This is a genomic window from Calothrix sp. CBUCES-K 9914, from assembly GCF_059640475.1.
In genome coordinates this window covers 1-44,994 of sequence record NZ_JBXXZH010000049.1, presented here as the reverse complement: position 1 = coordinate 44,994, position 44,994 = coordinate 1, and the positions used below count along the sequence as shown (strand labels likewise).

Sequence of the window (44,994 nt, the reverse complement as noted above, 5' to 3'; positions counted from 1 at the left end):
TTTAGGGCGCATTCACCCAGCTAGTGCCTGCTCCAGCAGTTCTTAAATCTGGCGAAGGTATTGAAAAGGACAAATTATTTCTCAAAAATTAGCAAAATAAAAAGCAAAAGCCGAAGAAAAGATGAAGATTAATGAATTAAAATTCTCAGCACAAAAACAAAAGAAAGAAGCTCAAGAACTTAAAAAATTAGAAAAGGAACAATTAAAAGCTTAAAAGAGAAGTGAACGCGAAGAGAATAAAAACCAAAAAAATGCAACAAAAGGTTGAGAATATTTAATATGAAATTAATTGAAAACATTTTAACTATCCTTGAACAAGCAAAAAGCTCTGGAGCTATTGATTTTATAAATGACGTTGGTAAACATGTATGGGAATACTTCCAAAAAGATTATGATTTAGGCTATTCAGATGAACGTCCAGATATAATTGCTAAAGTATTACACACGATGAATGCAGGTGCGGCGCCAAATATTGCCTTAGTTGGAATGACCTCAGCAGGAAAATCTAGTTTAATCAATGCGCTGTTTGGTAAATCTATCTCGGAAGTTCAACGAACACCTGACACGACGAACTGTGTCCTTGTAGCCGAATTTCCTAGTGGCTTACGAATTTATGATACTCCAGGGCTTGCTGGCGATGAAGATTTAGGATATGAGAATATTACTCGGCTATTTTTAGAAATACCACAAGAAGAAGATGCTACACAGTTCTCTACTGTACCATTTCAGGAAAAACCACCTGAAATTATTAAGTTACCTACTAACCAATTGCCAAAGCTAGATGCTATTTTATTTTTAGTAGATATTTCGCGTACTCTTAATAAATATGAAAAGAGAGCTTTAAGAGGATTTTTTCTAGAGCTTAAAAATAAATTTGGAGAATACATTGTTGTTACTGGTACTCATCTTGACGAATTGAACAATCTTTCTATTCAGGAAAGTCAAGGTCAGTTAGACAGCTATAATAAGCTATTTGACAATGAATTAACAGCAGTTTCATCTATTTCTGGACAAGGATTATCTGAGCTAATTATCAAGCTATTCAGTATAATGCCTCAAAAAGTGTCTCCTGCAAAGCTTCAAGAGTCACTTATAAGCACTAGAAAACTGAGTAGACTTTCCTTTATTATTAAAGAGTCCAGTAACTTGCTCGCCGAAATTATACTTCTCAAAGGAAACCAGGTTAATGATATTAAAGCTGCATACTTATGGCTTTTCGCATTTATTTGTAAACACTACTCAGTTGATGAAAATACTTGGTCAAGCTGTAACGGTAATGCCTGGAAGATAGCTGATAAAGCCATAGAGGCTGGAAGAAAAGAGTATAAGTTTACTCGTTCTCCCAAAGATTTTTTAGAAAACTTACAAGCATTTTTAGGAAAAAGTTTTCAAACAAGCATAATTGAAACTAATGCTTTAGGAATCGATGGACTTAAAGAATTGCTACCAGGAATATATGAACTATTATATGCATTAAGTAATGTTACCCATCCTGAATACAGTTTTTTACAATTAGAAAAACTTCTTTGTTTAAAAGCTAATAAAATTGAAGAATTCGTACAACAAAATAAAGTAGAACAGCTTGCTTATCAGATTGGAAAAATACTGCATCAGCTTTTTGAAGAAGATAGTACAGATTCTCAAAATAACCAAAGGGAGCAAATTGGGTTAAGCGTGCTAGTTCACTTGGAAGAAATACAAGATAGAGTATATCGCAATGGAGAATTCGCTGGTACTCGTAACCCATATAGGTGCCTAGAAGGATTTCAGCTAAATGTTGTACCTCATATTCCTGGCTTAAGTATAAAGTACATGGCTCACTTGCAAGACAAAGGTGATGTACCTTGGGTAAGCGAGGGTGAATTTATTGGTACTCGTGGTGAGTGGCGACGGTTAGAAGGTTTTGCTATTGAGTTAACAGGAGTTGCAGCTCCTAACTACAAGATTTCTTACAAGTGTCGTATACAAGGTATAGGTGACTCTCGTACTTATTCAAATGGTCAGTTTTGTGGAAGTCGAGGAAAATCACAAACAATTGAAGGGATTCAAGTTTGGTTAGAAAAGAAGTAGAGTAATCATTAAATATCTAATATGCTTATTTTTTTTGTTCACGGAGTCAATACTCAACAAAGTACTTATGCTGATGTACTTATAAACAAGGTTAAAAAACAGCTACCAAACCCATCATATTTTTACTCAAGCTTTTGGGGAAACGAATTCAATAATAAAAAACATCAAATTATTGGGTATATTGAAGATGACCTTTCAAAAGCCTACGCAAAGCATAAAGAGTATAAAGGATGGCATGGTGATGTTTTTAGATATAAAAAACGAAGAAATGAGTTAATCAGTAATTTTTTAGGAGATTTTTTAATTTATCAAAATCAAGAACGTGGAAGAAGAATACGCCAGATTATTACTGAACAGTTCAATGGTTTTTTACGTGACCATGCCAATGAAACTGAAATTCACATAGTTGCTCATTCTTTAGGTGCTTTAATCCTTTGGGATTTGCTTTTCTCAGATAGTTTACATCTGGACGACCCAGCTTTTCTTTTTAGGGAAAAGCTCAACCAATTAAATTTAGCAAGCATTACAACATTAGGTTCTCCCCTCTTATTTGTAACACAGATGTTAGATATTGATTTCTCTGTAGTTAACCATTTTATTAAAAATTGTAATGTAAAACAAACTCAAAAGACTACACGAGCATACAAGCTACGATGGGTAAATATAATTCATTCCTCTGATTTGATTGCCTATCCTTTGAAAGCTGCTATAGAAAATCAAATTAGTGCTGAGTTATTATTTTGTGACCAGTATGTTTGGCAAGATGCAAATTCCACTGAGCATACATTAAGAAATTTAGGGCAATCTGATATGGCAATGGTCGCTGCGGCAGAAGATGCTCATTCTTCTTACTTGTATGATAATTTGGATGGCACTATTACATCACGGATTATTGCAGACAACTTGTTAGGAAATGCAGAAAAGCTTTTAGCCAGATGTATCAATCCAAAAAAATAATGATAATTATTCCACTGGCGCCACTTCGTACTACTGGTTAACATACTTTAATAGTACATATGATTTGAGCATGGAGCAAATGCCGCAAAATGGTACTACTGGTTAAATTAAACCTGTTTATCCAACAAATTTCGCTCCACTACTTTCTTCTGCTTAAACTGAGCAATAGAACGCTCTAAATGGGCAGCATTAGCCGGAGATTTAAGTAAATGTACCGTTTCTAACAAACTATTAAATACATCTAGAGACATCACTACAGTATCTGCTGCATCTCTTCTTGTGATGATAGTATAGTCGGCATCTTCCACTACTCGGTCTAAAACATCCTTGAGGTTATTTCTCGCTTCGCTAAAAGACACAACTTTCATCGGTTTCATACTTGTACAGGTTATTGTACAAGTATAACAGCCGCAAATATATCAAGCAATCCCTTCGGAGTATTTTTCATTCATAGGCGCCTAGGAATAAAAATTTGATTTGAGATACTCTAAATATTCCAATAAAAAAGGATGTAAATAATACATCCCATTTTAATGGTGCCAAAAAAGATAGTTTTTAAGTACACATTGAAAACGGCACCGTTTTATAAGTTATTTGTGCCGCGCTTTATTATGAGTATAGATACAGTAGAGTTTTAGCAGTTACGGAAAAATTAAAATATTTTTTTAATATCCGTTACATCTGTTGCCCTGCTAACATACTTGCATAGGGTGATTCGTGTAAGTGAGCTTTTCCTGCGGAACCGAAAAGCTGTATTTTTTCACTTATTACGGTTTGCATTGCGTTGATCGCATTTTGCATTAGGTCTACTAAGTCGGGACTTTTTGAGGTGCTTAAATCTTTTTTCAAGTTCTGTACATATGCTTGACGTATCTCTGTATTAACGTTAAATTTACATACACCCAATTCTATCGACTTGCTTATCATTTCTGGTGGTAAACCAGAGGCGCCATGCAATACTAATGGAATATCAATATTTTTGCGGATAAGAACTAGTCTGGGAAAATCAAGTCTTGGTTTGCTCTTATATTCTCCATGTACATTCCCGATAGTTACAGCCAAAAAATCAACTTTTGTAGCTGCTACAAATTCAACAGCTTGGTCTGGGTCGGTCATTAAAGCTTCTTTTTCTTCAACTGTCATTCCATCTTCGCTGCCGCTTATTCTACCAATTTCTGCTTCGACTGCAGCGCCACTCTGATGTGCTAATTCCGTCATTTGTTTAGTAAAAGCTAGGTTCTCTGTATACGGTAAAGGTGAACCGTCTGCCATTACAGATGTCATTCCTGCATTTAAAGCTTGTTGAATGGCGCCTATCGAGGTACTGTGGTCAAGGTGAACTGATATAGGTACTTTTGCTGTGCGTGCTGCTTCCATACATAATGTCACTAACGGGGTTCCACCATATTTGAGTGAACCAGGGTGAATTTGCAGCATTGCTGGACTTGATGAGGTTTCGGCAGCTTGAACTACCGCTTTAACCCCTTCCAGATTATATATGTTGAAGGCGCCGATTGCATAAACATTCCTGCGCGCGGTTTCGAGCAAATCCCTTGTTGAAGCAAGCATGTTATTTGCACTCTAGATATTTAAACGTTACTGCTATATTCCAACATATCAGGATAAAGCAAAAGTTTTAAGTTGAAAATAATTAAGTTTTTTTGTAATCTTATTTTGAGCTATATCAGTATATTGCCGCAGTATATATACAAGCATAATTTTTTTTAAAATTCCACTATTTACCTGATAAATTAAGTCGCTCAACAAATTTCAAAAGTCGTAACTACTCTACAAGTAGAATATCTATCACAGTTAGAGAAAGAAGTAATTATAGAAATGAATAAGGTTCGTACAAATCCACAGTCTTATATTCCAATAATGGAAGAGTACAAAAAGCGCTTTCAAGGAAATAAAGTTCAAATTGAAAAACGCAAGTTCATGCAGACGCAAGAAGGTATAGTGCTTGTTGATGAAGCTATGGTTAAGTAGGAAGGCGCAAAAAAACGGAAGTATGTAACGAAAAGTAAAGTTGCTCCAAAGCTTCTTTGCTCCTGCCTTCTGACTTCTGCCTCCTACCTTGTTATGCCCACCTACTTACACAACTGCTCAAGATATTGTTATGCAGCTAATTATCGATGATGGTGTACCAACGCGCGGACACCGAAAAAATATGTTCAACTCTGATTTCCAAGTAGCTGGAGTTGCATTTGGTAATCACTCTGTATACCGTGCTATATGTGATATCACTTACGCTGGTGGATTTGACGAAGCAAACACCCAAGCCAATAAATAAACAATGCATGGAAACAACTTAGTTTTATAGCACGTCAACACATTGTAACTAAATCAATCAGTATAACTTCTGTTGAGAGGTCATAAATGCATCGGTCAAATTGGTTGTTTCTTCCCATCGCTTTAATACTCACACTGGCGCCGCAATTTCTGTCTGACTCATCTTTGGCTAAGTCTACATCTCAAGAAGTATCTAACCCAACAGTCAAAGCAACTCCAATGATGTTAGCAAGCGCTAATTACCTATCATCATTAGAATCACAGGTAATTGCGGAAACAAACAAAGTACGAACAAACCCTAAGTCTTATATTCCAATTCTCCAAGATTACCGTAAGCGTTTTCAAGGTAATAAAGTCAAAATTGGCAACAATTCATTTTTAGCAACTCAGGAAGGAACCAAAGCAGTTGACGAAGCGCTAGCATTTTTGAAGTCACAACGTCCGATGGGTGCTTTGTCCCCATCTAGAGGAATGTCAAAAGGCGCCAAAGACCATGTTCTAGACCAAGGAGCAAAAGGCGCCATCGGTCATAATGGCAGCGATGGCAGTAGTCCCTTTTCTCGCATCAGTAGATATGGAAAGTGGCAAACTACCGCTGGCGAAAATATCAGCTACGGTCCTGCGACTGCCCAAGACATTGTTATGCAATTGATTATTGATGATGGTGTACCAGACAGAGGACATCGTAAAAATATCTTTAACCCTAATTTCAAAGTTGCTGGGGTAGGGTTTGGAAATCATGCTAAATACAGAAAGATGTGCGTAATTACTTATGCTGGTGGATTTAAAGATAAATAAGCTTTGACCAACACATATAACCAATTCATCGTAGAGACGTTACATGTAACGTCTCTACGGGTTTATTGTGTTTTCACTCGTAAATATTTACGGATGGTTTCCGAAAAGCTGCTGTTAGAAAGTGAAATTATCTACAATACATGTGTTCATTAGTAACAACACCAATGCGTCGGATATTTCCTTGGGTATTTACCCCTATCAGCTTACTCCTCTCCTCGTGTCAACTTGTGCTGCAACCTGATTTTCCCATTTCTATACAACCAAGTGATTCTGGTGTTCCTGCATCCGAAAGTGACTTATCGCGTTTGGAACAACAAGTTGTTGTAGAAATGAACAAAGCGCGAACTAACCCAGCTGCTTATGTCAAAATTTTAGAAAACTATAAAAAGCGCTTTGACGGTAAACGAGTTAAACTTTCACCTCATTTGTATCTTCAAACTCAAGAAGGTGTTCCTGCTGTTGACGAAGCTATTCAATACCTTAAAAAAGTTACCCCCGTACCTGCTTTAAATGTATCGAAGGGTTTATCACTTGCCGCGCGTGACCATGTTCTAGACCAAGGAAGTAAAGGTTTAACAGGTCATTCAGGAAGTGATGGCAGTAACCCTTTTCAACGGATGCAACGCTATGGAAGTTGGCAACGTATAGCTGGAGAGAACATTAGTTACGGTTCTCCTACAGCGCAAGATATTGTCATGCAATTAATTATTGATGATGGAGTACCCGACCGAGGTCATAGAACTAATATATTTAACCCCGAATTCAAATTAGCAGGAGTCGCTTTTGGTATTCACTCTACCTACAGACAAATGTGTGTAATTGATTATGCGGGTGGATATGTAAATAAAATTAGTTGATATTCCAAAATGCCCTAATACATACATTTTCATCATAGTAAAGACAATTTAAGCCTCGCGCGCTTCAGTGATTGGTTAGATACAAACGGTTTTGTATCGGCTGATACCAATAAGTTGATAAAGCTATCTGAGTGGAATGGCGATATATTTGGCGATTTAACTACAGTTAGCCCTATTCTCCCAATTTATAATATTGTAAGATGTAATTTATGGCGTTGCAGCTTCAGCTAAATCATTCGGCAAATTTGTTTTCATTTTAATCCAACTTGTCAAAAGTGGTAACTGCCGAGCAAACCAAATTGATTCCAAAAGGCAAATAATACCACTGGCAATTACCGTATTTGGGGCGCCGATATATTGTGCTAAACTACCAGCGAGCAAACTACTCAAAGGTAGCGTACCAATTATAGATAGAGAATAAAGGCTCATCACTCGACCCCGCTTATCGTCTTCAACTAAGGTTTGGACGATAGTGTTACCGCAAGACACTATAAGCATTCCGGCGCCACCTATTATGACTAGAATTAGTAACGAAAGCCAAACTTGTCTAGATATTGCAAAAGCAATTAAGCCAATTCCACTTATAGCAGGACATAATGCCATTAACTTTTCTAAACCCAACACTCGCCGACGCAAGCTAAGATAAAAACAGCCAATAACTGAACCTACAGAACCTGCTGCACTCAAAAAGCCCATTGTATCCCCACCACCTTTAAGAATGTTAGATGCAAAGATGGGAAATAAGGCCATATGGACAGTACCAACTAAACCATTTAACGCTAAAAGTAACAAAATGGCACGAATTGGCACGACATTATATATATAACTAAATCCTTCTTGTAATTTTTGCCAAGTGTTGCTTCCAGATGTAGAAATATGAGAAGGAGTTGGTCGTAATCTCATTGAAATAAGCGTGAATAATGCCACAACGTAACTTAAACTATCGTAAAGAAAGCAATAGTTGGCGCCTAAAGAAGCAAGTAATAAACCTCCAATAGCAGGTCCAATTAACATAGAGCTACTGAGCATGGCAGAATAAAGGGCGATAGCGTTGTTTAAATGGTCACGGTTATCGACTGTTTCAATTACAATCGCATACCTCACAGGCATATCTAGACCTTTTAGAAATCCTCCCCAAATACTGAAAATCATTAGCACCCAAAAATTTGCCAATCCTAAAAACGAAAGTGTCGTTAAAGTTAAAGAAGCGACTGTTCCTAGCACTTGCACCAGTATCAATAAATCGCGCTTACTCCAACGGTCACTCAAAACCCCTGAAAACGGCGCCAGAACTAATGTCGGTAAAAATTGTAGAAACCCGTTTAAACCAAGCAACCAAGCAGAACCCGTCAAGGTATAAATTAACCAGGAAATCGTTACCTGCGTCATAAACGTGCCTGACAGTGACAGCGTTTGTCCACCAAAGAAGAGTCTAAAGTTACGCGACTGGAATGCAGGTAGATGTAAATATATATTATTTTTTAGCCAGCCCCTCAATTGTATATGCCTCCCTGATAAATAATACTGTTATTTTAGTATTATATTATACTTTTTTCTCTTCAGCACTGATAACGGTTCTTATTTAGGTATTGTAGGGTGCGTGAAAGTCATTACAAATATAAAATGAAACGTAACGTCAGTGCTTTCACGCACCATAAACAAGTGAAAATATAAAATAAAACTAAAGCAATCACATCACACCTGCAAACAATCGCATTCCCCAATTGGGTGAATCCTTGAATGAATAAAGTAATTAATTTTTTGTCGTTTGCTGCAATTGAATAAAGGAAATAGACGTATCTTGTGTAGGCAGCAATATTCTAAAATGCAAATTCGGGGCTGAAGTTATCAGAATGCGTTAAATCCGATACAAAAGCATGATATATAGGTACTCATTTACGGCAATACTCTTGTGGTTCCTTCATGTTGTCTCCAATAGTTCCTGGGGGTGTGATGTTACAGAAGGCGCCTAACTTATATCTTGCACCTACACCCTAGAAGGGTGAGACTATACGAACAAAGCCTGCATACGCAGGCTAAAAAGGCTATTTTTTCGTGTTATTGATAAAAATTTATGTTTATTGTAAATAAATAAATTAAGTATTAATACGTTGGTGCAAGATGTGAGCCTAAGTACATGCTGAAGACATGTTTATAGTACTTTTATAGTACTTATAGAGCGCGTAACTTAACTGGCGCCATATTTTATATGCTTTAAGAGTATTTTATTAAACAGTAATACTCCGTACAAGTACGCTGATTACTTCACCTGGACTACTAGGTAAAAGTGGACTCCATTCATTTACATCAGCTTATCCCAATTGATGTAGAACTTGAATGGTAATTGTAACCGTGCGTTGCGAACCAGTAAGAGTATGTCTAATTTTTTCATATTCTGGCGCCGTGTTGTTTGTAGGTGTTGCTAATTCCCTTGCGAGTCTTTTCTGTATTGATGAAAGCTTTAACTGTGTGTGCATTTATTGATTGTGCCTTCAGGACTTGTTGCCTTATACAAATTTACAGTGGGTAAGAAGTTGTGCTCGTGAAAGTGAACCAACTTAATATATATTAATATATTTTTACAAATTTTATGATAAAAAAAATTAAAATAGATTTAATAAAAAAATTAGGTTATGAGCAATGTCTTATAGTGATTTTAAAGACTTAGATAGTCTGAGAACTTTGGGAATTACAACGATTGAATCAGTACAAAACTTAATAATTTCTGAACCAATTGAACCTAGCTCTTTTTTGATTGAAGCGTTAAAGAGATTCACACCCTTAGCGACTGCTATTAATACAGAAAAAGCGCGCTCAGAATATATAATTGCCCCAATTTTAAGTGAGATTGCTTATATTAACTCTCAGATAAGTTTATTTTCGGGTCGTAATTTTAATGTGGATGCGAGTAGAGGATTAACAGGATTTTGTGATTTTATTCTTACTCACAATCCAGATAAACTGGTAATTAAAGCACCAGTAGTAGTAATTGTAGAAGCAAAAAACGAAAATATTAACGATGGACTTGCACAGTGTATCGCCGAAATGTATGCTGCACAAATAGTTAATCAAAAAAACTTGGAAGAAAATATTAAAACTGTTTACGGTACTGTCACAACTGGACAAGTATGGAGATTTCTTTCAATGGATAAAAATCAGCAAGTAAAAGTTGACCTGAATGAGCGTTATTTAACTCCTTTGAATGAGCTTTTGGGAATTTTAGTTGCAATTACATCAATTTCTGACAGCATTTCGGGTGTTATTGTTTGATGTTGGAGAATTTTTATCTTGTGGAGTGGGCATCCTTGCCCGCCTCTTATATAAAGTTATATGGGACGGGCGAGGATGCCCATCCCACAATTGCAGGTCAATATAATTTTTGAAAGTTTTTTAGCAGAACACTGTACTAATCTTGCTTAACTCAAACCAAGTGCGGTCGCCAACTACACCATCAACAGTCAAGCCAGTATTTTTTTGTAACTGTCTTACAGCTTTCTCTAAACGGTTGCCAAAGTCACCATCAATGGCGCCAACTTCATAACCACCAATTGATAGTCTTTGTTGAACTGCTTTAACTAAGTCTCCTTTGCTGCCTTTCTGTAAACTAGGCATATCTACAGGGGCGCCTTTGAACAATGAACGCCAAGTTCTATCACCAACAATACCGTCTTGTACTAAAAACATCCGTGCTTGGAATAGTTTAACTGCGGCTGTAGTTTTGGCACCAAAGTTACCATCAATTACTTCTTCTCCTGGGAATACACAGGCGCCGGAACTGTTAAGTGTTACGTAAGCATTATATTTTAGTAAGAGTTTTTGTAATTCTTTAACTGCCTCACCCTTGGAACCTTCTTTTAGAACCGGTTTTTGAAGTTGAGCGGTTGTCCTAAATGTGTCTGTCATAATTTTTTCCTGTGTGAATTGTTATCTAAGTAATTCATCACGGCGCTTCCCTAGGATTACGTACTTTGTTTGGTACACAACAGGGTACTATTTCTTAAACGGACATGATATAACATTCGACGACTACAGGCGCCAGTTTGCTTGATAATATCGCTACACACCGTCTTTTAATTCTGCGTCAGGTTTGAAATTAACAGGACTTTTGAGTAATGTGGTAGGTTAGAGTCACAAACGCGGAGGGGTGACTAATTTCTTGTGGCTAAAGATCGTTTTCATGAAGTTGTTAAAAAAGCCCTAATCAAAGATGGGTGGAATATAACTCACGATATATTAGAAATTAAGGTAGGTGGTGTTGATATGGAAATTGACTTAGGAGCGGAACGGTTACTAGCAGCAGAACGGGGAACTGAGAAAATTGCGGTTGAAATTAAAAGTTTCTTAGCTAGCACATCGACAATTTCACAATTTCACATGGCGATGGGGCAATTTATTAACTATCGAGCAGCGCTGCGTCGTGAAGATGCTGACCGTATTCTTTATTTAGCAGTTCCTGATATAACTTATAACACCTTCTTTCAACTTGATTTTCCTGCCTCAATGATACAAGAAAATTCTATAAAACTAGTTACTTACAATATTAAAAATGAGGAGATTGTTCAATGGATAAATTAACACATTATCAGCAAATAGTACAAGAACTACTGATAAGTTATGCTCAAACTAAGCCTGCTTATGGTGAATTTGAAGTTGAAACTATTTTCGATACGCAACGAAATCATTATCAAATCGTACATTTTGGTTGGCATCATCAACGATGGATCCATCATTGTATAATACATTTAGATATCCGGAATGAAAAGGTATGGATTTTTAATAATTCAACAGAGCATGATATCGCCGCTGATTTAGTTGAGTTAGGTGTGCCGAAACAAGATATTGTATTAGGATTTTATCCTCCTTATATGCGGGAAATGAGTGATTATGCGGTGATGTAAGCAAAGACTACCTGCGTAGGCTAAAATTTTAGCCCACGAAGATTTAATTAGTTTGCTTCGCCAATCAGCGTAAAAGCAGCCCAATCACTAGGTTGAGGATGTGTTTTCATAGTATTTAACATTGCTTTTCTCAAGGCTATAGCTTTATCTGGGTTTTGTTGTAAATTGCGGTAAAAATCTGTCATTAAAAGCTTACTGCTTTCATCAGCTATTTTCCATAAAGTAACAATCACACTGGGAGTTCCAGCAGTAATTAACGAGCGCGATAAACCAATGACACCATCACCAGTCAATTTACCAACTCCTGTGTCACAAGCACTTAAAACAATTAATTCTGCACCAAGTTTTAAATCTAAAATTTCACCAGATGTTAATAAGCCATTGTCTTTACCATCAGAAGCGAGAACTACGGCGCCGGGAACACCAAGATTTTTGATATCATCAATTAAGCCGTGGGTTGCAAGGTGAATTATGCGTGCGCTCGCCATTTTTTGTAATACAAGAGCTTTTGTTGCTTGTTTAGTAAGAATGGGTTGAGTATTTAAAATTGTCGCAATTTCAGTTGCTTCTTTTTCAGCACCTGGGAGAGGAGATAAGCCAAATTGGTTAATAACATCCGGTGAAATTGTAGGATTGCCAACAATTAAGGCGCTTTTACCTGTTACTTTCTGCTTTTGTTTTTGGGTTAAACCTAAAACTTGAATTGCTGGGGATGTTAAAATTGTGTGTTTTTCGATTAAGAATTTATTGTTAGAGTCGAGTAATGCGGGGAAGGGAACTAGAAATAGAGAATCTTGAGGGATGAAGATAACTTTCTCATTCTCGTTTGTGGGTAATAGGTCAGCGATGGGTTTAATTAATAGCTCATGAAGTCGTTTAAGATTTTTTTCGGCTGTTGATATATTATCAGGATTATAAGTTACTTTAATACCTCGACCTCTCGCACCAATTGATGAGCGACTTTTAGTTACTAGTTGCGCGAGTTCTGTGTTTTCTTTTTGCCATAATGGCTTGAGGTCGGATTTGCGGAAAGTAACTTCTCCTGTTGGTTTGATTACCCAAGTATAAAGTTCTGATTCTTTTGCTCTAGATTTGCCTTCAATTTTGAAGTCACCAACTAGTCTGGAATATTCTACGAAAGTAGCATTTTGCGATTTAGCAATTTGCTTGATTTGCTCAATATTTGGGGGAGTAGATAATTGTTCGTTGAGATTATTTGATAATTTAGATGCTAGTAACTCAATAAAAGCCCTAGCTCGACCACGTTCTGCTATTTCTAATGCTGTATCAGTTTTATTTTGAACAATGAGGACTTGTTGTAATGTGTTGTACGTATTGCGTTGCGTTTCAAACATTGATATTTTCTCCTTATCTTTTAATCTGCCTCGTAGAGATTCTTTTACTTTCATGGATTTAAAGAGGGTACTTTCTGCTAACTGGAAGTTTCCGATTTTGTAGTAAGTATGTCCTAGATTATCTAGTGCCATGCCTTCTCCATCACGGTCTTTTATTTCTTGGGCGATTTTTAGATGCTGCATTTGGTATTCAATGGCTTTGGAGTAGTCTCCCAAACTAGCGTAGGAAAAACCGAGAACACCCAGTATAGTACCCTCCCTGTTACGGTCTTTTATTTGTTGAGCGATTTTCAAAGATTGCAGGTGATATTTAATGGCTTTGGTGTCGTCGCCCATAAACGAATACGTAATACCAAGATTAAACAGTGCAGAACCCTTGTTTGTAGGGTTTTCCATTTGTTGGGCGATTTTTAGACATTGTAGGTGGTACTGAATGGCTTTTTGATAGTCTTCCAAAGCTCGGTAAACATTACCAAGATTACTCAGTGCATTATCCTCCTCTTGATAGTATTTCATTTCTTGGGCAATTTTCAAAGATTGTAAATGGTACTCAATGGCTTTCGAGTAGTCTCCCATATTTTTGTATGAAGTACCGAGATTATCCAACGCAGTAGCTTCCCCTTTACGGTCTTTCATTTCTTGGGCAATTTTCAAAGATTGTAAATAGTACTGAATGGCTTTGGGGTCGTCTCCCAAATATGAGTAGGCAGCAGCGAGACCACTCAATGTAATACTCTCATCTGTAGAGTCTTTTATTTCTTGGACTATTTTTAAAGCCCGTTGAAAGTATTCAATGGCTTCTGGGTAGTCTCCCATAGTGAAATAGACTATACCAAGACTATTTAGTGCATTACTCTCCCATTTACGGTTTTTTATTTCTTGGGTAATTTTCAAAAATTGCAAATTGTAGTCAATTGCTTTGGGGTAGTCTCCCAAACTACGATAGGTAGCACCGATACTAACCAATGCAAAACCCTCCAGTTGACGTTCTTTTGTTTCTCGGTAAATATCGAGCGCTTGCTGCAAAGATTTTAATGCTGCGTTAAATTGACTTGTTTCATACTGCTTGATACCTTGCTGTAATAATTTATCTGCTTCTGCTTTCTTTCCATCAGTACTTTGCGCTAATACTCGTGACGGTAGAAAATGAGTAGAGAGGAGCGAATAGGGAATAAACGGCTGAGAAAGGGTAATCAAAAAGAATATAAAACCAATGTAGATGAGTCTGTATAAGCTATTTTGAGGTCGAGTTATAAATTTTTTAATGCAGCGCAATACCGTATTGACTTGTTTTAATAAGGCTTTGAGATTTTTGTTCATTTAATTAATCCCTCTTCTTAAAATCAACGTTCACTCTTTACTCTGTATACCTGGTAACGGGTTACATCTGCAAGAATACTGTTATTTTTTTGATGACCTACCCATATGGGATGAACTTTTTATTAGTTCTATTACAAACAAAATCAATGAAAGTATTAGTAATTAACAAACGTGGACAACAATGCTAATAGGCGCCAAGCTTTTTAAGTATCTAAGTATGTAAATAGTTATACAAAATAGGTGCGTAATCTAAGTGTTGGCGCCTGTGATGAGGAGATAAAACCAGTACTCTTGGCGCCAAAATAAAGTAAATCTTAAAGCAAACCAATAGATCTATAATCAACGCTAAGATAAAATGACAAGTATATTTACTATTACAAACGCAGATGAAACACTGATACAAAAAATTACCACAGAAGCAAAACGAAGATACGACCAACGCAAGCGAGTCGGTCAAATTAAATGGTTAATAACAATGTTAGGTAATTCTTACTGAAGACTTTACTTGGAGTCAGGAATTACTTGAATTAATCCAGTTTGAAAGGCTACATCATAAGTGATAACAGGCAAATTTTCAATTTCAGCAGTAGCCATAATCATACGGTCAAAGGGGTCTCGATGTTCAATTGGTAAACTTCCTGCTCTAAGTGCATGAGCTGTAGTGATGGGGAGTTCAATAAATTTAGCCTGCTCCAATATTTGTGAATATTCCTCAACAAGTTGTTTTGCTTCGGGTAATTTACCAATACGGTATTTAGTAGCAATCTCCCAAGCCGAAACACTGCTCAAAATAATACTATTATCCGGGTTAGCGATAATTTCTCGGCTATCAGTTCCTAGTCTTGGGTCATCAAAAAGCCACCATAAAAAAACGTGCGTGTCTAGAAGATAGCTCATTCCCATTGCTGAAGTTCCTCTTCTGGCAGTGGTTCAAAGAAAGCATCACCGAGTTGTCCTTTCAATAAACCAGGGGTACGGGGTTGTTTCTGCTCCTGACCTAAACCTAATCGAAAGTAATGAATCAGGTCATAAATTTGTGCTAGTTTATCTTCGGGGATATCTTGCAGTTCTTGGACAATCTTTTCAATCAGCATAAGTCCAAATATTGTTAAGCGCTTACGGTATTATAGCGCTACACGGCGCCTTTCCACATGTTTAAGCGCGTGACTGCCGATAAAGTATCGTTCATTAGTACTTACACATACTAAAATCGAAGTTCGTTTCAAGGTAGACGCCTTCTTCACGCTTGATATATCTTAAATTTGTATACTGGAACAGGCGCTTGGTAAAATTTCAAGTCAACGGTTTACGGATATTGGTAAGCGTACATCAGACACTCTTCGTACTATCTGACGTAAAAAAGCATCTTGCACGCTCACAAATTCCCCACCTGGAACGTGTGCTATCCGCTAATGACATTGCACAAGTTGCGCGTGCAGAGAGAGGAGAGGCGCCTGCAATTTAATAGCAGGACTGTGGTCGGGAACTGCAATTGCTCATATGTAAGGGTGTTTAAATCGCGGTTCTCGTGAGTGGGCATATAAATTTTTGTGGCACCTCCCCAACCCCTCCCCGACATTGGAGAGGGGTTTTAAATTTTATGGTATTGGTAATAGGGAAACATGAGCAGATACAACTTTCCACCCATTAGAGAACTTATACCATGTTTGACTTTGGCGCCCGAAGCGCTCTGCACCATTCATAATACGACGAAACTCTAATGTTACAGTTGCCGTATCGTTACCAAAGGTGACGACTTTGAGATTTAACATTTCTCGTTCTATTTTCGGGTTTGGTCGCTCTGCACGAAACTTACGAATTTCTTCGCTACCGTAGAGGTTTTCTGTAAGACCAAAGCGTACAACTTCTGGTGCATCCCAAAATAGGTTATCCATCACCTCTATATTATTACTACAGAGTGCTTCTTCGTACTTCAGATATAAGGCTGTCACTTCAGCTACCACAGTCGGGTCATTTATTACGGTCATTATTATTACCTCCGACAAACAGATGAGTTTTTAACAATTTAACGCGCGAGTAATACAAAATGCTTAAAAAAAAGCATGTTTTGCTAAAAATTCAAGCATTACTTTTATCACAGCATCTGCTGCTTCAATTAAAAAACCGTGACCAGAGCATTCAATAACAATAAGTTCAGCATCATTGATACCATTAGCCAGTTGCTCAGAAAATGCTACAGGAGTAAGAATATCTTCCTTCCCAACCACAACTAATGTTGGACAATAAATATTGCTGATACGCTCACTTGTATCGTTATTAAGAATAGCTCGACTTTGATGATAAATTCCGTGGAGTGCTGGTAAAAATGGATAGCATTCAATAATAGTAATAATATCTTCAATGCGTCCATTTGAGTAAAAATCTTTTGTATACATCCAAGGTAGTAAAGTTTTCTGATAAATTCTTGCTTCCAAATGATTAGATAAGTCACCAAACATTTCAATTAGCGAATTAAACTTAGCATCACCTTTTGCCCAAGATGAAAGCAGTATTAAACTTTTTACTTTTTCGGGGTGTACTAAAGCTAATTCTTGGGCAATCTGTCCACCCATTGAATGACCTGCTACATGTACTTTGGTAATTCCCAGATAATCTAGTAGTTTTGCTGTATCATCAGCCATTTGCTTAATACTATATGGACTATCCGGCGCCGAACTTTTTCCTACCCCTCGGTTATCTAAAAGAATCACTTGGTAATTATTTACAAGTGCTGGTACAACTGCCGACCAGTAAGAGCTATCACAATCAAATCCAGCAATTAATATTAAGGGTGTACCCGTTCCCTTGATGTTGTAAAACAAATCAATCCCGTTGACATTAATTTTTGGCATAATTATGACCTTTACAGTTTTAAAAAATGTAGTAAATATCAAATTATATTAAAATTATATTAAAATTATATTAAATATTTAACAAAATGTATCGAAAAATTAATATTTATGCGCTAGTTTGCTCGATGTCAAATTGCTATTTACTGCGCGCGCAAATGGGAACAATCAATTTTCAATATAATTTTGGGAATTTTCTACAGAATCCAACTCATAAAAGCCGCCAAATTGATTCGTATTTGTAGCACTTAACTATAGTGCTTGGATATGGGAAGTTGAATTGTGCCCGCTCGATTGAGACGTTTCGATTAATACATGGAACAATAAGTTAATATATTAGCCTTCTAACTTATCTTGTATGCCTTTACGTTCGTTTCATTATGCCTGGGTTGTTGCTTTTCTTACCTTTCTTGCCTTGCTAGTTACTGCCGGAATCCGTGCAGCCCCTGGTGTTTTCATGGTTCCCTTGGAGCAGGAGTTTGGTTGGTCGAGAGCAACAATTTCTCTGGCTATATCAATTAACTTAGTCCTCTATGGTTTAATCGGACCGTTTGCGGCAACGGTGTATGAGCAAATTGGTATTCGACGCACGATGGTATTTGCCTTAACATTTCTTGGTATTGGCGTTAGTTTGACTACATTAATATCACAACCTTGGCAATTAGTCTTTTTATGGGGTGTTGTTGTAGGTTGTGGAACAGGAGTAGTTGCTTTGGTACTAGGTGCCATTGTAGCAAATCGCTGGTTTGTAGAACGCCGAGGTTTAGTAGTTGGCATTCTCACAGCTAGTACAGCAACGGGACAATTGGTATTTTTACCATTACTTGCTTCAATTGTGGAACGATTTGGCTGGCGCAACGCGGCGTTAACAATTGCGGGAGCAACGTTTATAATTATTCCGCTGATTGCCCTGTTAATGCGTAATCAACCGTCTCAAATCGGTTTGCGACCCTTTGGTAATAATATCAACGAAGCCTTAGAAGAAGTACCACAGTCCCAAGATAATCCGATTAAGAGTACTTTAAATGCGTTGCGATTGGGAATGCGTGAGCCGGACTTTTGGTTATTAGCTGGTAGCTTTTTTGTCTGTGGTGCCAGTACAAATGGGTTAATTGGGACACATTTGATCCCAGCTTGCATTGATCATGGAATTCCAGAAGTTAAAGCAGCCAGTTTGCTTGCTGTTATGGGTATATTTGACTTTGTAGGGACAACAGCATCGGGTTGGTTAAGCGACCGTTGGAACAATCGCTACTTGCTATGCGGGTATTATGCGCTGCGGGGACTATCTTTGATTTTCTTGCCCTTTAGTTTTGCTTCGTTTCATGGACTCTCTCTTTTTGCTATATTCTACGGTTTAGATTGGATTGCTACTGTACCTCCAACGGTACGGTTGACAACGCAAGTGTTTGGCGCCCGAAAAGCAGGGGTAATGTTTGGTTGGATTGTAGCGGCTCATCAAATTGGTGCAGCAATAGCAACTCTGAGCGCTGGCGCCTTACGAACAGAATTAGGAACTTACTTACACGCATTTATCCTATCTGGAGCGTTATGCATCATCACAGCGGTACTTGTACTTCGCATCAACCAAAATTCAAATTCAAGAAAAATCATAACCTTTTAATGGCGCTCTTGTAGGATAGCCGTCCTCGCCTGTCCCTGTGCTACGAAGTATCCACGGCAAGAAAGAATTTCGCTAACATAGAGTTTCTGCTTTCCCTGACTTCATATTATACGCAGCACATGGACTATAATTTAGAACAGTTTGCCAGTGATAACTATTCTGGCATTTGCCCGGAAGCATTAGAATATACACTACTAGCAAACCAGGGTAGCGCTCCTGCTTATGGAAACGACGAATGGACTTCCAAAGCTTCAGATAGTTTTCGAGAGTTGTTTGAAATTGATTGCGAAGTTTTCTTTGTATTTAATGGCACTGCTGCTAATTCATTGTCACTAGCAGCATTGTGTCAATCTTACCATAGTGTGATTTGTCATGAAAATGCCCATATCGAAACTAGTGAATGTGGCGCCCCTGAATTTACGTCGAATGGTTCTAAGCTTTTGCTGGCTAAAGGTGCAAATGGTAAATTAACCACAGAATCTATAGAAGCTTTATTATTGGGAAAGCGCGCGGATATTCATTATCCCAAACGAAAAGTAATTAGTTTGACTCAAGCTACTGAATTAGGCACTTTATATTCTATTGATGAACTAGCTGCAATTCATTCTTTGGCACAAAAACACGACTTAAGAATTCATATGGACGGCGCCCGCTTTGCAAATGCGGTAGTTGCTCTGAATAAAAGTCCTGCTGAAATTACCTGGAAAGTTGGGGTAGACGTGTTGTGTTTCTGCGGCACTAAAAACGGTATGGCGTTGGGAGAAGCAATTATTTTCTTTAACAAAGAGTTAGCAGAAGATTTTGCTTATCGTTGTAAACAAGCAGGGCAGCTTGCATCTAAAATGCGATTTATTTCGGCGCCTTGGCTTGGCTTGTTAGAAACAGGTGCATGGCTCAAAAACGCACGTCAAGCAAATCAATGTGCTGAGTATTTAGAAAATGAATTGCTCAAAATAGAAGGCGTTGAGATAATGTTTCCTAGAGAAGTGAATGCTGTTTACGTAAAGTTACCAGAAAATGTAGTTGCCAGCTTACGAGAAAAAAACTGGTTATTTTACAGCTTTCTTGGCGTTGGTGGAATACGGTTAATGTGTTCTTGGAATACAACTCAGGCAAGAATAGATGAATTAATTAGCGATATAAAAGAAGTAATTGCTCAAGATATTAATTCTGTAAACTTTGTGAAAGTATAAAAATTAGGTGCGTTACACTTGATGTAACATACCTAATATTATTTAAGGCATTATTCCAACTCATGAAGAAACTCTTTGATAATATCAGAAAGTTCTACAGGATGAGTCAGAGTTAGCATATGGTCTGCACCTGAAATTTTAACAAAGCGAATGTCAGGAACTTGTTTAAATATATCTGATATACGGAAACAATCCTCACTATCTTCGGCGCCAATAATAAACAAAGTTTTGACTGCAAGCTTATTCAATTGAGGAATTGCAGGTAATTCCCCCCAAAGTTGTATATTCTTCCATAAATGCTGCCATTCAAGCGAGCGTTTTGTATTGTGAGTTGACATCAACACCATGTGGTCACGTTGCGGACTTGCCACCACTACTTTGTAACTAGGTAATTCCAAACTAAGTTGCACCATTTTCTCGATATTTGGCGCCACTGCTTGAATTTGCTGGAAATGCTGCACCAATTCAGGTGAAAATTGGTATCCCGTTAACCCAGGAGCAACCAGCACTAATTTTGATACTCTTTGCGGATATGCCATTGCGAAATCAGTTCCAATTGCTCCACCAATAGAGTGCCCTACAAGAATTGTTTTCTCGATATCCAAAAAATCGAGCAAATTCTTCAAATCTTCAACGTAATTGGGAATTTCAACAGGTGACGGCGACTTTCCGGCGCCTCGTCCATCAAAAGCTATACATTTATAAGTCTCGGTCAACTGCGGAATAATAAATTCCCAATCGCGCAAATCAGCCATACCGCTGTGCATTAGGACGATTGGTTCCCCCTTGCCTTGAATTTCGTAATGTAAATCCATTTTCGTATCCTCCTTATAGGCGCATCTTGTGGAATAACAGGCAGTCAGGTTACTACCATCACTATCTAATTATAATTATGACTGAACATACAGTCAATATTGATTTTAAGGCGTACATGATGGTCAGTAGTCAACATCTTATTATCAACACAACTCTAAAATAGTCCTCAGTGATTTACTCAAGCTTATAATTAATTTTTATACCTTTAATAGGATTGCGTTTGTACTTCGTATAGCCAACAGAGATGGAACACTAGAGCGCGATTATGTAATTGGAAGCTACTGTATAGATTGGTTATACTGGTGTAAAATCTGTCAGTCCGATTTATCTTAGCCCTGTGCAATGGAAAAATCCAGAAAATAAACAAATCTGGAATCTTTACGCAATTGGTTTTAATCCCAACGACAGAACGCTGAATTTACCCTGGCTCAAGAGCAGGGATGTACTATTGTGCTAGTTACTCACGACAACCGCATCCTAGATATTGCAGACCGCATTATTCATATGGAAGACGGTTGCCTTGTGTGATAAGAACCAATAGAGAATTTAAAAAGATTTAAATTACTTTCTTCTTAGATTTATCTCAAAAGCCAAATCAAAGCGGTAAAAACAAACATCAAATTCTGCAAAAAAGTTCATGTGTCCAAGAATTAGAGGAGCTTCTCTAGATTCAGTCCAGGCAAATGCAAGTAAAACTGGTGCGAACTCGTCAACTACAGCACTCAATACTAACCCTCGTGCTTGGAAACCAGCTAAATTTCCGGTCAGTATAACTGAAGTTGTTTGTTCTTCCCAGACTGCACCTAGTTGTAAACCAATATCATAAGGTAACACATTAACACTGGCACCTGTATCTAGTAAACCCATAACTTGTACAGAAAGATTGTTACGCATCAGTGTTAAGGGTAAATACGGCATACTACTAGAAACACCAAGATTGTTTCTACGTTCAGTAAAAGAAAAACGCTTACCTTCAATCATTCTCTTCCTTTTTTGCTGTAGCTAAAAGTTCAGATAAAGTTTGAGCAGCTTCGTGTGCATCATAAGGAGACCACACAACTGCATCAGTGGATGCTAATTGTTGCAGTAGTAACTTTTCTGACTCTTGTTGCAATTCTGCTAAAAGTCGAGAAGCAATAGCATTTTGCTTTTCTTCTGGGAGTTTTTCAATTTCTGCTACAACTTTACGAAGTAATTCAGTCATATTACATTTTTGACAAGCATAATCTAAATATAATTCTATAGTACTACTATAATTTGGCTGTCGCTAAAGTTCAGAAATAAGTTTATCGCATGGCGCCATAGAAGTAGTAGTTGGCACTATAATTTACTCTTAGTTCATTACCTGTATGAGAAGAATCACAACCGACTTTAGGCGCCTGACCTCCGACTGTATCTACTCGCTGGATATAATTAATGTTGCTAAATACACCATTGTTAATGTGAGATTTAGCACTCAGCAGTAACCAAGGAATATCTTTAATATTAGGCGCCTGTATAAGATTTTTGACTTTCCCAACTACTTTGCTACCATCCGATGCTTCCCAAGTCGGGCCTGCATAATGTGTACCCAGTTTCTGTCCTGTTTCTGAGTTAAATAATACTGCTTCTGGCGCTTTTAAAGTCCATTTGTATTGATTGTTTGTGTCCGAAGCCTTACAGACGTAAATTTGCACTCCCTTTGCAAATACATTGAGTACCATAGGTTGCTTTGTTGGTACTTGTAAACTATTAGGTATTTTTGATTGCGAAACCGCTGTAGTTGGTTGAGATGAGAAAGCAGTCAAAATCATTGTGGCTGAAATTAAGCCTAAAGCTTTTGTACTATTCATAAATTCCCCTTTTTAAACACGTGTACCAGCATCTCCCCAAAACGGGGATAAAGTTGATTAGTTAATCTAGGGTTGTACATGACAGATTTATGCAGTGGCAGAAAGTCAGTTTTAGCAGTATAAAAGCGGTGTATAATGAGAATGTCGCGCTCTGGAAGATTTTGATTATATGAATCTCCCTGCTAATCTCCAACAAGAAGCTCAAAAATGGGCAGAGCTTCTCAAGGTATTTCATTAGAGCAATTTATTTGTCAAACTATTGCAGAAAAAATTAACCGACTTAATCAGCAAGTTCAAGAATCGTCAGAAGAAGAACCAGCTACTTATTACGAAGGTAGGGTATTAGTAGTTGATGCTCCACTACCCTCGGATTTTGATCTTGTTGATTTTATTGATGATATGCGTTCTGAGCGCATTCAGGAGCTTATGCCTTGATGAAAGTGATGTTTGACAGTTCTGTAATAGTCGCTGCACTTGTTACCAGTCATCAAAGTCATACTGCTTGTAGTCTTCGACTCAATCAAGCATTACAGCAAGATATTCAGGGCGTTATCTCTACCCATAGTTTAGCTGAGATTTACTCTGTTATGACTCGTTTACCGCTTCAGCCGCCAATTATATTATGTCCGGTAGCATAACCGTAATAAAATCATTGTAGAGACGCGTTCACGGAGTGTACCGAAGGTAAATTTCGCGTCTCTACATTGTCGGTAATTATGGGTAATCAACCGGACATGATATTAGTCCTCAATTAGCACAAAGACAACTTACAACCAATTTGCAAAATTTTCAATTTGTTCCCAAGCTGGGTCTGAAAAGCAGTTGGAGCAAGGCTTTAGTTTATGTTTTGAGAGGGGTTCATCGCTTCACTGTAGTAGCAGATTGGTTAAATAATAAATCGCGCGCTTGTTCAGGAGCAATTTGTTCATTATTAAATGCTTCGGCTTTTTCATAAGCTCGAATGGTTGCTGGGCGCCTTTTTATTGCTTCAAACCAGCGTTGCAGGTTAGGATAATCTTCTAGTTTTTGTCCTTGTCGAGAGTAAGGTACAATCCAGGGATAGCTGGCAATATCGGCAATGGAATAATCACCTGCTAGGAATTCGCGGTCACTTAGTCGTTTGTCCATAACAGCATACAAACGTCCTGTTTCATTTACATAGCGATTAATTGCGTAAGGAATTTTCTCAGGAGCATATATGTTGAAGTGATGGTTTTGCCCTGCCATTGGTCCGAGTCCTCCCATTTGCCAAAACAGCCATTGCACCACTTCCGCGCGACCTCGAATATTTGCTGGAATTAATTTCCCGGTTTTGTCAGCCAAATACTCTAATATTGCACCAGACTCAAAAATCGAAATAGGTTCACCACCATCAGCAGGTTCTCGGTCAACAATTGCTGGTATACGATTGTTCGGAGCAATTTCCAGAAATTCTGGTTTAAACTGCTCTCCTTTACCAATATTGACAGGAATGATGTTGTAGGGTAATTCAACTTCTTCTAAAAATATAGTAATTTTGTGTCCGTTGGGCGTAGTCCAGTAGTAAAGGTCAATCATGAATCTTTCCCCTGTATATCTTAGAATAAGTTAAACAATTAAATTTTATCTACCTATAGGCATAGTTAACTTCATTATCAGGTCAATACTGGTGAAGATACTTCTATCAAAAGATATATTCTAGAAGAATATCCTATCTTGATAACGATACAAGTGAGCGTATTAGTAATATTTATTGTCTAACGTTAGTTTTAGTTAGTAAGGAAGACATCCTGGCCTTATAGTATTTTCTCGGCAGCTTGCTGATATAATTGCGAATGCTGAATTCAAAGTTATTGAATGTTCGGGTCATGGCTTTTTAGTTGAGTCGCCAGATGGAGTAGTGAGAGTCATGCTTGAGTTTGGGAGCAAGTCAAGCTTATTTGTAATGAATAAAATCTTAAATAAAATCTTAAAACATAGTTTAATTTTTACACGAGTACCAAAATAAATATATATTGATTAGTGAAATTCAACGGACGTTTGAATAAAGGAAAAATTATCATGAGTAACTTACCCAGTGACGAAGTTATTGACCAAATTATTGGAGGCGCCGTTCAAGAACAAGCTACCAAGGCGCCGGGACTGCGGCAAGTACACGCCAAAAGTCATGGTTGTGTGTGGGGAGAATTTACAATTGCTGATGATATTCCAGAAAACTTGCGAGTTGGGATTTTTAGCACAGTTAAGACCTATCCAATCTGGGTGCGCTTTTCTAATGCATCCAGTCCCTTAAATCAGGGAGAGTTAGAGTCGGATAAAATACCCGATGTCAGAGGTTTAGCGATTAAACTCATGCAGGTGGAGGGAAAGAAGGTACTGGAGGATGAACCAAGCACTCAAGACTTTGTGATGATCAACCATCCCGTTTTCTTTGTGCGGGAAGCGATTGATTATATTCGTCTGGCAGAAATCGGTGCAGGCAAACTTCCCCCAGAATCAATGGCATATGAGTTTGAAATCATCCAACAGATGAAAGCGAAGAAAGTCCTTAATCCTCTCTTAATTCAATATTGGAGCGCAACTCCTTACCGTCTTGGAAGTGATGTAATTAGATACTCTGCCAAACCACAGAGTGTAGATACTGCTGATGTACCAATTCCTGATTCCGATGATTATTTACGCGAAGCGCTGAAAAATATCCTCACCATTGAGAAACAGGATACTTACTTTGATTTTTTGATTCAATTACAACCCGATAATAATCCAAAATGGGTTGATGATCCAACGCTTCCGTGGGATGAAACCATTTCTCCCCACATCAAAGTGGCAACCATAAAAATTCCAGCTCAGGAATTTGATACCCCTGAGCGCAAACAGTTCGATGAAAGTCTTTCCTTCACACCTTGGCACACCTTACCAGAACATGAGCCATTGGGTAGCGTTAATGCGCCTCGATTGAAGTTGTATCAAACAATTGCTAGAAATCGCAGGGAACATAATCAACAGCCAATTACTGAACCGCAACCGCTTCAAAAAATCTAGGAAAATCTAGAACTCCTAAACCCACGCACAATCGCGGTTCGTTGTACGATTTCTTTTACCCATCTTAGGGTAACACTCTAACCGTCAAGATTAACTTGCAAACGTTTGTTCGCTTGGCACATTTGATACACTCAAGCAACTATACTTGTCTGTCAACCAAGCTACCAAATTCAAAGATATTTCTCAATATGGCAGACAACAGTCGCTTGGGAATTGATGACGGATGCGCGTTGCAATTATTACTTCTTTCTCCGCACGGTTATATGGGCAACGTAGAGCAAAACGCAAAACCGAAAAGATAATTGCGGAACTCGAATCTAATGATGAACTCGAAAATTAAGAAAGATTGCAATATAGGCGAAAATATGAAAGTATTTAAAATCCCTGGTAGATTAATCATAGGTCGATAAAATCGCGGAACAAAACAATGTAGCTAGTGGAAAAAAGGGTAATTAAGTCGTAAGGATTCAATTCCAATCCTTCTACAAGGTTTTGTGAAGAAGTGGCAGTTATCTATTATAGAAAGCCACGTCTGCCTATATTAGACTATACAAAACTGAGCTATCAGAGTTGTCCCAATTAGATGTAGTGATTGATAACAGTCAGAGTGATAACCAATTTGTTGTTGTTTATAATTTAATAAGAGATAACTTTAGGCAGGTGAGCGTCAACCCAGTTAGAAACATTGGCAGCAGAATACCAACTAGTGGTAAAACGACATAGAATCGTTGATATGGCGCCAGCATCAAGAACTTGCACATTGTTGACTAGTAATAATTTGTGTGAGCAGAGAGCAACAGTGTTAAATTGCATATAGCTCTGGTGCGTGACACCACCAGATTGTTAGCTTCGTTTAACAATTGTCGTAGTGTCACACACCCTACCTCCTAACTTAATTCATGCCTGTTCAACCTATTCGTTTAAAAACTTATATCCAAGGTCAAGGTTTTCCTATACTTTGTTTACATGGTCATCCTGGTTCCGGCGCCAGTATGTCAGTATTTACCAACCACTTAAGCAAACGTTTCCAAACTGTGGCGCCAGACTTACGCGGTTATGGTTTAAGTCGTTTTAATGGAAATTTTGATATGTACGACCATTTAACCGACTTGGAAAATTTATTAGAACACTATCAAATTCAAAAGTGCTTGGTGTTGGGATGGTCGCTAGGTGGCATTTTAGCAATGGAACTTGCTCTTAGATTTCCAGAACTAGTTAGTGGCTTAGTACTACTTGGGACATCTGCCCGTCCAAGAGGGAATCATCCACCAGTTAGCTTACAGGATAATATCTACACTGGTATTGCGGCACTATTAAATATGATAAAACCAGGTTGGCGATGGAATATTGAGACATTTGGCAAAAAATCTTTGTTTCGCTATTTAGTCAGCCAACATACACCTAGCACTTATAGTTATATTGCAGCAAACGCTGTACCCGCTTACCTACAAACAAGTGGCGCCGCAACCCGCGCGCTCATGAAGGAAATTGGTAGAGGATACAATAAATTAGCAGATTTACACAAAATTGAATGTCCCAGTTTAGTACTTGCTGGAACTGATGACCGTCATATTACCGTCGAGTCTAGCCTTGATACTGCTAAACATCTTAAAAATTCTGAGTTTAAACGTTATTTTGACACTGCACATCTTTTTCCGTGGGAAATACCTGCTGTTGTGTTAAATGATATTGATACTTGGTTAACAGAACATTCTTTGTCAATTTTCTAGCCAAACCAAAATAGCATCCCGACTCTCAGCTAAACCCTTGTAAATTAGAGAATCTACTGACATTGATTTAATTGCAGAAACTAATTGTTGCCGCATTAGTGTGTCTCTCTTTATTTCGGCAACGTCACGAAAGTAAGTACGAATAGTAAATATACTACTATCGCATTCAGGTAAACCCCAAATAACTTGTCTTTCTATTCGCAGGTACAACTTGGGGTTATTAATATCAAAGTTTCTACCCTTCCAAATTTCAGCAGGTGTATTTAACGGTGGTTCTGGGTGATGGTTAAGACGGGTATCTGTACTTAAACCCCAAGCGTAACGCACCATTGGTTGATGGATAATCATTGTGTTTACAATAGCTTGCGCGCGCTGATTAATTTTTTCTATTCCCGCAACGGGTGTGTGAATTGTTGCAAAGTCTCTACCTATTTTATCTTCGGCTGACCAATGGTTGGGAAAGCACAAGTGAATGGCGCCTACCCAGTTTGTATTATCATCACGACAAATAACAGTAATATCTTCTTGCACTTGTGCGGCTAATGCATCAAGTGTACAGGTGTAAGATGGTGATACAGCATTATGTCGAGTATCAACTTTTTGTAAATAATAATCTTTATCAAAATACAGCGTTTCTTGAGTCAGTTGGCAATTTAGAGCTATTCCCGAAGTCAGGCTTTCAATATAGAAATCATTTGGGTATTCGTAAGTTAGGCGCCGAATTATAAACTTTGCTACAGCAGTAGCATTTGTATTTGAGTAATTGCTTGTTTGAAAGTATTTGCTTAAACATTCTTGACGTGATGTCAATTTTTCCCGACGGTAGTCACTAAAAGTATTATCAATTTGAAATACTAGCTTATCTGCGGCGCCGTTACCAAAACATTTACCTAACGGCGCCATTCCTGGTTTGACTTCGTAACGTCCGCTATCTAAAGGAAAATAGCGCGCGGGTGTAGTATCAATACTCATACAACAGAATCAAAGAATAGTTTATTTCATGGTAAAGATAATTACCATCTCTGTTACAAAGTACATACCGTACATTATGCTACCTTACTGAGTTCGGTAAGCCGTACAAATTAAATAATTGTCAGTTCTTTCTCAGCTTTGCTAAATTAGCATTCAGAAGAGCGCAAGTGCTAAAAGCGAAGGGTGAAATCACTGCTTATCACTCCTTGCTGTTATGGTATTTGCTATTTACTACGAGTAAGGAAACGAGTAATGTTTACCAGAAAGCTCCGGTAGTTTCACGTATCTTTACAAAGTAGTAAGGCTCAATTTCTGCAAATATACAATCCATAACTTACTGAGAAAAGCAATAAAACCGAAAGGAGGATTTTTATGGCGACCCTTAGTCTAACATTTTCTACGCTCAAACCGTTGGGAGACCGGGTATTCGTAAAAATTAACGAAGCTGAAGAAAAAACCGCAGGTGGCATTTTCCTTCCCGACACAGCGAAGGAAAAGCAACAAGTAGGTGAGGTTGTTCAAGTTGGTTCCGGTAAGCGTAATGATGATGGTTCTTACCAACAGTTGGAAGTAAAAGTCGGAGATAAAGTACTTTATTCCAAGTACGGTGGTACTGATATTAAAGTTGGTAATGAAGATTACGTCTTGCTGCGCGAACAAGATATCCTTGCTGTTGTTAGTTAGTAAAGAGTGCTGAGTGCTTAGTGCTGAGTAGGAATTAACTACTAACAATCTAAAATCCAAAATCTAAAATCCAAAATCAAACAATCTAAAATCAAACAATCTAAAATCAAACAATCCAAAATCGTTATGGCTAAGTACATTCTTTACAACGAAGACGCTCGTCGTGCTTTGGAACGTGGTATTGATGCTCTTGCTGAGGCAGTTGCTGTAACTCTTGGACCAAAAGGTCGTAATGTAGTTTTGGAAAAGAAATACGGTGCCCCACAAATCATCAATGACGGTGTTACCATCGCAAAAGAAATTGAACTAGAAGACCATATTGAAAACACTGGTGTATCTCTAATTCGCCAAGCAGCAGCTAAAACTAACGATGCTGCTGGTGATGGTACAACTACTGCTACTGTTCTCGCTCACGCGATGATGAAAGAAGGTTTGCGGAACGTTGCAGCAGGTTCTAATCCGATTGCTCTCAAACGTGGTATTGATAAAGCAACCCAATTTTTAGTAGATAAAGTTGCTTCCCACGCGCGTTCAGTAAGTGATTCAAAATCTATTGCTCAAGTTGCTGCCATTAGTGCTGGTAATGACATGACTGTTGGTGAGATGATTGCCGAAGCGATGGATAAAGTCGGTAAGGAAGGTGTCATTTCCCTTGAAGAAGGCAAGTCTACCACTACTGAAATTGAAATTACTGAGGGTATGCGCTTTGATAAAGGCTACATCTCACCTTACTTTGCTACTGACAACGAACGAATGGAAGCGGTTTTTGAAGACCCCTACATTCTAATTACAGATAAAAAAATTACATTGGTACAAGACTTAGTACCAATTTTAGAGCAAGTTGCACGCGGTGGTAAGCCTTTAGTAATTATTGCCGAAGATATTGAAAAAGAAGCTTTAGCGACTTTAGTTGTAAACCGTTTACGCGGTGTGTTGAATGTAGCAGCAGTTAAGGCGCCTGGTTTTGGCGACCGTCGTAAAGCAATGTTGGAAGATATTGCTGTTCTCACAGGTGGTCAAGTAATTAGCGAAGATACTGGCTACAAGCTTGATAATGCACACCTAGACCAATTAGGTAGAGCAAGACGGATAAGTATTACCAAAGAAAACACTACTATCGTTGCAGATGGTAACGAAAAAGCTGTGAAAGCACGCTGTGAGCAAATTCGTCGTCAAATGGATGAAACAGATTCTTCCTATGACAAAGAAAAATTGCAAGAGCGTTTAGCTAAGTTGTCTGGTGGTGTTGCTGTAGTCAAGGTAGGCGCCGCAACTGAAACCGAAATGAAAGACAAAAAGTTGCGTCTTGAAGATGCTATCAACGCAACCAAAGCTGCTGTCGAAGAAGGTATCGTTCCCGGTGGTGGTACAACTCTGGCACATCTTGCACCACACTTGGAAAAATGGGCATCTGATAACCTCAAGGATGATGAATTGTTGGGTGGAATGATTGTTGCGCGCGCTTTATATGCACCTCTACGTAGAATTGCTGAAAACGCAGGTCAAAATGGTGCAGTAATCGCCGAACGAGTTAAAGAACAAGAGTTTAGCATTGGTTACGATGCAGCTAACAACAATTATGTAGATATGTTTGAAGCTGGTATCGTTGACCCTGCGAAAGTAACTCGTTCCGCACTGCAAAATGCTGCATCAATTGCCAGCATGGTACTAACTACTGAGTGCATTGTAGTTGATAAACCTGAACCAAAGGTGCCTGAAAAGGTTCCTGCTGGCGCTGGTGATTTTGGTTACTAAAACATGACATCGTGTAGAGACGTGACATGTCACGTCTCTACATGTGTGTAACAAAGTTTCAGGGAGGTAAATAATGAAGATTGCTCAAGTTGCACCGCTTTGGGAAAGAGTACCCCCACCAGCTTATGGTGGTACAGAATTAGTAGTAGGATTATTAACTGATGAATTAGTTCGGCGCGGACATGAAGTAACTTTATTTGCATCTGGAGATTCAATTACTTTAGCAAAACTTGAAGCTGTTCACCCGCGCGCGATTCGACTTGACCCAGATGTAAAAGAATATAGTGTTTATGAAATGCTACAACTTAGTCAAGTGTACGAACGAGCGGGAGAATTTGATATTATTCACTCGCATATGGGGTGTGCGGCGTTACCTTATGCCAAAATGGTCAAAACGCCTACTGTTCATACTTTGCACGGTATATTTACACCAGATAACGAGAAGATGTTTGTACATGCCAAACATCAACCTTATGTGAGTATTTCTAATGCACAACGTGAACCAAGATTAGATTTGAACTGCGTCGCTACTGTATATAATGGTATTAATATTAATAGTCATAAATTTCATGCTCAACCTGGTGAACAGCCATATTTAGCATTTCTAGGTAGAATGTCACCAGAAAAAGGTCCTCATCTAGCAATAGAAATAGCTAAAAAATCTGGCTGGCGCCTCAAGATGGCTGGTAAAGTTGATGTTGTGGACAAAGAATTTTTTGAACAGCAAATAAAACCTCATATTGATGGAAAACAAATAGAATACTTGGGCGAAGCAACTCATGCTAATAAAAATGAATTGATGGGTAGTGCTGTCGCCACTTTATTCCCGATAACCTGGCGCGAACCTTTTGGGCTGGTAATGGTAGAATCAATGGCAGCAGGTACGCCAGTTATCGCAATGAATTTAGGTTCGGCACCGGAAGTTATTAAACCAGGTGTAAGTGGTTTTCTTTGTAATGATGTGTCTGAGTGCGTAAATGCTATCAAGAAAACTGCTCAACTAGACCGTTACGTTGTGAGAGAATATGTTACGCAACAATTCAGCGCACAACGAATGGCAGATGGTTATGAAGAAGTTTATCGGCAAATCTTAGCAGAAAAATTTGCTCAAAATGGGCACCTTCGCAGTACACTTATAGGTTCTCTATCTTGACCTGAATAATTTGAAGAAGCCAAAGTCATAATTTGATATTTATGGTGCGTAACGCTACAAAATTATTCGCTTCGTTGAAATATTTGTTATAGCGTTACGCACCCTACTTATATTTTGAATAATTAAATATAACTCCTATAAACACTGTTTTGTTCCCAAGGAAGAAATATTTTTACAGTAAATATACATATTTAAGTATTTATACGTGTGTATACTCACTTAAATGAAAAAGCTTCATTTATAAATTCCGTAAAAAACCTGTTATCGATGTATATGTTGCTAGCTATATTTGGATGATATACAGGTTGGTTTCATCTATCCTACAAATTAAATTAATTTTGCTTCGCTTCGCATCTACTCATCTACGACAACGCGCACGGCATTTACCTTTATAAAAAGAATAAATATTGCTCAAATAGCGCAAGTAACTGAACACAGAAAAAGTGTTGAGTTATTTTATGCACGCAGCAATCTTTGCTTCCGAATTTTCGCAATAACTGAATTGAAATGAGATTTACTAACAAGCTATTTAGGCATACTTCTTTTGTATTCTTATTAATGCTGAGTGCAATTGCAACAAATATACAACCTATTGCTGCCAATGAAATTGAGAATAGGGCTTTTTTTGGAGGTGATAATCTGACCAATCAAGCTACTAACCGCACGGTATTTAGTGCAGAGTTGGCGGTGTTACAAATTGCCAAAACAGCTAATAAAGTTGTTGTACAGCCTGGTGATACAGTGCTTTACCGAATTGCTATTCGTAATGTCGGTAATGTAAACGCATTGAACCTAACGCTAACTGATACGTTACCGCTAGGTTTAGTGTTTGACTCAAAATCAGTGCAAGCTTCTTTATCTGCTAACAATACAAACTCTCAAGTTCCTGTATCTGCTACTAAATCTAATAACGGTAGTTTTAATGTTACTTATGCTGCTAGTCTGGCGCCTCAAGGTACATTGAATATTGTCTATGCTGCGACCGTTACTCCTGATGGTATGCGTGGAAACGGCAGGAATTTAGCGGTTGCTAGTGCTGGTGCTGCTAGGAGTAATACTGCAACTCATCAACTGAAAATTCGTTCTGGTCTAATTTCTGATTGTGCAACGTTAATCGGACGGGTGTTTGTTGATAAGAATTTTGATGGTGAACAGCAACCGGGTGAACCTGGTATTCCTAATGCTGTGATTTATATGGATGATGGCAACCGTATTATTACTGATGCTAATGGAATGTTTTCAGTCGCAAATGTGATTGCTGGAAACCGAAGTGGAACTTTAGATTTAACTAGTTTACCCGGTTATATTCAGGCGCCTAATCTCTATAGAATTGATAAGAATAGTCAGTCCCGTTTGGTAAAGTTGGCGCCTGGGAGTATGGGACGAATGAATTTTGCTGTAACTCCAGCGTTCGGGGAGGGACGGTAATTATATGATTTCTAGAAAGATTAATAGCGGTTTATTGACTATTTGCAGTAGCATCCCTGTTATGGCTACTGCTAGTGCTTCAGCGAAAACGGTTGACCATCAACATCGAGTAGATGATGCAAAGTCAGGTGTTATTGCTTCTATTGAGGAGCATGATATACCCGTTTTTTCTCCGAAGAATGCTATATCGAAACCTGATGAGTTGTCAGAGAAGGAAGAGAAACGAACCGCAAAGGACGCTAAGGACGCTAAGGAAGAATGTAAGGAACTTTGTATAAAAACGCAAGATTCTTCTAAACCTATTCCTAAAATAAACGAATTAACCCAACCTACTATTACACAAGATGTCAAAATTATTACTCCTATTAGTGGTGATACTACTAGCAAAACTACTAATTTAGCAGTTCAGTTTCATCCCAGTTTAGATGTGAAGGTGACACTAAATGGTAAGTCTATTAGTTCAGATATTCAGAGTTATTTACAGAAAGATGAGGCTAATAAGCTTTATACGAAGATATGGTACAACGTGCCTTTGGCGGTAGGTGAAAATATTATTGTTGCCCAAGCTGAAGGAGGTAACTCGAGTAGCGTTAAGGTGACAGTCAAAGAACAAAAAACTAAGCTTGTGTTTACGGCTGTTGGTGAACCAAGAATAAGTGCTGATGGTCGTTCAAGATTGGAGTTTGAAGGTAAAATTATTGATGAGAAGGGAGATGTTATCCCTGATGATGTTATTGTCACCCTTAGCGCTACTGCCGGTAAGTTTCTCGGCGCCGACCAAGAACCGGATGCTCCTGGGTTTCAGGTAAAAGCTCGCTCAGGGAAGTTTTCTGCTACTCTTCAAGCTGGTTATGAACCACAAAGTGTAAAAGTACGTGCGGCTGTTGATAAAAGCAATATTGAAACTTATACAAATGTCGAATTTATTACAAACCTTCGTCCTTCACTTGCTACAGGTGTTGTAAATCTTAGAATTGGAGCAGGTGGCACAAATTTATGGGGTAGCTATCGCGACTTTCTCAACCCTAGTAAGATTGGTAGGACTGATGTTGATTTGGATGCATCGGTGTTTGCAACTGGTAAAGTAGGAGATTGGTTATTTACAGGCGCCTTTAACAGTAAACGTCCTTTGAATGAAGATTGTCAGGGGGAAGTACGTTTATTTGGAGGAGTTCAAAATTGTGAAAGAGCTTATCCTGTTTACGGTGATTCTTCAACTGTCACCCCAACTGCGCCATCTATAGATAGTGTTTACGCTAAGTTTGAACGCACTCCTAATCTTGCAGGCGCCGAATCTGATTATTTCATGTGGGGTGACTATAACACCCAGGAGTTTTCACGCTCCTCACAATTATTTACTGCAACAACTCGTCAACTCCACGGGTTCAAAGGTAATTACAATATTGGCAATTTACAAATTACAGGTTTATTCGCCAATAATATAAAAGGTTTCCAACGCGATACTATTTCCCCTAACGGTACAAGCGGTTATTATTTTCTGTCACGTCGCCTAGTAATTCCCGGTAGTGAGAATGTCTTTATTGAATCCGAAGAACTCAACCGTCCAGGTACAGTAGTTAAACGCAAAGCTTTATCACGCGGCGCCGACTATGAAATTGACTACGACCGAGGAACGTTACTTTTTCGCAGTCGGATATTCTCTACCGAACTCAACCCATTTGGCAACACTTTAATAAATCGCATTGTTGTAACTTACCAAAATGATAAAGGCAGTGACAGCAAACTCTACGCCGCAAGGGCACAATACAACTTCCGTACAAACGCGATTAATCGCGTCTCTACACTCAGCACTCAGAACTCAGCACTCAGCACTCCCTTCTTTGGTGCAAGTTATTTATGGGAAGACCAAGGTGCCCAAGACTTTGAATTATACGGTGCCGATTTGTTTTTTCCTTTAGGTAATGGACAAATATTAGGTGAATATGCGCGCTCAAGTCATAATTCACCTACGTTTGGTTATGTTAGCGGTTCTGCTTATCGCATAGAAGCGTTAGGACAAATTACACCTTCTTTGCAAGGACAAGCTTTCTATCGTTCGGTTACAGAGAACTTTGCAAATAATGCAACGTGGAGCTTTGCACCAGGACAAACTCGTTATGGTGCAAATATAACAGGAAAACTCACTGATACAACAAGCTTTAATTTAGGATACGACTATGAGAATAATTTTGGTATTGCGCCAGCACAACGGATCCAAACGTTTGATTTATTCAATCCGCAACCGCTCCCAAACCCTGGTAGCAAAATCGATAACTCGCTAACTACTCTAAGAGCGGGTATACAGCAAAAACTAGGTGATGCTGATGTAACTTTAGATTATGTGAATCGTTCTCGCAAAGACCGCGTTGATAATAAGTTCAATGCAAATGCTAGTCAGTTGGTTTCTAAATTAAATGTACCTCTAGCTGAATCACTAGCATTCCGCGCGCAAAACGAAACCAACCTTGGCAAAAGTGATGCTCTTTATCCTAACAGAACCACTCTTGGATTAGATTGGGCACTATATCCAGGTGTAAATGTCCGACTTGCACATCAATTCTTCGATGCTGGTTTACTACAGGGTAATAGTATCACCAGTCTTGACACCACAGTTGAACACAAATTCTCGGACAATACGAGTCTTACAGGACGTTACTCTATCTTCACAGGTATTGCTGGTATGAGTGATCAAGGTGCTGTTGGACTTAATCATCGCATTCGATTGGCGCCGGGACTCAAATTAAGTCTTGGTTACGAACGCATCCAAAATAATATATTTGGTAACACTGCCACAGGTATTCGCTTTGCCCAACCTTATGCAACTGGACAAAGTGCTTTCTCATTAGGATACTTTTCAGGTAATTCTTATAGTGTAGGTCTTGACTATACAGATAACCCTGACTTTCAAGCAAACGCGCGCTTTGAATACCGTGATGGCAAAGAAGCAAATAATATGGTTATTTCCGCAGCAGTAGCAGGTAAACTGACTCCGGCTCTAACTGCCGCAGTTCGGTATACTCAAGCGGGTGGCGCCAACCAGTTGTTTAGTGGAATTGGTGATACAGCAAATCTGCGCGTCGGTTTAGCATACCGTGACCCCAACAACGATAACTTCAACGGTTTACTCGCTTACGAATACCGTCAAAACCCATCAACTACCCCTGATACTCTTCTGTTTGGAAACGGTGGAGGCTCTATAGAACATTTATTCTCAGCCGAAGCAATTTATGCTCCAAATTGGCGCTGGGAATTTTATGGAAAATATGCTTTCCGTAATAATACTAGCTACCTTGCAGATAATTTTACTAGTAATAGCAGCTTACATCTTGGACAACTACGCGCTAGCTATCAACTAGGCTATCGTACCGATGTAGCAGTAGAAGGACGCTGGTTAGGTCAACCAACGCAAGGTTTTAACGAATTTGGCATTGCCTTGGAAGGGGGATATCATCTAACACCTGATTTACGAATAGGTGTTGGTTATGCCTTTGGTAGTGCTGATGACCGTGATTTTACAGGCTATCGTTCCGCAGGAGGTCCTTATTTAAACATTTCTTACAAAATCAACGAATTGTTTGGTGGGTTTGGCAGACAAAGAGTGGCGCCACCTCAACAGCAAGAATCCGTTGCGAAAAAACCCTCCTCGTAATAAAGCACTGAAGTGCTTACTACAAAGAACATATATATTATATTAGACCACTATGAAACTTATAAAAACGCTCAAAAGCCTACCTTTATTATTAACAACTCTTAGCTATCAAATACTGTTACAGGCGCCAGTGTCAGCACAAACGGCAGCGCCTTCATTATGTGCTGTTCCAGGTAAAGATGGTGTAGGAGTAATATCGAATCCTACTGTTAATTCATACTATCCAGGCCTTGCTAACTCAACAGTAAATACAGGTGCAAAATCTATACCAGTAGGTTTAATAAACTCCGAAGGTTCAAGTACACCAATCACTGAAGGTGATTTACTGTTAATTATACAAATGCAAGGAGCAGAGATTAATTCTAATAATAATTCTAGTTATGGAAACGGTTCAGGCAGTGGTAAGGGTAACTTATCACCAACTAACTTCACTGCTGGTATGTATGAATATGTTGTTGCAACTGGCCCTGTCTCTGGTAATTCAGTCCCAATTCGAGGTACAGGACCAAGTGGGGGGTTAAACAATTCTTACGCGAACACTCCAGCAGGCGCCTCTGGTCAAACAACGTACCAAGTAATTCGCGTACCACAGTACTCAAGTGCAACTTTAACGACAACATTGACTGCTGCCCGCTGGAATGGTTCATCAGGAGGAGTTTTAGTTTATGACGTTGCTGGTAACTTAAACTTGGGTGGTGCAACTATGGATGTCAGCAGTAAAGGTTTTCGTGGTGGTGGTGGTATTCGACTTCGATATAGAGATGGAACTACACCCTTAAATACTGACTTTCGCACAAACGCGCCTAGTCCAAACAGTGAAAATGGTGCAAATGGTTCTAAAGGAGAAGGTACAGCCGGAACGCCCAAATATACATTAAACCCAATTTTTACACCATTAGGTAATGTTATTAATTATGCATTATCTGATAACGGTGCTGAAGGCTATCCAGGCGGAAGTTTTGGTCGTGGGGCACCTGGTAACGCTGGTGGTGGTAGTACTGATGGCGACCCAGATGGAACATTGCGAGGAGATATAAATGCAGAAAACTCTGGTGGTGGTGGTGGTGGTAACGGTGGAGAAGGAGGAAAGGGTGGAAGACCTTGGCGTTCTGGAAACCAATCAAACGTTCCAGCAATTATTTCATCCATTATAGATACAGGCGGTTTTGGTGGTGATGTTTTTTCTGTTGCGGATAGTAACCGAGTTGTAATGGGTGGTGGTGGTGGTGCTGGTACGAATAACGATGCTACAAGTGAGTCACCATATTTTACTAATAACACTGATGGTAGAGCCAGTAGTGGCGCCCCAGGTGGTGGAATTGTTTTATTAAGAACAAATAGTGTTAGCGGAACTGGCAATATTAACGCTGATGGTACAACCGCATTCGATGTTAGACAAGACGGTGGTGGTGGTGGTGGCGCCGGTGGTAGTGTAGTGGCCACTGCATTAAATAACAACCTTTCCGGGCTGAATATTAGTGCTAAAGGCGGTGACGGAGGCAAAGTTCTTAAAAATAGTGACCCTCATGGCCCTGGTGGAGGCGGTGGAGGAGGTGTAATTCTTAGCACAAATGCCAATATATTATCTGTTAATGGTGGTTCTCCTGGTACAGCAACTGAACCTATTGACCCAAATGACCCTTATTATGGCGCAGTAGCTGGCGCCACAGGTAGAGCGAGTACAATTTCTCCGACGAATCCTAATCTAGGTATCCGTTCTGGTGCAGAATGTATTCCACAATTGATTGTAAGAAAATCTACTAGTACTCAACGAATTGTCACTAAACCTGGTAAGGCTATTTACACCATCACAGTTTCCAATGCACCAGGTCGCGCGACTGCGAGTCAAGTCAGAATTACAGACCCTTTGCCTAGTGGTTTTACTTATGATGGCACAACACCTACCATCACCATAACTGACCCCATTACCAATGTGCCGCAAAATGTAAACCCTACTGTTACTCCTAGTGCAGGTGCAACTTCTCTTGATTTTGGTACATTTGACATTGCAGGCGGAAGTACTTTGAGCATTACCTTCACAACTGATGTTGGTGCAAATGTAGCTGACGGTATATATCAAAATGGAGCAACCGCAACTTATCTAGACCCACAAAGAACAACTAATAACGGAACTGCCAGTAGTGTATACGATCAAGCTAGCAGTACTGCCGAAGATGTTACAGTTGGTGCTGTACCAGTACCTCCAACACCTCCAATACCTCCAATACCTCCAACACCTCCAACACCTCCAACACCTCCAACACCTCCCCAATTATTTAGCATCCGTAGTGTTAAACGCATCACTAATGTTATTCGTAATGGGGTTCCCCTTGCAGGTGTTAACTTTAATACTGTAATTGACGACCCAAGCGATACAAACGATGATGCTAGTATTTGGGCTAATTCACCATTGGTGCCTACAGGCATTCCCCGTATCAACCCACAGTTAAAATTAGGAGCTGGAGATGAGGTTGAATATACAGTTTATTTTCTTGTTGATGGAAATCAGCCTGTAAATAACGCGCGTTTTTGCGACCCTATTCCTCAAGGAACTAGCTTTATTAGTGGTTCAGGTAATGATATTGCTTTGAATGTAGCGAACACAATTACTAATCAAACAAATATAGCAGATGCTGATAAAGCTAATTATGTGACTGCTGTGGCGCCATTACCAACTTCTAACGTTTGCCCAAATCAGTCAAACCCAACAGGTGCCGTTTTGGTGAACTTTGGAACGCTTGACTTTACACCAGGAAATAATTTTGGTTATGTAAGGTTTAGAGTACGAGTTGATTGATCCCCCCCAACACCCCTTAATAAGGTTACCGTGTACACACATCTTTAAGAATCACCTTATTTTCCGCTATGCAGTGTTCTTTGTGCCTTTGTGGTTTTTCCTTTTGATGAACCACAAAGACACAAAGGTCACAAAGGAAGAGAAGAAAAGTAACTTTGAGAGACTTGTGTGTACACCGTAGCGCGTGGAAGGGGGGAAATATTTAAGATTTAAGATTTAAAGCCCCCCTTAATAAGGCAGGGCTGATTCATTCCCGCTCAAAGCTTCAAAAATCAAGGGTTTCGCGCAATTTTTCATTGGTAATTTTGCTACCAAGGCGCCGATAAAATAAACAATCACACTTATATTGATGTGCTTAAAAGTTTATTTACAAGTTACCCATACTGATGATTTTTATAGCTAACCATCTTGACAAATCCTGTTTAAGAGGGAATGAAACAGCCCTGCGCGTGGAAGGGGGGTTGGGGGGATCACCAATCTTAACCATAAACTCTTAGCTATCAACTACCCCTCTATTTCCCATCAACATTACAGAATTTAAAGTTATGTAGCCTTTTGATTACGATGGATAGGGCACTGCGGTAAACTAGCTGGAGTTTAATCATTCTTTCGCAGAGAAAATTACTGGAAAGGAGCCTTTTCATATGTCTCATACCGTTAAAATCTACGATACCTGTATTGGCTGCACCCAGTGCGTTCGTGCTTGTCCCACCGACGTATTGGAAATGGTGCCTTGGGATGGCTGTAAAGCTGCTCAGATCGCTTCGTCCCCCCGGACTGAAGACTGTGTAGGTTGTAAGCGCTGCGAAACCGCTTGTCCTACCGACTTTTTAAGCATCCGAGTCTACCTTGGTGCCGAAACCACCCGTAGTATGGGTCTTGCTTACTAAATAACTTTAGGGTAAAGGGTAAGGGGCAATGGGTAGAGGAAAAGTTTACCCCTTACCTATTACCCTTTCCCCTGAAATTTTAATCATAAACTTTGTTCCTTCACCTAGTGCCGCATCATACCAAAGTTCACCACCGTGTTTTTCTACTACAATTTGATAGCAAATAGATAATCCTAACCCCGTGCCTTTACCAACTTCTTTTGTAGTAAAAAAGGGGTCGAACAGTTAATTGCGAAGATTTTCATCAATCCCAATGCCGTTATCTGCAATAGTAATTAATATACTATCGGTTTGAATAACCACCGTATAAATCCAGATAGTAGGATTTTTGCTTGAAATAGCTTCAAAATCTTCTAGTGCATCAATAGCGTTGCTAAGGATATTCATAAAGACTTGATTCAATATTTGCACGAGGTATTACCAGTCCAATAGACCAATCAACACTGCTAAGTGGTAAGTACGCTATGTATTTTTCGGTGCCTACCTCCAAAATTAAGGTTATTTTTAGTATTCCCATAAAACCGCTAATATCACAGTTTTAGTAGCTCATGCATATGTACTAAAGTTTGCGGTTGCTGATGCTTTGCGTATACCATAGAGCTTTTATCAGAAATTTTATATGGCAAAGTTATCAAGACGTAAGTTTCTGGCAACTTCAGGTGCAGTTGTCGCAGCGCAAGGTCTTGTAAGCAGTCTTCAAAATTCAAGTTCTAGTTCAAGTTTAAGTTCTGCTGAGTTACAAACCAAGCTCCAGCACGGCGCCTATGTTGGTTATACTGATACACCAGAAGTAACTACTGCGGTACTTGGATTTGTAGGTGTGACGAGTTGCGCTCCTTTAATAATTGCAAAAGCAAAAGGCATGTTTGCCAAGTATGGAATGCCTGATGTTAAAGTGCAGAAGCAGCCAAGTTGGGCAGTGACGCGAGATAAGCTAATGTTAGGTTCTGCTTCGGATGGTTTGGATGGTTCACATTTACTATTTCCGATGGCATATTTAATAACAACGGGAGAAATTAGCTATGACCGTAAAATCCCTATATATATAATGGCGCGGTTAAATGTGAATGGGCAGGGGATTTCAGTTGCGAGAACATATCAAAATTTAAACTTGAGTTTGGATAGTGTACCTTTAAAGTCTGAACTACGAAAAAAATCCCTAAAAGGGGAATCAATAAGGTTTGCAGTTCCATTTCGCCGCGTTACAGGCGATTTTTTTATGCGGTGGTGGCTTGCATATGGAGGTATTGACCCTGACAGAGATGTTTCAATAATAGTTATACCTCCACCACAAATGGTTGCTAATATGCGTGGTGGTTCAATGGAGGGGTTTTGTGTAGTAGACCCTTGGCATCAGCGGTTGATTAAACAAAAACTTGGTTATTCGACGGTGACTAGTGGGGAACTATGGAATAATCATCCAGAAAAAGCGTTTGTAATGCGCGCGTCTTGGGTGGACAAGTATCCAAAAGCTGCTTTAAGCTTACTTGCTGCTGTGATGGAAGCGCAAATTTGGTGTGACCAACCAGAAAATAAACAAGAGTTATTTAAAATTTTATCTGAACGTCAATGGATGGGAGTACCCGCAGAAATTATAGGTAATCGTTTATTAGGTAAATTTGATTATGGTAACGGGCGCCTTGTGGAAAATAGTCCTCATACAATTAAGTATTGGAACAATAATGCATCTTACCCTTATAAAAGTCATGATTTATGGTTTTTAACTGAGGACATGCGTTGGGGTTATCGTTCCCCTGACTTTGATACTAAACGTTTAATTGATGCTGTCAACCGTGAGGACTTGTGGCGCCAAGCTGCAAAAACTATCGGTCAAGCTCATGCAATACCACCATCGACATCGCGCGGAGTCGAGAAGTTTTTCAACGGTTTGGAGTTTGACCCCGAAAACCCAAGTAAATATTTACAGGCGCCGATATTAAGGCAGTAATTTTACGTAACATATTCAAATATTACCAATAATAAATAACATGCCAAATCGATTAAAAGTAAACTATCAAGAGCAAATTACATCACTAATCCCATCAGTTGTTGGCTTCTTAGTTTTTTTGTTTATCTGGTATCTTCTAAGCTTGCAAGCTGACACATCACTACCTTCTCCAGCAAAAGTAATTATCAATACTTGGGACTTGATAATCGATCCGTTTTTTTATAAAGGCAATAATAACAAAGGTTTATTCTGGTTACTGCTTGCTAGTCTCCAAAGAGTTGCTACTGGATATTTACTTGCTGCGGTTGTGGGTATTACAATTGGCTTTATTATTAGTCTTAATGCATTTTTTAAAAACGCTATCGAGCCAATTATGCAACTACTGCGTCCAGTGGCGCCTTTAGCATGGTTGCCGCTTGCACAAGCAATTTTTCTTAAACCAAACCCATCAGCAATCTTTGTAATTTTTATCACCGCAATATGGCCTATTATTATCAATACAGCTTTAGGGGTGCAACTAATTCCTAAAGATTATATTGATATTGGAAAAATGTTAGAAATGTCATTTGTAAAAAACCTTTACAAAATCATCTTACCTGCTACACTTCCTTACATATTTACAGGTTTGCGAATATCTCTAGGATTATCCTGGCTTGCAGTAGTGGCGGCAGAAATGCTATTGTCAGACGATGGTTTAGGTTTTTTCATTGTTAACGCATATAACAATTCTGATATCAGCGAAATCATCTTAGCAATATTTTATTTAGGCATAGTTGGCATTATTTTAGATAAATTCATGGTTTTAGCGTCGTCAAAATGGGAAAGAAATGTTCCATAATATTTAAACGTTGTAGAGACGCGTTCACGCAGTGTCCCGCAGGGAATAAATCGCGTCTATACATTTATATATTTTTTGATAAATATGTCTTTTGGTAGATTTCAACAATAGCATTTGAAACTTTATGTAAATTTTTAATAAACTAAACTACTATATATATGATGTTATATATCATAGTCTTACAATTAATTAGACAATTAAAGGTAAAAAAAATTGATTATGTTAAAGGTAGAAAAGAGGTATTAATGTTATTAAATATAAATAATAGTGGAGTTGAATTATCCGCGCCGACCAATGAACAAAATGCTGATGGGTTAATTAGAACAACACATCCACGTCCACAGTTACAGCGCTTCCCTTGGCAAAGCCTAAACGGTATATGGAAATTTGCATTTGACGACGAAGGTTTACGTGTTCAACCCAGTGATGTTAAGGAATGGACTCATTCTATAGAAGTTCCCTTTGCTCCGGAATCAAGCAAAAGTGGAATAGGTGATACAAGTTTTCATCCTAATTGTTGGTACGAGCGCGAATTTGAAACGCCTTTCTCTGATGGTAGATTACTTTTACATTTCGGCGCCGTTGACTATCGTGCCCGCGTGTGGGTAAACGGTCACTACATCGCTGAACACGAAGGTGGACATACAAATTTCTCTCTCGATATTACCCACGTTTTGAATGACAGTGGCAAAACAACAGTAACAGTGTGGGCACAAGATGACCCGCAAGACCTCGCTAAACCTCGCGGGAAACAAGATTGGCGCCTGGAACCGCACAGTATTTGGTATCCTCGTACTAGCGGGATTTGGCAGACAGTATGGATTGAGCGTGTGGGTGCTACTTATTTAGGTAGCATTTACTGGGATTCTGACTGCAAGCGATGGGAAGTTGGTTTTGAAGCTGGACTAGCGGGTGATGTGCCTGATAAAGGCATCCTAATCAAAATGAAACTAAGCGTTGGCGATACTATATTAGCTAACGATACTTATGAAGTGCTAGGGGGAGAAATTAATCGTCGCATTGCACTTGGCGACCCTGGTATTGACGATTACCGCAATGAATTATTGTGGACTCCAGAAAAACCAACATTAATTGATGCTTCCATTCAAGTGTGGTACGAAGGACAACTGCTAGATGAAGTAAAATCTTATACTGCAATGCGGGCGGTTAGCGTACAACGTGATAGATTTATGCTTAATGGGCGCCCTTATTACTTAAGAATGGTTCTTGACCAAGGGTACTGGCCAGATACGTTTATGACTCCACCG

Annotated in this window: 42 protein-coding genes and 3 pseudogenes; 27 read left to right on the top strand and 18 right to left on the bottom strand. The window is 38.9% G+C overall.

What is annotated here, in order from left to right:
* The first annotated feature begins 279 nt into the window (after nt 1-279).
* Both AC2JBO_RS13900 and AC2JBO_RS13895 read left to right on the top strand, forming a co-directional pair.
* Nucleotides 280-2,070: a GTPase gene (locus AC2JBO_RS13900; RefSeq protein WP_496954246.1), complete on the top strand. Its 1,791-nt coding sequence runs from the start codon at nt 280-282 to the stop codon at nt 2,068-2,070.
* Between the two features lie 21 nt (nt 2,071-2,091).
* Nucleotides 2,092-3,027: a hypothetical protein gene (locus tag AC2JBO_RS13895; RefSeq protein WP_496954245.1), complete on the top strand. Its 936-nt coding sequence runs from the start codon at nt 2,092-2,094 to the stop codon at nt 3,025-3,027.
* A 107-nt stretch (nt 3,028-3,134) separates the two neighbouring features.
* On the opposite strand, the gene AC2JBO_RS13890 is transcribed toward AC2JBO_RS13895, so the two are convergent.
* Both AC2JBO_RS13890 and AC2JBO_RS13885 read right to left on the bottom strand, forming a co-directional pair.
* The gene (locus tag AC2JBO_RS13890) at nt 3,135-3,395 is read right to left on the bottom strand and encodes a type II toxin-antitoxin system Phd/YefM family antitoxin (protein WP_496954244.1); all 261 of its coding nucleotides are present in this window, start codon (nt 3,393-3,395) and stop codon (nt 3,135-3,137) included.
* Nucleotides 3,396-3,702: 307 nt separating this feature from the next.
* On the bottom strand, nt 3,703-4,596 hold the full coding sequence (locus AC2JBO_RS13885; RefSeq protein WP_496954243.1) for a class II fructose-bisphosphate aldolase: 894 nt from the start codon (nt 4,594-4,596) through the stop codon (nt 3,703-3,705).
* 267 nt (nt 4,597-4,863) lie between these two features.
* On the opposite strand from AC2JBO_RS13885, the gene AC2JBO_RS13880 reads away from it, so the two are divergent.
* The 4 genes and pseudogenes from AC2JBO_RS13880 (at nt 4,864) to AC2JBO_RS13865 (ending at nt 6,974) form a co-directional block, all read left to right on the top strand.
* Nucleotides 4,864-5,016 (top strand): hypothetical protein, encoded by a 153-nt coding sequence (locus AC2JBO_RS13880; protein WP_496954242.1) that lies wholly within the window; start codon nt 4,864-4,866, stop codon nt 5,014-5,016.
* Between the two features lie 106 nt (nt 5,017-5,122).
* Nucleotides 5,123-5,320 (top strand): annotated as a pseudogene (locus AC2JBO_RS13875) (CAP domain-containing protein); the annotation flags it as partial.
* Nucleotides 5,321-5,406: 86 nt separating this feature from the next.
* Nucleotides 5,407-6,117, top strand: a complete 711-nt coding sequence (locus AC2JBO_RS13870) for a CAP domain-containing protein (protein WP_496954241.1) — start codon at nt 5,407-5,409, stop codon at nt 6,115-6,117.
* A gap of 164 nt (nt 6,118-6,281) precedes the next feature.
* Entirely contained in the window at nt 6,282-6,974 is a 693-nt protein-coding gene (locus tag AC2JBO_RS13865; RefSeq protein ID WP_496954240.1) for a CAP domain-containing protein, read from the top strand.
* Between the two features lie 207 nt (nt 6,975-7,181).
* On the opposite strand, the gene AC2JBO_RS13860 is transcribed toward AC2JBO_RS13865, so the two are convergent.
* Entirely contained in the window at nt 7,182-8,471 is a 1,290-nt protein-coding gene (locus AC2JBO_RS13860; protein ID WP_496954239.1) for an MFS transporter, read from the bottom strand.
* Between the two features lie 815 nt (nt 8,472-9,286).
* Nucleotides 9,287-9,451 carry a hypothetical protein gene (locus AC2JBO_RS13855; RefSeq protein WP_496954238.1) on the bottom strand — a complete coding sequence of 55 codons (165 nt, stop codon included), beginning with the start codon at nt 9,449-9,451 and terminating at the stop codon, nt 9,287-9,289.
* A 163-nt stretch (nt 9,452-9,614) separates the two neighbouring features.
* Between AC2JBO_RS13855 and AC2JBO_RS13850 the strand changes: the two genes are divergently transcribed.
* Nucleotides 9,615-10,244, top strand: coding sequence for a hypothetical protein (locus tag AC2JBO_RS13850; RefSeq protein ID WP_496954237.1), 630 nt, complete (start codon nt 9,615-9,617; stop codon nt 10,242-10,244).
* A gap of 120 nt (nt 10,245-10,364) precedes the next feature.
* Here AC2JBO_RS13850 and AC2JBO_RS13845 read toward each other — a convergent pair whose 3' ends face one another.
* Nucleotides 10,365-10,877, bottom strand: a complete 513-nt coding sequence (locus AC2JBO_RS13845; protein ID WP_496954236.1) for a peptidoglycan-binding domain-containing protein — start codon at nt 10,875-10,877, stop codon at nt 10,365-10,367.
* Between the two features lie 255 nt (nt 10,878-11,132).
* Here AC2JBO_RS13845 and AC2JBO_RS13840 point away from each other — a divergent pair, with 255 nt between their 5' ends.
* Both AC2JBO_RS13840 and AC2JBO_RS13835 read left to right on the top strand, forming a co-directional pair.
* Nucleotides 11,133-11,549 carry an element excision factor XisH family protein gene (locus AC2JBO_RS13840; RefSeq protein ID WP_496954235.1) on the top strand — a complete coding sequence of 139 codons (417 nt, stop codon included), beginning with the start codon at nt 11,133-11,135 and terminating at the stop codon, nt 11,547-11,549.
* A complete protein-coding gene (locus AC2JBO_RS13835; RefSeq protein WP_496954234.1) occupies nt 11,537-11,872 on the top strand; it encodes a XisI protein in 336 nt (111 codons plus the stop codon). Before AC2JBO_RS13840 ends, AC2JBO_RS13835 begins: the two co-directional genes overlap by 13 nt.
* Before the next feature lie 47 nt (nt 11,873-11,919).
* Here the strand turns inward: AC2JBO_RS13835 and AC2JBO_RS13830 are convergent, their stop codons facing one another.
* Nucleotides 11,920-14,547, bottom strand: coding sequence for a CHAT domain-containing protein (locus AC2JBO_RS13830; RefSeq protein ID WP_496954233.1), 2,628 nt, complete (start codon nt 14,545-14,547; stop codon nt 11,920-11,922).
* 355 nt (nt 14,548-14,902) lie between these two features.
* Between AC2JBO_RS13830 and AC2JBO_RS13825 the strand changes: the two genes are divergently transcribed.
* Nucleotides 14,903-15,043 carry a carboxysome distribution maintenance protein McdB gene (locus AC2JBO_RS13825; RefSeq protein WP_496954232.1) on the top strand — a complete coding sequence of 47 codons (141 nt, stop codon included), beginning with the start codon at nt 14,903-14,905 and terminating at the stop codon, nt 15,041-15,043.
* Nucleotides 15,044-15,048: 5 nt separating this feature from the next.
* On the opposite strand, the gene AC2JBO_RS13820 is transcribed toward AC2JBO_RS13825, so the two are convergent.
* The 4 genes from AC2JBO_RS13820 to AC2JBO_RS13805 form a co-directional block, all read right to left on the bottom strand.
* Nucleotides 15,049-15,444 (bottom strand): type II toxin-antitoxin system VapC family toxin, encoded by a 396-nt coding sequence (locus AC2JBO_RS13820; protein ID WP_496954231.1) that lies wholly within the window; start codon nt 15,442-15,444, stop codon nt 15,049-15,051.
* On the bottom strand, nt 15,441-15,641 hold the full coding sequence (locus AC2JBO_RS13815) for a hypothetical protein (RefSeq protein WP_224180307.1): 201 nt from the start codon (nt 15,639-15,641) through the stop codon (nt 15,441-15,443). Before AC2JBO_RS13815 ends, AC2JBO_RS13820 begins: the two co-directional genes overlap by 4 nt.
* 504 nt (nt 15,642-16,145) lie before the next feature.
* Nucleotides 16,146-16,535, bottom strand: coding sequence for an oxalurate catabolism protein HpxZ (gene hpxZ, locus AC2JBO_RS13810; protein WP_496954230.1), 390 nt, complete (start codon nt 16,533-16,535; stop codon nt 16,146-16,148).
* A 63-nt stretch (nt 16,536-16,598) separates the two neighbouring features.
* Nucleotides 16,599-17,399: an alpha/beta fold hydrolase gene (locus AC2JBO_RS13805; protein WP_496954229.1), complete on the bottom strand. Its 801-nt coding sequence runs from the start codon at nt 17,397-17,399 to the stop codon at nt 16,599-16,601.
* A gap of 355 nt (nt 17,400-17,754) precedes the next feature.
* On the opposite strand from AC2JBO_RS13805, the gene AC2JBO_RS13800 reads away from it, so the two are divergent.
* Both AC2JBO_RS13800 and AC2JBO_RS13795 read left to right on the top strand, forming a co-directional pair.
* Nucleotides 17,755-19,020 (top strand): MFS transporter, encoded by a 1,266-nt coding sequence (locus tag AC2JBO_RS13800; protein WP_496954228.1) that lies wholly within the window; start codon nt 17,755-17,757, stop codon nt 19,018-19,020.
* 119 nt (nt 19,021-19,139) lie between these two features.
* Nucleotides 19,140-20,213, top strand: coding sequence for a threonine aldolase family protein (locus tag AC2JBO_RS13795; RefSeq protein WP_496954227.1), 1,074 nt, complete (start codon nt 19,140-19,142; stop codon nt 20,211-20,213).
* Nucleotides 20,214-20,263: 50 nt separating this feature from the next.
* Here the strand turns inward: AC2JBO_RS13795 and AC2JBO_RS13790 are convergent, their stop codons facing one another.
* On the bottom strand, nt 20,264-21,028 hold the full coding sequence (locus AC2JBO_RS13790; protein ID WP_496954226.1) for an alpha/beta fold hydrolase: 765 nt from the start codon (nt 21,026-21,028) through the stop codon (nt 20,264-20,266).
* 424 nt (nt 21,029-21,452) lie between these two features.
* On the opposite strand from AC2JBO_RS13790, the pseudogene AC2JBO_RS13785 reads away from it, so the two are divergent.
* Nucleotides 21,453-21,557: pseudogene (locus tag AC2JBO_RS13785) on the top strand (ABC transporter ATP-binding protein); the annotation flags it as partial.
* A gap of 33 nt (nt 21,558-21,590) precedes the next feature.
* Here AC2JBO_RS13785 and AC2JBO_RS13780 read toward each other — a convergent pair.
* The 3 genes from AC2JBO_RS13780 to AC2JBO_RS13770 all read right to left on the bottom strand — a co-directional run bounded on the left by AC2JBO_RS13780 (nt 21,591) and on the right by AC2JBO_RS13770 (nt 22,861).
* On the bottom strand, nt 21,591-22,010 hold the full coding sequence (locus tag AC2JBO_RS13780; RefSeq protein ID WP_496954225.1) for a retroviral-like aspartic protease: 420 nt from the start codon (nt 22,008-22,010) through the stop codon (nt 21,591-21,593).
* Nucleotides 22,003-22,233, bottom strand: a complete 231-nt coding sequence (locus AC2JBO_RS13775; RefSeq protein ID WP_496954224.1) for a hypothetical protein — start codon at nt 22,231-22,233, stop codon at nt 22,003-22,005. Before AC2JBO_RS13775 ends, AC2JBO_RS13780 begins: the two co-directional genes overlap by 8 nt.
* Before the next feature lie 82 nt (nt 22,234-22,315).
* Nucleotides 22,316-22,861 (bottom strand): DUF3455 domain-containing protein, encoded by a 546-nt coding sequence (locus AC2JBO_RS13770; protein WP_496954223.1) that lies wholly within the window; start codon nt 22,859-22,861, stop codon nt 22,316-22,318.
* A gap of 207 nt (nt 22,862-23,068) precedes the next feature.
* Between AC2JBO_RS13770 and AC2JBO_RS13765 the strand changes: the two genes are divergently transcribed.
* Complete coding sequence (locus tag AC2JBO_RS13765) at nt 23,069-23,296, top strand: hypothetical protein (RefSeq protein WP_496954222.1); 228 nt, start codon at nt 23,069-23,071, stop codon at nt 23,294-23,296.
* Nucleotides 23,296-23,499, top strand: a complete 204-nt coding sequence (locus AC2JBO_RS13760) for a type II toxin-antitoxin system VapC family toxin (protein WP_496954221.1) — start codon at nt 23,296-23,298, stop codon at nt 23,497-23,499. Before AC2JBO_RS13765 ends, AC2JBO_RS13760 begins: the two co-directional genes overlap by 1 nt.
* Nucleotides 23,500-23,719: 220 nt before the next feature.
* Here the strand turns inward: AC2JBO_RS13760 and AC2JBO_RS13755 are convergent, their stop codons facing one another.
* Nucleotides 23,720-24,418, bottom strand: a complete 699-nt coding sequence (locus AC2JBO_RS13755; protein WP_496954220.1) for a glutathione binding-like protein — start codon at nt 24,416-24,418, stop codon at nt 23,720-23,722.
* A gap of 483 nt (nt 24,419-24,901) precedes the next feature.
* Between AC2JBO_RS13755 and AC2JBO_RS13750 the strand changes: the two genes are divergently transcribed.
* Nucleotides 24,902-25,882, top strand: a complete 981-nt coding sequence (locus tag AC2JBO_RS13750) for a catalase family protein (protein WP_496954219.1) — start codon at nt 24,902-24,904, stop codon at nt 25,880-25,882.
* Nucleotides 25,883-26,518: 636 nt separating this feature from the next.
* Here the strand turns inward: AC2JBO_RS13750 and AC2JBO_RS13745 are convergent.
* Nucleotides 26,519-26,695 (bottom strand): hypothetical protein, encoded by a 177-nt coding sequence (locus AC2JBO_RS13745; protein WP_496954218.1) that lies wholly within the window; start codon nt 26,693-26,695, stop codon nt 26,519-26,521.
* An 86-nt stretch (nt 26,696-26,781) separates the two neighbouring features.
* Between AC2JBO_RS13745 and AC2JBO_RS13740 the strand changes: the two genes are divergently transcribed.
* A complete protein-coding gene (locus AC2JBO_RS13740) occupies nt 26,782-27,612 on the top strand; it encodes an alpha/beta fold hydrolase (protein ID WP_496954217.1) in 831 nt (276 codons plus the stop codon).
* Here the strand turns inward: AC2JBO_RS13740 and AC2JBO_RS13735 are convergent.
* The gene (locus AC2JBO_RS13735; RefSeq protein ID WP_496954216.1) at nt 27,601-28,584 is read right to left on the bottom strand and encodes a heme-dependent oxidative N-demethylase family protein; all 984 of its coding nucleotides are present in this window, start codon (nt 28,582-28,584) and stop codon (nt 27,601-27,603) included. The two genes, AC2JBO_RS13740 and AC2JBO_RS13735, sit on opposite strands and share 12 nt — an antisense overlap.
* A 372-nt stretch (nt 28,585-28,956) precedes the next feature.
* Here AC2JBO_RS13735 and groES point away from each other — a divergent pair, with 372 nt between their 5' ends.
* From groES to psaC, 7 genes are all read left to right on the top strand, one after another.
* Nucleotides 28,957-29,268: a co-chaperone GroES gene (groES, locus tag AC2JBO_RS13730; RefSeq protein ID WP_496954215.1), complete on the top strand. Its 312-nt coding sequence runs from the start codon at nt 28,957-28,959 to the stop codon at nt 29,266-29,268.
* A gap of 126 nt (nt 29,269-29,394) precedes the next feature.
* Nucleotides 29,395-31,023, top strand: coding sequence for a chaperonin GroEL (gene groL / locus AC2JBO_RS13725; RefSeq protein WP_496954214.1), 1,629 nt, complete (start codon nt 29,395-29,397; stop codon nt 31,021-31,023).
* A gap of 73 nt (nt 31,024-31,096) precedes the next feature.
* Nucleotides 31,097-32,176 carry a glycosyltransferase family 4 protein gene (locus tag AC2JBO_RS13720; RefSeq protein WP_496954213.1) on the top strand — a complete coding sequence of 360 codons (1,080 nt, stop codon included), beginning with the start codon at nt 31,097-31,099 and terminating at the stop codon, nt 32,174-32,176.
* Nucleotides 32,177-32,734: 558 nt separating this feature from the next.
* Nucleotides 32,735-33,604: a hypothetical protein gene (locus AC2JBO_RS13715; protein ID WP_496954212.1), complete on the top strand. Its 870-nt coding sequence runs from the start codon at nt 32,735-32,737 to the stop codon at nt 33,602-33,604.
* A gap of 4 nt (nt 33,605-33,608) precedes the next feature.
* Nucleotides 33,609-37,253, top strand: a complete 3,645-nt coding sequence (locus AC2JBO_RS13710) for a TonB-dependent receptor (RefSeq protein ID WP_496954211.1) — start codon at nt 33,609-33,611, stop codon at nt 37,251-37,253.
* A gap of 52 nt (nt 37,254-37,305) precedes the next feature.
* On the top strand, nt 37,306-40,050 hold the full coding sequence (locus AC2JBO_RS13705) for an isopeptide-forming domain-containing fimbrial protein (RefSeq protein ID WP_496954210.1): 2,745 nt from the start codon (nt 37,306-37,308) through the stop codon (nt 40,048-40,050).
* A gap of 644 nt (nt 40,051-40,694) precedes the next feature.
* Nucleotides 40,695-40,940 carry a photosystem I iron-sulfur center protein PsaC gene (psaC, locus tag AC2JBO_RS13700; protein WP_012411495.1) on the top strand — a complete coding sequence of 82 codons (246 nt, stop codon included), beginning with the start codon at nt 40,695-40,697 and terminating at the stop codon, nt 40,938-40,940.
* A gap of 45 nt (nt 40,941-40,985) precedes the next feature.
* Here psaC and AC2JBO_RS13695 read toward each other — a convergent pair.
* Nucleotides 40,986-41,342: pseudogene (locus AC2JBO_RS13695) on the bottom strand (sensor histidine kinase); the annotation flags it as partial.
* 217 nt (nt 41,343-41,559) lie between these two features.
* Here AC2JBO_RS13695 and AC2JBO_RS13690 point away from each other — a divergent pair.
* From AC2JBO_RS13690 to AC2JBO_RS13680, 3 genes are all read left to right on the top strand, one after another.
* Nucleotides 41,560-42,888, top strand: a complete 1,329-nt coding sequence (locus AC2JBO_RS13690; protein ID WP_496954209.1) for a CmpA/NrtA family ABC transporter substrate-binding protein — start codon at nt 41,560-41,562, stop codon at nt 42,886-42,888.
* A gap of 40 nt (nt 42,889-42,928) precedes the next feature.
* Nucleotides 42,929-43,726: a nitrate ABC transporter permease gene (gene ntrB / locus AC2JBO_RS13685; protein ID WP_496954208.1), complete on the top strand. Its 798-nt coding sequence runs from the start codon at nt 42,929-42,931 to the stop codon at nt 43,724-43,726.
* Nucleotides 43,727-43,884: 158 nt separating this feature from the next.
* Nucleotides 43,885-44,994, top strand: a 1,110-nt coding sequence (locus tag AC2JBO_RS13680; protein ID WP_496954207.1) for a sugar-binding domain-containing protein, incomplete at its 3' end; no start/stop codon positions are given.

What these genes read in the sequence shown, in the direction of transcription:
- AC2JBO_RS13900 (WP_496954246.1), top strand. Translation starts at nt 280, where the DNA reads ATGAAATTAATTGAAAACATTTTAACTATCCTTGAACAAGCAAAAAGC.
- AC2JBO_RS13895 (WP_496954245.1), top strand. Translation starts at nt 2,092, where the DNA reads ATGCTTATTTTTTTTGTTCACGGAGTCAATACTCAACAAAGTACTTAT.
- AC2JBO_RS13890 (WP_496954244.1), bottom strand. Translation starts at nt 3,395, where the DNA reads ATGAAAGTTGTGTCTTTTAGCGAAGCGAGAAATAACCTCAAGGATGTT.
- AC2JBO_RS13885 (WP_496954243.1), bottom strand. Translation starts at nt 4,596, where the DNA reads ATGCTTGCTTCAACAAGGGATTTGCTCGAAACCGCGCGCAGGAATGTT.
- AC2JBO_RS13880 (WP_496954242.1), top strand. Translation starts at nt 4,864, where the DNA reads ATGAATAAGGTTCGTACAAATCCACAGTCTTATATTCCAATAATGGAA.
- AC2JBO_RS13870 (WP_496954241.1), top strand. Translation starts at nt 5,407, where the DNA reads ATGCATCGGTCAAATTGGTTGTTTCTTCCCATCGCTTTAATACTCACA.
- AC2JBO_RS13865 (WP_496954240.1), top strand. Translation starts at nt 6,282, where the DNA reads ATGCGTCGGATATTTCCTTGGGTATTTACCCCTATCAGCTTACTCCTC.
- AC2JBO_RS13855 (WP_496954238.1), bottom strand. Translation starts at nt 9,451, where the DNA reads ATGCACACACAGTTAAAGCTTTCATCAATACAGAAAAGACTCGCAAGG.
- AC2JBO_RS13850 (WP_496954237.1), top strand. Translation starts at nt 9,615, where the DNA reads ATGTCTTATAGTGATTTTAAAGACTTAGATAGTCTGAGAACTTTGGGA.
- AC2JBO_RS13845 (WP_496954236.1), bottom strand. Translation starts at nt 10,877, where the DNA reads ATGACAGACACATTTAGGACAACCGCTCAACTTCAAAAACCGGTTCTA.
- AC2JBO_RS13835 (WP_496954234.1), top strand. Translation starts at nt 11,537, where the DNA reads ATGGATAAATTAACACATTATCAGCAAATAGTACAAGAACTACTGATA.
- AC2JBO_RS13830 (WP_496954233.1), bottom strand. Translation starts at nt 14,547, where the DNA reads ATGAACAAAAATCTCAAAGCCTTATTAAAACAAGTCAATACGGTATTG.
- AC2JBO_RS13825 (WP_496954232.1), top strand. Translation starts at nt 14,903, where the DNA reads ATGACAAGTATATTTACTATTACAAACGCAGATGAAACACTGATACAA.
- AC2JBO_RS13820 (WP_496954231.1), bottom strand. Translation starts at nt 15,444, where the DNA reads ATGAGCTATCTTCTAGACACGCACGTTTTTTTATGGTGGCTTTTTGAT.
- AC2JBO_RS13815 (WP_224180307.1), bottom strand. Translation starts at nt 15,641, where the DNA reads ATGCTGATTGAAAAGATTGTCCAAGAACTGCAAGATATCCCCGAAGAT.
- hpxZ (WP_496954230.1), bottom strand. Translation starts at nt 16,535, where the DNA reads ATGACCGTAATAAATGACCCGACTGTGGTAGCTGAAGTGACAGCCTTA.
- AC2JBO_RS13805 (WP_496954229.1), bottom strand. Translation starts at nt 17,399, where the DNA reads ATGCCAAAAATTAATGTCAACGGGATTGATTTGTTTTACAACATCAAG.
- AC2JBO_RS13800 (WP_496954228.1), top strand. Translation starts at nt 17,755, where the DNA reads ATGCCTTTACGTTCGTTTCATTATGCCTGGGTTGTTGCTTTTCTTACC.
- AC2JBO_RS13795 (WP_496954227.1), top strand. Translation starts at nt 19,140, where the DNA reads ATGGACTATAATTTAGAACAGTTTGCCAGTGATAACTATTCTGGCATT.
- AC2JBO_RS13790 (WP_496954226.1), bottom strand. Translation starts at nt 21,028, where the DNA reads ATGGATTTACATTACGAAATTCAAGGCAAGGGGGAACCAATCGTCCTA.
- AC2JBO_RS13780 (WP_496954225.1), bottom strand. Translation starts at nt 22,010, where the DNA reads ATGATTGAAGGTAAGCGTTTTTCTTTTACTGAACGTAGAAACAATCTT.
- AC2JBO_RS13775 (WP_496954224.1), bottom strand. Translation starts at nt 22,233, where the DNA reads ATGACTGAATTACTTCGTAAAGTTGTAGCAGAAATTGAAAAACTCCCA.
- AC2JBO_RS13770 (WP_496954223.1), bottom strand. Translation starts at nt 22,861, where the DNA reads ATGAATAGTACAAAAGCTTTAGGCTTAATTTCAGCCACAATGATTTTG.
- AC2JBO_RS13765 (WP_496954222.1), top strand. Translation starts at nt 23,069, where the DNA reads ATGGGCAGAGCTTCTCAAGGTATTTCATTAGAGCAATTTATTTGTCAA.
- AC2JBO_RS13760 (WP_496954221.1), top strand. Translation starts at nt 23,296, where the DNA reads ATGAAAGTGATGTTTGACAGTTCTGTAATAGTCGCTGCACTTGTTACC.
- AC2JBO_RS13755 (WP_496954220.1), bottom strand. Translation starts at nt 24,418, where the DNA reads ATGATTGACCTTTACTACTGGACTACGCCCAACGGACACAAAATTACT.
- AC2JBO_RS13750 (WP_496954219.1), top strand. Translation starts at nt 24,902, where the DNA reads ATGAGTAACTTACCCAGTGACGAAGTTATTGACCAAATTATTGGAGGC.
- AC2JBO_RS13745 (WP_496954218.1), bottom strand. Translation starts at nt 26,695, where the DNA reads ATGCAATTTAACACTGTTGCTCTCTGCTCACACAAATTATTACTAGTC.
- AC2JBO_RS13740 (WP_496954217.1), top strand. Translation starts at nt 26,782, where the DNA reads ATGCCTGTTCAACCTATTCGTTTAAAAACTTATATCCAAGGTCAAGGT.
- AC2JBO_RS13735 (WP_496954216.1), bottom strand. Translation starts at nt 28,584, where the DNA reads ATGAGTATTGATACTACACCCGCGCGCTATTTTCCTTTAGATAGCGGA.
- groES (WP_496954215.1), top strand. Translation starts at nt 28,957, where the DNA reads ATGGCGACCCTTAGTCTAACATTTTCTACGCTCAAACCGTTGGGAGAC.
- groL (WP_496954214.1), top strand. Translation starts at nt 29,395, where the DNA reads ATGGCTAAGTACATTCTTTACAACGAAGACGCTCGTCGTGCTTTGGAA.
- AC2JBO_RS13720 (WP_496954213.1), top strand. Translation starts at nt 31,097, where the DNA reads ATGAAGATTGCTCAAGTTGCACCGCTTTGGGAAAGAGTACCCCCACCA.
- AC2JBO_RS13715 (WP_496954212.1), top strand. Translation starts at nt 32,735, where the DNA reads ATGCTGAGTGCAATTGCAACAAATATACAACCTATTGCTGCCAATGAA.
- AC2JBO_RS13710 (WP_496954211.1), top strand. Translation starts at nt 33,609, where the DNA reads ATGATTTCTAGAAAGATTAATAGCGGTTTATTGACTATTTGCAGTAGC.
- AC2JBO_RS13705 (WP_496954210.1), top strand. Translation starts at nt 37,306, where the DNA reads ATGAAACTTATAAAAACGCTCAAAAGCCTACCTTTATTATTAACAACT.
- psaC (WP_012411495.1), top strand. Translation starts at nt 40,695, where the DNA reads ATGTCTCATACCGTTAAAATCTACGATACCTGTATTGGCTGCACCCAG.
- AC2JBO_RS13690 (WP_496954209.1), top strand. Translation starts at nt 41,560, where the DNA reads ATGGCAAAGTTATCAAGACGTAAGTTTCTGGCAACTTCAGGTGCAGTT.
- ntrB (WP_496954208.1), top strand. Translation starts at nt 42,929, where the DNA reads ATGCCAAATCGATTAAAAGTAAACTATCAAGAGCAAATTACATCACTA.